A 53,715-nucleotide genomic window follows, 5' to 3' on the forward strand; every position below is an offset into this window, starting at 1 on the left:
CCCTTTGTGGGGCTTTCGACCTTATTACCTTCCCCTAGGTCCTCGCGAAAGTCCCTTTTTATTGCTGCCGGCAATGCCGGGAGGAGCTGTTGATGTCTGCTGATCGTCATGCCCGCGTGATCATTCTGGGCTCCGGCCCTGCCGGCTACAGTGCGGCGGTTTATGCCGCGCGTGCGAATCTCAAGCCCTTGCTGATCACCGGCCTTCAGGCCGGCGGCCAGTTGACCACCACCACTGAGGTGGATAACTGGCCCGGTGATGTACATGGCTTGACGGGGCCGGCGCTGATGCAGCGCATGCAGGAGCATGCCGAGCGTTTCGAGACGGAAATCGTCTACGACCACATCAATGCCGTTGACCTGGCCGGTAAGCCGTTCACCCTGGTCGGCGACAGCGGCACCTACAGCTGTGATGCGTTGATCATCGCCACCGGAGCCAGCGCCCGTTATCTGGGCTTGCCCAGCGAAGAAAGCTTTATGGGTAAGGGCGTTTCGGCGTGCGCCACGTGCGATGGTTTCTTCTACCGCAACCGTGAGGTCGCGGTGGTCGGTGGCGGCAATACGGCAGTGGAAGAGGCGCTGTACCTGGCCAATATTGCTAGTAAGGTCACCCTGGTACACCGCCGGGAAACCTTCCGCGCCGAGAAGATTCTGCAGGACAAGCTGCAGGCGCGGGTCGCCGAAGGCAAGATCGTGCTCAAGCTGAATGCTGAGGTCGATGAAGTGCTCGGCGACAACATGGGCGTGACGGGTGTGCGGGTGAAGAACAACGATGGCAGCTTTGACGAGCTGAACGTTGATAGCCTGTTCGTCGCCATTGGCCATACGCCGAACACCTCGCTATTCGAAGGCCAGCTGGCGCTCAAGGACGGTTATCTGGTGGTCAACGGTGGCCGCGAAGGCAATGCCACTGCTACCGGCATTCCTGGCGTGTTTGCTGCCGGCGATGTGGCTGACCACGTTTACCGCCAGGCCATCACCTCGGCCGGTGCCGGTTGCATGGCGGCGCTGGATGTGGAGCGTTATCTCGACGGTCAGTAAGTCTGAGAATGCAAAAAGCCTCGATTTAATCGAGGCTTTTTGTTGTCTGCGGTCTACCTAGACCCAGGTATTCAGCTTCAAATCCCGCGAACTCATGCGCAAAAACTGATCGCTGGCTTTGACCAGCAAGGCGTGTTCGTCGACGGTCAGCTCGCTGCTCTTTTTACCCTGCGCTTCACTGCGGTAGAGGGTTTTTCCGCCTTCTTCGCGTAGGCGCTGGTAGCGCTGGCTGCGTGCTTCCACTTTTAAGGTCAGCAGGTCGACATAGGCCACCTGCATCAGCTCGCTCTGCCCGGTTTCCAGGGCGCAACGCTGCAGGGCAGGGGTGTGGGTGAAGGGCGATTCGGAGAGCATCACCTGCTGGCATTCGCTGAGGTCCGGGCGTGGCTCGCCGTTATGGAACCAGTTGCCACGGATGTCACGTTTGAGGTTAAGGCTGCGTTGGCCGTGGTTGTCGACCTTCAGCCACAGGCGGCGAAAGCGCCAGCGTGGGTCGCAGTTGAGCACGTAGGTGGCGGCGATGCTGTGGCCTTGCAGGCTTTGCATCAGATGACTGGTGGCGTTGATGCCATGTTCATCGATGTTCAGGCGCAGGTTTTCCACGCCGGGGTTGTGCCATGGTTTCCATACCAAGGTCTGCTGCATCTAAGCGACTCCAAGCCAGGTAGGGTTGGAGAAACCGGGGAAGCACGGCCATGGCGCAGCACGGAGCACCTTCCCTGGTGTTCTCGTTCAAGTATTGGCGCGCAGCATAGGAGGATTTAAGTGTGATGTCTGTCAGCTTTTGCCGACAGTTGCGCAAGTTTCTGCGCGCGTAATTACAAGCTGTTGCGCTCTAATGACGGCTGCTCGAAACGTACGCCCGCCAGGCCGGTGTCCATCAGTGCGCGGATATTGCCGTGATCGCTGCCGCTCGGGGTGGCCAGTACGCTGCGGTAATGCTCACCAAAGCACAGCAGGGTTTCTTCCAGGCTCAGACCTTCGAGCAGGGCCAGGCCGAGGGTTTTGCATGAGCCTTCATTCTGCCCGGCAGCATTGTGCACGCTGCCATTGCTGAAGGCGCTGGGCTGGTACTGGTAGTGCTCGGCGATAAACGCCAGGGTTTCGGCGAAGGTGAAGTGTTCGCTGCGCAGCTTGGCGCGAAAGTCGTTGAGGCCGCTCATTACTTTTTTCCTTTGCTGAAAGCAGCCTGCTGTTCGGCGCTGGCTTCCTTTTGGTATTTGGCTTTCCACTCGGCATACGGCATGCCGTAGACCTCTTCACGTGCCTCATCCGGGGTGATGGCAACGCCGATGTCGTCGGCTGCAGCCTTGAACCACTTGGACAGGCAATTACGGCAGAAACCAGCGAGATTCATCATGTCGATGTTCTGCACATCGGGGCGCGAGCGCAGGTGTTGCACCAGGCTGCGAAAGGCGGCGGCTTCAAGTTCGAGGCGTTCTTGCTCGGTCATGGCGATGCTCTCTAAAGGCAGGCGGGAGGCGTTGGCGGCGATGATAAGAGCATGGTGCGTGCTGTCAATTATTTCCCTGGCAGCAGGACTGATCTGGGGTGGTTGCAGTAAGCGAAGTGAATGATTTGAACTGTCTGCTCGTCGCCACGAACGCCCAAATCTCGATTGCCAGCTCGGCAGGGCTGCTGCTGAGGAAGCGTTGACATTGAAAGCCCATGAAAATCGGAAGGCGGTAGCGTATTCGAGCTTCTTCTCTCTCTCGATCACAGTCCAAATACGGGCGCTGTAGTTGTCGGTGCACGATGAGTGCAACACATTCCTCTGTTTCAAAGGATGGCAGGAGTAGTGCGCTTAGACTGTGACGTGAAATTTCCGTCACTAGCTCTGAGTAACTGGCATCGAGATCAGAGGGGTAGGTCATGAACCCGGACGAAAGTACAACGACAGTTGGATCGAGAATTTTTCCAACAATTGCCCGGTAATTCAGAACATTTTTGCGGGCGTATGCAACATAACCATAAGTTCTAATGAAGTGAGAGATGTCTCCGACGTTCTCTATGAAGTAAATATCTAGATCAACCACTGGAATGCCAAAATTCGTCGATAGCAACGCGCCAACCGTCGACTTTCCTGCTCCGCCTGGGCCAAGGATATGTGCAATAGCTGTTGTCATTGCGGCTAAGCGACTCTAACGGTGGGCGGAGAGGGTAATCGACACCGATTCGGCAAAGCGCAGGGCGTGCAGCTTGTCGACTTCCACTTCGGCATAGCGTACTGCCGTGTTTTCCATCACCAGATCGAGGATTTCCTGAGTCAGGCGCTCGAGTAAGGCGAAACGGTTGCCTTCGACGTGGCTAATCACTGCCTTGGTGATGGTGCGGTAGTTGAGGGCGTGGTCGATATCGTTGTCACGCACGGCGTCGGCAGCGGGGTAGAGGATAGTCAGGTTGATCAACACGTCCTGCTTGTTGTTGATCTCCTCTTCCTTGATGCCGATGTAGGTGCGCAAGCGCAGGTCTTTGACGCGGATGCGCGCCATCCCAGGTTCCAGTCGCGGCATTACTTGCTCCGTCCGATCAGTTGCAGGAATTCGTGGCGAGTGTTGCAGGATTCACGGAAGGCTCCAAGCATCACCGAAGAGGTCATTACCGAGTTCTGCTTCTCCACGCCGCGCATCATCATGCACATATGCTTGGCTTCGATCACCACGGCCACGCCAGCGGCGTTGGTGACCTGCTGGATCGCGTCGGCGATCTGCTTGGTGAGGTTTTCCTGAATCTGCAGACGCCGGGCGAACATGTCGACGATGCGCGCTACTTTCGACAGGCCGAGTACCTTGCCGGTGGGGATATAGGCCACATGAGCCTTGCCGATAAACGGCAGCATGTGGTGTTCGCACAGTGAGTACAGCTCGATATCACGGACGATCACCATCTCGTCGTTATCCGACTCAAACAGCGCGCCGTTGACCACTTCTTCCAGGCTCTTGTGGTAGCCGTTGCACAGGTACTGCATGGCCTTGGCAGCACGCTTTGGTGTGTCCAGCAGACCTTCGCGTTCGGGGTTTTCACCAACGCCGAGCAGGATCTCGCGGTAGTGGTTGGGCAGTTCTGGAGTCATTGCAAGGTCCTCGCGGCCAGGCTCATTTGAGGTGGCGGCCGCCGTTGACGGTCAGTGTGGTACCGGTGACGTAAGGGTTGTCGAGCAGATAGCGCAAGCTCTGGTAGATCACTTGGGGCCCGGGCTCAATGCCCAGTGCCGATTTATTCAGGGTTTTATTGCGGTAGTCGGCGTCGTCGTCCGGGTTGAACAGGATCAGCGCGGGGGCGATACCGTTGACCTTGATCTGTGGGGCGAAACGCGCGGCAAACGACAGCGTCAAACTGTCCAGCCCGGCCTTGCTGGCACAGTAGGCCGGCCGGTTGGCACTGCCTTTACGCGCCACGTCATCGCTGATATGCACGATATCGGCGGGCGTCGAACGATGCAGTAATGCTGCGCAATGCAGGTTGATCAGGTACGGCGCGAGCATGTGCACAGCAAATAGCTGCTGAAAGGCTGCGGCTTCTTCGCCCGGCGTTTCAACCAGCCAGTCGGAGGCGTTGTGCACGATGGCGCGAAGGCTATCAGTGTGGCGCTTGAGCCGTTCGATAAACGCCAGGATGCCGGCTTCGCTGGAAAAGTCGGCCGGCAAGGCTAGAGCGCCACGTTGCCTGAGTGCCTCGATGCCGTTGCGTTCGCTGCGGTAGGTAACAATCACTGAGTGACCGTCATCCAGCAGGCGTTCGGCGCAGTAAAGGCCAATGCGCTGGCTGGCTCCGGTAATCAGGATGGGGGCGGCGCTGGCGCTCATGCTCGACTCGGCAGAAAGAAAAGGGTGGGTTCAGCGACGCTGCGCCGGGTTACCTGACCAGTAAGGCGTGGCCTCGACTGAACCAGGAGTAAAGTTATACCAGCAATAGGCTTTGTACAACCATGCGCCCTGTGAGGGTACTGGGCTGTTTCATGCCATTAAGCCTATTTCATTGAGCTGTATCGATATTTTTTCTACAGGTGGGCTAAATAAAATTGTTTTTATCGTGTACAAGATTGGTTTTCTTGTACAGGTGTGTACCGTTATGAAGCCTTGGCAGTTGAGCATTGCAGTGCGGTGTGGGCAGGTGTGCCATGTCGAGGTGCTCACCTTGCGCTGTTGCGGCTATAAGGTGCAGGTGGTCAGCAAGACTGGCAGTGTGCGCACGCTGGAGTATGCGTCGGGGCGTGCGCTGTGGCCTGGAATGGCATTGCTCAAGACGCGCCTGCGTCGTTGCGGAGTTCGGCAGATGCTGTTGCTGCAGCCAGAAAGCCACGATGAAATTATTGGTCGCCCCGAGTTGCTTGAGCCTGATCCGGGGCTATGGATCAGGCTGGGCTAATGAATTAGCGCGGGTTTCTGTTGATGGCGCAGGCGGCTTTGCTGCAGCGTCGGCTGGCGTCCGGATGAGGTAGCCAGTCGAGGTGCGGGCGGAGCCGGCAGAACAGTCGGTAACCCAGTTCCAGCAGCGGTCGCAGTGCCGGCCAGGTCAGTGGTATGACCCAGCGCTCAAGGCCGGCTGCGCGCCAGCTCCACAGAGTGGCATCCAGGCCGGTCACCCATTGCCCGTCGGCGAAGCGGGCATGCAGGCGGTTCTGCAGGGTTTCTCGGCTGTGGCCGACGGATTCGGGATGAAAGTCGTTGAGGCCGATATCGACCAGGCACAGGCGCTGTACATCGGCACGCTGACGCAGCAGCTGGATCTCGCGCGCGCACAACGGGCAGTCGCCATCGTAGTAAAGGGTCAAGGGCCAGCAGGGTTGCTTGTTCATGGTCTAACTCTTTGTATAAGTCTTGTACAAAGTATGCCGTAAATAGCTGAGTTACAATGCGTGCAACATTTTTTCTGTGATACCTGCGCCCATGTCCGATCACGTTGGTACTACGTCCCTCGTTTCGAGTGCCCTCAAGCAGGAAGAGTTATTTCCTATTCGTGAAGTGGCGCGCCTGACCGGCGTCAATCCAGTCACCCTACGGGCCTGGGAGCGGCGCTATGGGCTGATCCAGCCAACCCGCACCGACAGCGGTCATCGCCTGTATTCGCAGGTCGATATCGAGTCGGTACGCAGCATCCTGGCGTGGATCGAGCGCGGTGTGGCGGTGAGCAAGGTTGGCAAGATTCTGGCCAAAAGCAGCTCGATCAAATCTGCCAGCTCTCCGGTCTATGAGGAAGTCAGCGCCAGCGAGTGGGGTGAGTGGCAAGCCCAGTTACGCCGCGCTATCAGCGCCTTCGATGAAGTACGCCTGGATCGTCTTTACGGCCAGATTTTCTCCAGTTACCCGTTGCCGGTGGTGTTTCAGGACATCCTGATGCCGCTGTGGCAGGAACTGTTGCTGCGCCAGGAGGAATACGGCCAGACCAGCGAATGGCTGTTTTTCGACACCTTCCTGCGGGCGCGTACGTTGCAGCGCCTGCAGGTGTTGCGCGCTCAGGTTGAGGAGCGTGTGCTGCTGGCGGCCTTGCCGGGCCACTGCCGCGAGTTGGAGCTGCTGGTAGCTGGGTTGCTGCTGAGCAGCGCCGAAACGGCGGTCAGCGTGTTGGGCCTGGGCCAGCCGCTGGAAGAGCTGACCCTGATCTGTGAAAAGATGCAGCCTCAGGCGCTCGTACTGTTCTCCAATCAGCCGCCTAGTGATGACCTGCCCAAGGTGTTGTCGCGCCTGGCGCTGGCACTGGATTGCCCGCTGGTGCTGGCCGGTGACGGTGCCGACCTGGCCGAGGACAGCCTCAGTGGTTCGCCGATTGCCTGCCTGGGTAATGAAGGTCGCCTGATGCAGCGTCGCCTGCAGCAGTTTCTGGCGGGTCACCTGGATACCTGATTTCACTATCAATCACGCCTGAATAAGCGCGGTTGTCGTTATGACAATCGCGCTTTTGCGTGCCTGTGATTTGTTGTTGATTTCAATTAGTTGTACAGCTTGTACAGAAAAATGCTTGCTATCTGGGGCTTTAGGCTATACAAAAGCTATACATTGCTTGTTTGTGTATAGCTTGTATCCACTTGTACAGCTTGAGGACTGAGCAACATGACCCAATACCGTGCACCCCTTCGTGACATGCGTTTCGTTTTTGACGAGGTGCTCGACGCTTATGCCACCCTGCAGTCGCTGCCTAGTCAGCGCGAGTTCGGAAACGACCTCGGTGGCGCCATTCTGGAAGAAGCCGCCAAATTGGCGGAGAACGTATTGGCCCCACTCAATGGCCCGGGTGATAAACAGGGCTGCCAGTACGATCCGGAAAGTAAATCGGTTAAAGCACCGGACGGTTTCCGCGCTGCTTACCAACAGTTCGCCGAAGGCGGCTGGACCGCATTGGCCTGTACCCCGGAGTTCGGCGGCCAAGGCTTGCCCCATGTGCTGAACATGATGGTTGAGGAGATGGTCTGCTCGGCCAACCTGTCGCTGGGCATGTATCCGGGCCTGACCCATGGTGCGATCAATGCGCTGACTGCTCACGGCGCCCGCGAGTTGCAGGAGCGCTACCTGCCGAAGCTGATCAGCGGTGAGTGGACCGGCACTATGTGCCTGACCGAGCCGCAGTGCGGCACCGACCTGGGTTTGATCCGAACCCGTGCCGTACCGCAGGCGGACGGCAGCTATGCCATCAGCGGTACCAAAATCTGGATTACCGGTGGTGAGCATGATCTGGCCGACAATATCCTGCATCTGGTACTGGCCAAGCTGCCCGATGCACCGGACAGCGTAAAAGGTATTTCGCTGTTCCTGGTGCCCAAGTTCCTTGCAGACGGCAGTCGCAACCCTGCGTTGTGCGGCGGCCTGGAGCACAAGATGGGCATCAAGGGATCGGCCACCTGTGTGATGAACTTCGAAGGGGCCCAGGGCTGGCTAATTGGCGAGCCCAATAAGGGCCTCAAGTGCATGTTCACCATGATGAACTCGGCGCGCTTGATGGTGGGCATGCAGGGCCTCGGTATTGCCGAAAGCGCTTATCAGGTCAGCCTGGGCTTCGCCAAAGAGCGGCTGCAAAGCCGTTCGCTGTCGGGCCCGAAAGCCGCTGATAAACCTGCTGATCCAATCATTGTGCATCCGGATGTCCGCCGCATGTTGCTGCGCCAGAAGGTGACCATCGAAGGGTGCCGCGCACTGGCCTACTTCACCGGGCTGCATGAGGATGTGGCTCATGACCATGAAGACCCAGCTGTGCGTGAACAAGCCGATGATCTGGTGCAGCTGCTGACGCCGGTGGTTAAAGCCTTCCTCACCGACGAAGGCTTCAACAGTGCCAACGAAGGGTTGCAGGTACTCGGCGGCTCCGGGTTTACCGAGGACTGGGGTATTGAGCAGCTGGTGCGTGATTCACGCATCACACGAATTTATGAAGGCACCAATGGCATCCAAGCGCTTGACCTCGTGGGTCGCAAGTTAGCGCTGGGTGGGGGGCGTGCTGTGCGCAATTACTTCGCCCTTATCGAGGGTTGGCTCAAGGCGCATGCCGAGGCTGATCACGTAATGGCCGTGGGTGGTGCGCTCAAGCAACTGCAGCAAGCCACGATGTGGATTGCCACCGAAGGCATGAAAGATCCTGAGCAAGCGGGTGCTGCAGCGACACCTTACTTACGTCTGTTCGCCCTTACCAGCCTTGCTTGGATGTGGGCACGTATGGCCGCGGTAGCCAAAGCCAAGCTTGCCGAAGGCAGCACAGAAACAGCCTTTTATGGCGCCAAGCTGAAGTCAGCAGACTTCTTTATGGCGCGCATCCTGACGGAAACCGACAGCCTGCTGGCTGAGGTTAAAGCTGGTAAAGCCACCTTGATGGCCTTCAGCGATGAGGAATTTGCTGCCTGAAACGACTGCGCAATCCGATAGCCACAAGTTCCGCCCATTTTCGGTTATCGGATTTTTTTATCCCTGCTGCAGGCATTTAGCCTGCACTTTAGACCCGCCTGATTGCGGGTCTTTTTTTGACCGGGATTTACTAGGCGTCTGTCGCTGGCCTCAGCGGCGCCCAGCATGCAGTCGTTGTTTCTGCTGCAGGTGTTGCTGGTAGATGAACTGGCGCAACTGTTCGTCGCTACGCCGGTCGAGGGTGTGCAGCTGGTAGGCCAGCAGACCGCCTTCGGTTGTACGGACGAAAACCCCGGTCAAGGCAATCGGCGTGTGCTCGTCTACTGGCAATACCAGATGAAAGCGCTTGGGGGCTTTGCTCCGTGCCCGATGTTCGATCAACGCACCATTCATCGACAGCTGATGAATCCACAGATCGCTCGGCTGCGCACTTGGCGTGTGCAGCGGTAACGGCTCAGGCAGGGGCGAGCGCCAGGCGCGGTTGATCTCGCCTTCATCGAAAATCTGCGGGGCGCTGAGCTGCAAATAGGGCGTGCTCTGCGCGTCCTGGCTGAGGTGCAGGTCAAAGGTCAGGTGCTGGTTGGCGATATGCGCATGCAGGCTCAGCTGCTCGTTCACGGCACAGTGCGAGAGCAGCTCGCTGAGCTGTTTGCCGATATCCACCGACAACCGCGGTTGGCTGCGTTGTTCGGTCGGGCCGGGCTGATGCAGCTGGCGGATAAATGCCAGTTCTGCCTGGGTCAGGAGTGCCTGTTCTTGCATGGGAGCGGTCTACATCGGGCTCTGGAGCTGTTGTGACCGCTGCTTTGAGGATTAGTTACTGCCGGTCGTCGCCTGCAGGCGCGCCAGTTCAGCCTTGAGCGTTGCCAGTTCGGCTTCCAGCTGCTTGACCCGCTCCTGCGCTTCGACTTGCTCGGTGACGTTCTTCTGGATGCCGATGTAGTAGGTCAGCTGGTCGGCGTCATTGACCACCGGAGTGATCGACAGCTCATTCCAGAACACGCTGCCGTCCTTGCGGTAGTTGCGGATGATCTGCCGGCACGGGCGGTGCGTTCTGACTGCTTCACGGATGGCATCCAGCCCTGGCTGGTCGCGGTCGCCAGCCTGCAGGAAGCGACAATCCTGATAGAGGATGTCTTCGCTGGCGTAGCCGGTGAGCTTTTCGAAAGCGGGGTTGGCATAGATCAGGATGTTGTCATCACCTTCCTGTTCGGCCACCACGATGCCGTCATTGGAGGCGTTGATCACCAGTTGCAGCAGTTTGGCGTTGATCATGAGGCGATTTCCCAGTCTAGGTCGGCTGCATTCTAAAACATCCGGGCGGGCTGTCTACTTGCGGCATAATGCCGGGCTTATCGATTTGGTTCTGACTGTTTCGGAGTTCTGCATGAAAATCGCCATTCTTTCCGGCTCGGTGTACGGCACCGCCGAGGAAGTTGCCCGCCACGCCGAGCGTCTGCTCAAGGCCGCCGGTCATGAGGCCTGGCACAACCCGCGTGCCAGCCTGGCGGATCTTCAGGCGTTTGCTCCTGAAGCCTTTCTGGCGGTGACCTCGACCACTGGCATGGGCGAATTGCCGGATAACCTGCAGCCGCTGTACTACGCCATCCGTGATCATCTGCCGGCCTGGAGTGGCCTGCCGGGCGGGGTAATTGCCCTCGGCGACTCCAGCTATGGCGACACCTTCTGCGGCGGCGGCGAGCTGGTGCGCGAGCTGTATGCCGAGTTGGGCATTCGTGAAGTGCAGCCGATGCTGCGCCTGGACAGCAGCGAAAGCGTGACCCCGGAAACCGACGCCGAGCCCTGGTTGGCGGACTTTATTACGGCGTTGCACGGCTGATGCACCCGCGCGCGCAAGAGCTGATCACGGCGCTGCAACTCCAGGCGCACCCGGAAGGCGGTTATTACCGTCGTCTGTATGAGTCGTCAGCGCAGCTGGACGGTGGCCGCTTGTGCGGCACGGCGATCATCTTTCTGTTGCCGGCCGGCGCGGTCAGCCGTTGGCACCGGGTGGATGCCGACGAGCTCTGGCACTTCTATGAAGGTGCGCCGCTGGAGCTGCTGCTGGCCGAGCAGCCCGATGCCGTGCGCTGCGCGCGACTGGGGCCGGTGGCCATAGGTCAGCTGCCGCAGCGCCTGGTGCCGGCACATGCCTGGCAGGCGGCGCGCAGCACCGGGGCGTTTACCCTGGTGGGCTGCACGGTGACGCCGGGTTTCGACTTCGCCGGCTTCCAGCTGCTCAGTGATGACCTTGAGGCTCAGCGCGATTGGCCTATGCTGGCGCAGCTTTATCCCGAACTGGTTTGACCTGCAAGGCCACCACGCTGGCCGCCAGAGCGACTCACCTTTGCAGCATCCCTCGCTAGACTCCTGGGCACTTCAATAACAAAAGCCGAGGAATTCATCATGACCGTTGCCCACGCACTGCCTGTTGTCAGCCTCAAGGATCAGGTCTCCGCCGCCGAATGGCAGACCCGGGTGGACCTGGCCGCCTGCTACCGATTGATCGCCCTGTATGGCTGGGATGATCTGATTTTCACCCACATCTCGGCGAAGATTCCCGGCACTGAAGAGTTTCTGATCAACCCCTACGGACTGATGTTCCATGAGATCACTGCCTCCAGCCTGGTGAAGATCGACCTGACTGGCAAAAAGCTGATGGACAGTCCGTTCGACATCAACCCGGCCGGCTACACCATCCACAGCGCCGTGCACGAGGTGCGTCACGACGTCGGCTGCGTGCTGCATATCCACACCCCGGCGGGGATCGCTGTATCGGCGCAGAAGCAGGGCTTGTTGCCGCTGTCGCAGCAGTCGCTGTTCGTCCTCGCCAGCCTGGCTTACCACGGCTATGAAGGTGTAGCGCTGAACCATGACGAGAAGGCCCGCCTGCAGGCCGACTTGGGCGACAAGAACTTTATGATCCTGCCCAACCACGGCCTGCTCACCGCCTTTGGCAGCATCGCCGATGCCTTCCTCGGCATGTTCACCCTGCAGCGTGCCTGCGAGATTCAGGTGATGGCGCAAAGTGGCGGGGCAGAGCTGATCCACATCCCACAACAGATTCTCGATGGCGCCCGGGCGATGATTGCCGGCGTGATGAAAAGCCCGCAGGGCATGGGCGGCGCACTGCCGTGGCCGGCACTGCTGCGCAAGCTGGATCAACAGATGCCAGGTTACGCAGCATGACGGCGCTGCCAGGGATTGCCCTGGCGGATTGGCGCAGCGCGGGGCAGACTTTCAGCTTTAACGGCCATGCCATCCGCTACTGGACGGCCGGGCAGGGCGAGCCGTTGTTGCTGATTCATGGTTTTCCCACTGCCAGTTGGGATTGGCACTACCTGTGGGCCGCGCTGGCGGAGCGCTACCAGGTGATTGCCTGTGACATGCTCGGCTTTGGCGACTCGGCCAAACCCCGTGGACATGCCTACAGCCTGCTGGAGCAGGCTGATCTGCAACAGGCGCTGCTGGTGCACCTGGGCGTGGACAAACCGCTGCATGTGCTGGCCCACGACTACGGCGACAGCGTGGCGCAAGAGCTGCTGGCACGGCATCAGGACGGACGCGTACAGCTCGCCAGTTGCGTGTTTCTCAATGGTGGGTTGTTTCCGGAAACGCATCACCCGGTGCTGGTGCAGAAGCTGCTGCTCAGCCCCATTGGCCCGTTGATTGGCCGGTTATTCAGCCGCCAGAAGCTGGCGCAGAGTTTTGCCAAAGTGTTCGGCCCACAGAGCCAGCCCAGTGAGCGTGAATTAGATGACTTCTGGAGCCTGATCGCCGCCCATAACGGCCCGGCCGTGATGCACCGCTTGATCCGCTACATGCCCGAGCGCCGCGTCAACCGTGACCGTTGGGTGGCGGCGATGCAGGCTACGGCGGTGCCGATGCGGGTGATCGACGGTGCAGTCGACCCAATTTCCGGGGCGCATATGGTGGCGCGTTACCGTGAGCTGATTGCCAAGCCAGACACTGTGCTGCTGGAGGGTATTGGTCATTATCCGCAGACCGAAGCGCCGGATCAGGTGCTGGCGCATTACCTGCAATTTCGTCAACGGCTGGAGGCCAAATGATGCAACGACGTACAGTCCTGAAAGGTGCCGCTCTAGGCGGTGTGGCCGTTCTCGGTGCCGGGTTCTGGGCGTTGCCCAGTGGCGAGGCACCGGCGGCCCTAAGCCTGGAGGGCGCGCTGCAGGTATTGGCTGGGCTGGTTGATAAACCTCTGTCGAGCCTTAAAGGCTGGAGCCCGGCCGAGGTGTTCAACCACTGCGCGCAGAGCATCGAGCATTCCATCAGTGGTTATCCCGAACTCAAGCCCGGTTGGTTCCGCAGCAGTGTCGGCCCGTTGGCGTTTAGTGTCTTTGCTGCGCGTGGAGCCATGCGCCATCCGCTGGATGAGGCGATCCCCGGTGCCGCTGCGCTGGATACACCCGCGACCCAGGCTCTGGCGCTGCAGCGTTTGCAGCAGGCGTTTGCCGACTTTGCCGCGTATCAGGGCGAGTTACAGCCGCATTTTGCCTATGGCGCGTTAAGCCATGCCGATTACGCCCAGGCTCATGTGTTGCATCTGTATAACCACTTGAGCTTGATCCGCCCGGCCTGACTATCCCGCTGCTTTATTGCGCACCATTCAGCGCTTCGCGTAGCTATTGTGACCAGAGCGCGACTGCTGGACACTCGGTGCATTGTTAATCTGCCGAGGAATGCTGCATGAGCGACGCCATCCGTTTTCAAGATCAGGTTGTAATCGTCACCGGGGCCGGCGGCGGCCTGGGCCGCGCCCATGCGCTGCTTTTCGCCAAACACGGCGCCAAGGTGGTGGTGAATGACTTGGGCGGCAGCACTCACGGTGAAGGCGCCAACGCCTCGGCGGCGGACAAGGTGGTCGAGGAAATCCGCGCAGCAGGCGGTACTGCAGTGGCCAACCACGACTCGGTGACCGACGGCGAAAAGATCGTGCAATGCGCCCTGGACGCCTTTGGCCGCATCGATGTGGTGGTGAATAACGCCGGTATCCTGCGTGACAAAACCTTCCACAAGATGGAAGACGCCGACTGGGACCTGGTTTACAAAGTCCACGTCGAAGGGGCCTACAAGGTCACCCGCGCCGCCTGGCCGCACATGCGTGAGCAGGGTTATGGCCGGGTGATTTTCACCGCATCCACGTCGGGCATTTACGGCAACTTCGGTCAGTCTAACTACGGCATGGCCAAGCTCGGCCTGTACGGCCTGACCCGCACCCTGGCCCTCGAAGGGCGCAAGAACAACATCCTGGTCAACGCCATCGCGCCTACTGGTGGCACGCGCATGACCGAAGGCTTGATCCCGCCGCAGGTGTTCGAGCAGCTCAAGCCCGAGCTGGTCAGCCCGCTGGTGGTGTACCTGGCGAGCAATGCCTGCGAAGAAACCTCCGGCCTGTTCGAAGTGGGCGGCGGCTGGATGGGCAAAGTGCGTTGGGAACGCAGCCTGGGCGCCGGCTTCGACCCGCGCGAAGGCTTCAGCCCGGAAGACGTGGCAGCCAGCTTTGCGCAGATATGTGACTTCGAGGGCGCGGCTCATCCGAAGGACAATATCGAAGCGATGAAAGAGATGATGGCCAACCTGCAGAAGTTCGCCCTCTGATTGCGCCACTCTGGCGGGGAGATCGGTCAGCAGGCTGATTTCCACCGCGCAGGGCTTTAAGGTGAAGGCCGGCTAAATGCCGGCCTTCGGCTTTTTAGGGAGCAGGTTATGCGCGTCATTATCGAAAAGAACGGCCCGGTCACCACCCTGATCATCAACCGCGCTGAGGTGCGCAACGCCGTTGATCGGCCGACGGCGGAGGCACTGGCCGCGGCATTGCGGGCCTTTGAAGCCGACGAGCAGGCGCGGGTGGCGGTGTTAACTGGGGCGGGTGGGGCTTTCTGCGCCGGTGCTGATCTGGGGGCGGTGGCCACGGGGGCTGAGCGCGCCAATCGTCTGGAAACCGAGGGTGACGGGCCGATGGGGCCGAGTCGCATGCAGCTGAGCAAACCACTGATCGCCGCCATTGAGGGGCACGCGGTGGCTGGCGGACTGGAACTGGCGCTGCTTGCTGACCTGCGGGTGATGGCCGATAACGCCGTGCTTGGGGTGTTCTGCCGACGCTTTGGCGTGCCGCTGATTGATGGCGGCACCGTGCGTTTGCCACGAATTATCGGCCAGGGTCGTGCGCTGGATCTGATTCTCACCGGTCGTCCGGTGTTGGCTGAAGAGGCGTTGAGCATGGGCCTGGTCAATCGGGTGGTCGCCGCCGGCAGCGCGTTGGCTGCAGCGCAGCAACTGGCACTGGAAATTGCCGGCTTCCCACAACGCTGCATGCTCGCCGATCGTGCCAGTGCCTACGCGCAGTGGAACCTGCCGTTTGCCCAGGCCATGACCAACGAATTTGCCGGCGGCATGGCGGTGATAGCCAGTGGCGAAACCCTGGCCGGCGCGCAGCGCTTCAAGGCTGGTACGGGGCGGCACGGCAGATTCTGAGCCGCGTGTTTACGGCTTGCCTGGGATTCCGTATTTGCGCAGGCGCATGGCAATCGCGCTGTGTGAGGTGCTCAGGCGAGTTGCCAGTTGCCGAGTCGAAGGGTGGCTGGGGTAGAGCTTTTCCAGCAGGTTCTTTTCGAATTCGGCTACGGCGGCTTCCAGGCTGCTGACTTCACCCTCGGCCTGCTGCGCGGCCACGGCAGTGCCGGCAATGTCCAGATCACCGATTTGCACCAGATTGCTTTCGCAGATGGCCGCAGCGCGAAAGATCACGTTCTGCAACTGGCGCACATTGCCCGGCCAGCGGTTGCCCAGCAGCGCCGGGTAAGTGTCCGGCGTCAGGCGGCAGGGCAGGCGTTGGATCTGCGCGCAGGCCTGCTGCATAAAGTGCCGCGCCAGCAAGAGGATGTCCTGGCCGCGCTCGCGCAGCGGCGGCACTTCCAGGTTGAGCACGTTGAGGCGATAGAACAGATCCTCGCGGAACGCGCCTTCGCCGACCATCTTTTCCAGGTCACGGTGGGTGGCGCTAAGGATGCGCACATTGACCTTGACCTCGCTCTGCCCGCCAACCCGGCGGAAGCTGCCGTCGCTTAAAAAGCGCAACAGCTTGGCCTGCAGGTACGGTGACATTTCACCGATTTCATCGAGAAATACCGTGCCCTGGTTGGCCAGCTCCAACAGCCCCGGCTTGCCGCCGCGCTGGGCCCCGGTAAAGGCACCGGGGGCGTAGCCGAACAGCTCACTTTCGGCGAGGTTCTCCGGCAATGCCGCGCAGTTCAACGCCAGAAACGGCGCGGTCCGTCGTGTGCTGATGGCATGGCAGGCGCGCGCCACCAGCTCCTTGCCGGTGCCGGTTTCGCCCTGGATCAGCAGCGGCGCATCCAGAGTGGCCACGCGCTGAGCGCGGGTCTTCAGGCTGCGGATCGGCGCGGAATCGCCGAGCAGCGAGTCGAATCCCTCAGCGTGGTCGTGGTGTAGCGCTGCCAGGCGTTCTCCGATGCGGCTCGGTGCGTAAAGGCTGAGCAGGCCGCCGGCCAGTTGCCGTGCACCGCCGTCGACGCCTTCGGTGATCGGCTGGGCGTCCAGCAGCAGAGCCTGACCCTTGAGCGTGACCTCACGCATCGGTAGACGAAAACCCTGGTCGAGCAGCGCCTGGTGCAGATCGTTGTCGGCGAACAGCTCACCAATGCCCAGGCCATCAGGCTGTTGGCCACAGAGTTCGATCAGCGCCGGGTTGGCCAGCAGCACGCGGCCCTGGCTGTCGACCGCCAATACCGGGTCGGTCATGGCGGCGAGCAGTGCATCGAGTTGCAAGTGGCGGCGCTGGCCGGGGAGGATGTCGACAACGGTCACCGCCTGTACGCCGCGCACCTTGAACAGCGCCTCGCGCAGCTCGTCGAGCACCTCGGGGCTCAAGGTCGGCGCGTCGATATAGACGTTGGGCGGCACCATCTCCACCGCATCCAGGTTGAGATTGCGTCCACCGAGCAGCGCCAGCACTTCCTGGGTGATGCCAACGCGGTCGATAAAGCTGACGTGAATACGCATGAAAACGGGCGGCCGACTGGTTTACAGGTGCGCCAGTATGCCCGGTCTGCGGGGCTTAGTTAATCGCGCGCAGCTCAACCGCAGGTCAGGCGGATGATCACTTCGCTTTCATCGATATCGATATTCAGGCGCTGCGGGTTGTAATCCATGGTCGCGGCGTCGCCGGGGGCGAGCACGCGCAGGGTTTTGGCGTTGGCCTGCTGCTGCACCTGCTCGATCAGCTCGGCGCTGGCGGTCTGACCGAGTACGCCATGAACCTGCTCGACATCGCAGTCGCCGCTGATTTCGGCTGCTTGCTGGGCGGGCGGCTGTGAGCTGCAACCGGCCAGCAGGGCCAGCAGGCTGAAGCTGGTGAGGGCGTGACGAAGAGCCATGATCTATTTCCTTGTCTGCATAAAACTCGGGTCAGCCTAGCAGCCGCATCCGTTGTAGCTCAACGTTGGGCTGCTCAATCCGTGCAGGTTACTGCATCAGCATTTCCGCAAGCGCGGCCAACTTCCCTACAATTGCGCTTTTCCCCAGAGCAGGAGGTTCTGTGCAAGCGGTGATCTCGATTCAACAGCTGAGCAAGACCTACGCCAGCGGCCATCCGGCGCTGCAGGACATCAATCTGGACATTCGCCCCGGCGAAATCTTTGCGCTGCTCGGCCCCAACGGCGCCGGCAAGACCACCCTGATCAGCATTATCTGCGGCATCGTCAACCCAGGCGGCGGGCGGGTGTTGGTGGGCGGTCAGGACATCATCAAGGACTACCGCGCTTCGCGCTCGCAGATCGGTCTGGTGCCGCAAGAGCTGGTCAGCGATGTGTTTGAAACCGTCTGGGCGACGGTGAAGTTCAGCCGTGGCCTGTTCGGCAAGAAGCCCAATCCGGCCTATCTGGAGCAACTGCTCAAGGACCTGTCGCTGTGGGACAAGCGTGACGCGAGGATTTTCGAGTTGTCCGGTGGCATGAAACGCCGGGTGATGATCGCCAAGGCACTGAGCCACGAGCCACAAATTCTGTTCCTCGACGAACCCACGGCAGGCGTTGACGTCGAGCTGCGTCGCGATATGTGGAACATGGTGCGCCGTCTGCGTGAGCGCGGTGTGACCATCATTCTCACCACCCATTACATCGAAGAGGCCGAGGAAATGGCCGACCGCATCGGGGTGATCAGCAAGGGGCGGATCATTCTGGTGGAAGACAAGCAGGCGCTGATGCACAAGCTCGGCAAGAAGCAGCTGACCCTGCAGCTGCAGCAGCCCCTGGCGAGCATCCCTGCCGAACTGGCGCGTTACCCGCTGGAACTGAGCGACGAGGGCCGCGTGCTGGTGTTTACCTTCGACACCCAGAGCGAGCACACCGGCATCGCCGAACTGCTCAAGGACCTCGCCCAGCACGGCATCGACTTCAAGGATTTGCAGTCCAGCCAGAGTTCGCTGGAAGAAATCTTTGTGTCTTTGGTCAAGGAGTCGCGCGCATGAATTTCTACGCAATCCGTGCCATCTACCTGTTCGAACTGGCGCGCACCTGGCGCACCTTGCTGCAGAGCATCGCTACCCCGGTGATCAGCACGTCGCTGTATTTCGTGGTGTTCGGTTCGGCCATCGGTTCGAGCATGACCCAGGTGCAGGGCGTCAGTTACGGCGCGTTTATCGTGCCGGGGCTGATCATGCTGGCGCTGCTCACCGAGAGCATTTCCAACGCCTCGTTCGGCATCTACATGCCCAAGTATTCGGGGAGCATCTACGAGCTGCTGTCGGCGCCGGTGTCCTATCTGGAAATCCTCATTGGCTATGTTGGCGCGGCGGCCACCAAGTCGATCATTCTCGGCCTGGTGATCCTGATTACCGCGCGGCTGTTCGTCGATTTCGAGATTCTCCACCCGCTGTGGATGCTGGCGTTTCTGGTGCTGACCGCGCTGACTTTCAGCCTGTTCGGTTTCATCATCGGCGTCTGGGCCGATGGCTGGGAGAAGTTGCAGGTGGTGCCGGCGCTGATCGTCACGCCGCTAACCTTCCTCGGCGGCGCCTTCTACTCGATCAGCATGCTGCCGCCAGCCTGGCAGACGGTGACCCTGTTCAACCCAGTGGTGTACCTGATCAGTGCGTTCCGCTGGAGCTTCTACGGCGTTTCTGACGTCAACGTTGGCCTGAGTTTGGCGATGATTCTCGGCTTTCTGCTGCTGTGCATTCTGGCCGTGGGCTTTATCTTCAAAACCGGTTATCGGCTGAAAAGCTGACGCGCATCTAATGCGTTAGGGTGAAACGGTTCTGGTTGCGCGGCAGGGGTAGCGCGCAGCCACTGCCGTTATGGAGTGCAATGCAATGGACCATTCTGCCGCCTTGCCGGCCCTGCTGGCGCAGCACTACCGCGATGAGTCGCGCCGCGTGCTGGCCACCCTGATTCGCTTGCTGGGCGATTTCGATCTGGCCGAGGAGGCGCTACACGAAGCCTTTCGCGCGGCCATGGAGCAATGGCCGCAGAGCGGTGTGCCGGCCAACCCAAGGGCCTGGCTGGTGTCGGCGGGACGCTTCAAGGCCATCGACAACTTGCGCCGGCAGCGGCGTTTTCAACCGTTGGATGACCATGTCGAATTGGCCGATGACGCACCGCTGGACGAGGGCGAGCTGCTTGAAGACGACCGTCTGCGGTTGATCTTTACCTGTTGTCACCCGGCGTTGGCCAGCGATGCTCAGGTGGCCCTGACCCTGCGTGAAGTCTGCGATCTGGGCACCGAAGAAATCGCCCGTGCCTTTCTCACCACGCCCGCCACCCTGGCCCAGCGCATCGTTCGCGCCAAAGCGAAGATTCGCGATGCACGCATCCCCTATGAAGTACCTGGACGCAGCGAGCTGCCCGAGCGTTTGGATGCCGTGTTGCGGGTGATTTACCTGGTGTTCAACGAAGGCTATTTCGCCAGCTCAGGCGATTCGCTGACCCGCGCGCACCTCTCCGATGAGGCCATTCGCCTGGCGCGCCTGCTGCTGGAACTGCTGCCCGAGCCGGAAGTGCAGGGCCTGCTGGCGCTGATGCTGCTGCACGAATCGCGGCGCAGTGCGCGCAGTTCGGCCAGCGGCGCAGTGGTGCTACTGGAGCAGCAGGATCGCCGCCAGTGGGACCGTGCGTTGATCGCCGAAGGTGACGCTTTGGTGCTGCAGGCACTGCATTCGCGGCGCTTCGGCGCTTACACCCTGCAAGCGGCGATCGCCGCCGTACATGCCGAAGCTGCCAGCGCTGAGCAGACCGACTGGGCGCAGATCGTCGGGCTTTACGATGCCTTGCAGCGTTTGCACCCTTCGCCGGTAATCGAGCTCAACCGCGCCGTGGCGGTGGCCATGCAGCAAGGTCCCGAGGCCGGCCTAGCGCTGATCGACGCGCTGCTGGCCAGCGGCGAACTGGCCGATTACCACCTGGCCCACGCCGCCCGCGCCGATCTCAATCGCCGCCTTGGCCGCGTAGCACCGGCACGCGATGCCTATCTGCGGGCACTGGAACTGGCGCAGCAGGGCGCGGATCGGCAGTTTCTGCAGATGCGCCTGGACGAGTTGCCGACCGGCTAAGCCGTCATCCACCTGGCGAATAACCGCTGCTTGGCTAGCGTTGCTCGGGCCTGAAAATATTTTCGGCGCTGTTGTCGATTCCGCGCCGCGCCATTCGATTAGTCAGTAACCGCGCCACACCACCGGAGAACGCCATGAAATACCTGTGCCTGGTCTACAGCAACGAGCATGCGCTGCATAACTCGCCCGACAGCCCACGTGACGAGGAGTGTTTCGCCTACGCCGAATCGGTGGCGCAGAGCGGTCGCATGCTCGCCGCCGAGGCGCTGGAGTCGGTGCAGACCGCCACCACCGTGCGCATGCGTGGCGGCAAGCTGTCGATCATCGACGGCCCGTTTGCCGAGACCAAGGAACAGTTGGCAGGTTTCTATCTGGTGGAAGCCCGCGACCTTAACGAAGCCATCCAGTTGGCCGGGAATATTCCGGCGGCGCGGGTCGGCTGTGTGGAAGTCCGCCCGGTGCGCGAGTTGCAGGTCTAGAGCGCAAGCTGCCAGCGTTGTTCAAACAACGGAAAAGGAGCACTGCCCATGAGTCGTCCTGAATATCCCAAGATTGCCAGCCGTGAGCAGTGGCTGATTGCTCGCAAGGCCTTGCTGGCCAAAGAAAAGGCGCTGACCCAGCAACGCGATGCGCTCAACGTCGAGCGCCGCCAGCTGCCGATGGTCAAGGTCGAGGCCGATTACCGTTTTCATGGGCCCGAGGGTGAGCTGAGCCTGGCTGATCTGTTCGCCGGGCGCAGCCAGCTGATCATTTACCACTTCATGTACCACATGGACCGCGGCGAGGGCTGTGACGGTTGTTCCTGCGTGGTCGACAATATCGGCCACCAGGCTCACCTGCATGCCCGCGACACCACCCTGGTGCTGGTTTCCCGCGCGCCACTGGCTGACCTGCAGGCGTTTCAGCGGCGCATGGGCTGGACCGTACCCTGGTATTCCTCGCTGGGCAGCGCGTTCAACTACGACTACCACGCCACGACGGACGAGCAGATCGCTCCGGTCGAGTACAACTACCGTGACAAGGCCGAACTAGAGCGCCTTGGCCTGAATTATCACGTGCAGGGCGAACAGCCCGGCGTCAGCGTATTTCTGCGCGATGGCGCGCAGGTCTATCACTGCTACTCCAGCTACGGCCGTGGCCTGGAAATGCTCATGAGCAGCTTTCACTACCTCGACCTCACGCCCTTCGGCCGTGGTGAGGGTTGGGACGGCATGCCCGATCTGGAGGGCAAGGGCATGCACTGGACCCGCCTGCACGACGAATACCAGCAACCGGCAGCGGCGCATGCCTGCTGCACCTCGACCCAGAAATAAGCACAAGGAGCACGACCATGAGCAACGCCCAAGCGCAGATTCAACAGCAACTGGACTCCTGGGCCGCCGCCTGCCGGTCCAAGGATGTCAGCCGCATCATGAGCCACTACGCCGAGGATGTAGTGGCCTACGACGCCATCGGCCCGCTACGGTTTCAGGGCCGCGCGGCCTATCAGGCGCATTGGCAGGCCTGTATGGAAATGTGTCCTGGCCCGGGCTTGTTCGAGATTCATCAGCCGAGCTTTCTGTTCAGTGGCGAACTGGCTGTGGTGCACTACCTATTCCACTGCGGCGGCAGCGATGACAAGGGTGAAATGCACAGCAGTTGGATGCGCGCAAGCCAGTGTTTCCGCCTGCAGGGTGGGCAATGGTTGATTGCCCATGAGCATTTCTCCATGCCTGGCGACATGGAAAGCGGAAAAATCTTGTTTGATTTGCAGCCGTAGTCTTGTAACTCACGGGGCACAAGGGGTGTAGCGAATTGCAGACGGGCGCGTTACAGATTTGTGGCTACGACCAACGTCTTAGTGCTTGCCTAAAGGGGGGCGTAGTGGCGTAGGCTGGAGTTGTCGCCTTGGTAGGCGACGCTTTCGCGAACAGTTGAAGAAGGAAAGCTTTATGCAAATCCAAGTTCACAGCGATAACCACATCGAAGGCAGTGCTCGTCTGGTTGAGTGGGTGAGTGCCAGTGTTGCCAGCAAGCTGGAGCGCTTCGATGACGAGTTGACCCGCATCGTTGTCCATCTGCATGACGACAACGGCGCCAAAGCCGGCGCGCACGACAAACGCTGCCAGATCGAAGCACGGCCAAAGGGCCTGCAACCTATTTCCGTCACCCACAAGGCCGAGTCACTGGAACAGGCCATCGACGGCTCCATCGAAAAACTGCACCACGCCCTTGAGCATCAATTCGGCAAACTGCGCAGCAAGCGCGTCACGCCACTGCACGCCGACGAGGCCAGCGATATTCCCGGTCAGGACGCACTGCTGCAAGAGGACTTCCTCGCCGAGGAACGTCTGCGCGCGGTCTAACTAAATCTAAGGGTAGCCGGCCAGGCTGGTTGCCCATCTCCCACTACACGCGCCCCCGCAGGTTTCTGCGGGGGCGCTGTCGTTTCCGGGCCTGGGTTGTGCGCTGCCAGCGGCAACAGCCGGCCTGAGGCGGCAAAGCGCTGCCTCTCTGTTCAAGACTAAATTGGCGCAAAGCCCCGTTTTTACTGGTTTGCAGGTGGTTGGCCCATATTCTGCAGAAATGCCTGCCAGCTGACCTATGCAGGGATTCGCCATGACCAGTATTTCCAACAACTCGCCGCTGGCGAGCTACTTTGCCAACACTGCCAAGTCCAGCAATGCTGGGGCTGCAGGCAGTGGCAGCAGTACGGATAAACCGAGCACCAGCCCAGACCCGCTTGCGGAGATTCGCCGCTTTGCCAGCGGCATGGTGGCCAACAGCCGCGGCGGCCTGCTGCGCGCGATGCACGCCGAGAGCAGCGGTGCGAGCAACGCAATTGCCAGTGATCGCTTTCGCCCGGTGGCCGAGCCCGACAGCGACACCTCGAAAATTGCCCTGCCGGATGTCGCCGAACTGGACCGCGAAGACGCTGCCAAACTGCTGGCACAGGTCAACAAACTGGTCGACGCTGGCCTGGATAAAACCGACAGCTTTGTCGGCTACAACGGCGACCAGCAGACCGACTCGCTGACCACCTACCGCGATTGGTTGCAGGCTAGAGGTGGCGTCAGCATCTACGTTTAAGAAGCCGTCTCGGATCTGCTGCGCATCGGCCCTGCTGCGTTAAGAACAGACTCGGCAAGCCGCTTGCGGCTAACGCGCTTCAGCGCGGCCCGAAGGGCGAGTGAAACGAGTACTGCTCATTTACACCAGTAAACTCGACTCGGGCATCCTGCTTCGTTCTACCTCCTGCATCCATGCAGTTGTCCGCTTCTTCGCCTGTTCTTGCCTTGCATGGCTCTAGCTCGCGAGACCCGAAACAGCTTCTGAGTCTTTTTCATCGCTGATCCGGCCTATGCATTGGGCTGGTTTCAGTGCGCGAGGTGCGCCAAGATCAACCGATCACAGTTGTGGGCACGCCGCGTGGGCATGCTCAAGTCGAGGGGTTATGGCTAGCAAGGGCTTTATTCGGGCGTTCACTGCCCTGGGGTTGGCGCTGTCGTGCGCTGTGGGTGCGCACGCCGCTGAGGATGCGCAACTGGTCGGGTTGATCAACAGCTACCGCAGCGAAGTGCAACGCTGCGGCGATCAGGCTTCCGCCGAGCTGCCGCCGCTGACGGCCGATCCGCGTCTGGTGCAGCCGGTAGGTCGCTCGGGGGATTTGCAGCAGGCGATGAGTGCGGCGGGCTATCCGATGGTTAACGTGCAGGCCATCAGCCTGTCCGGCCCGCGTGATGCGGCAGCGGCGTTGAAAGTGCTGCAGGAGAGCTTCTGCAAGATCGTGCTCGATCCGCAGTTTGTTGATATCGGCGTTAATCAGCAGGACCGCGAGTGGCGCATTCTGCTGGCCCGGCCGTTATTGGCGGCGCGCCTGGGCGACTGGCAGGCGGAAGGGCAGAAGTTGCTCGAACAACTCAACGTTGCCCGCAGCACAGCGCGTCAGTGCGGCAGCCAAGCCTTTGCCGCCGCCGCGCCGCTGGTGTGGAATGCCACCCTGGGCAGCACCGCCGAAGCCCACAGCCGGGCCATGGCCAACGGCAACTTCTTCGATCACCAGGACCCTGACGGCCGCACCCCCGGTGACCGTGCGGAACTGGCCGGCTACAGCGGCCAGCGCGTAGGTGAAAACATCGCTGCCGGTCTGGATAGCGCGAGCAAAGTGCTCGCAGGTTGGTTGGCCAGCCCCGGCCACTGCGCCAACATGATGAACCCGCAGTTCAGCGAACTGGGTGCCGCTTACGCCAATGATCCGAAGAGCGACGCGGGGATTTACTGGACGGCGCTGTTTGGCGCGCCGTAATGACAGTAATGCCGCTCAAGTCCGTTACTTGATCGGCGGATGAACCCGACCCCTGGCTGTGGTGCGGGCGGCCAGGTTCATCAGTTGCTGGAATTTCGGGCACTCCAGGTGGTTGTCTGCCGGGCAGGAGGCGGCGTGGCGCAGGCCGTCGCGGATGGCGCTGAGGCGTTTGATGCTGCGGTCCAGTTCGTCGGCCTTGGCTTGCAGTTGCGCGCGGTCAATCGCTGGCTGGGAGCCTGCGGCGAGCATGGTGGCGATTTCATCCAGGGAAAATCCTGCTTCACGGCCGAGGGCGATCAGTGCCAGGCGTTGGATTACCGAGTCGCTGAACACGCGCTTGAGGCCGTTGCGGCCGATGGAGCGGATCAGGCCTTTTTCTTCGTAATAGCGCAGGGTCGACGCGGGTAAACCGGACCAGCGCGAAACTTTGCCGATATCCATCTCTTTCATCCTTGACCTCAAGTTGACTTGAACTGGCAGGCTTATGAAAACAGCCTTTCAGACAAAGCAAAAGAGGTGGATATGAACAGTCAATTGATTCTGCACGTGCTCTTGGTCGGCGTGGGCGCAACGCTGCTGATGGATGCCTGGGCGCTGGCGCGGCGGCGCGTGTTCGGCGTTGCCTCGCTGGACTACGCATTGCTCGGCCGCTGGCTGGGGCATATGCGCCATGGCCGTTTCCAGCATGCGGCCATCGGCAAGGCACAACCCGTGCGTGGCGAGCGGCTGCTGGGCTGGTGCAGCCATTACCTGATCGGCGTGGCCTTCGTCGGCCTGTTTGTGCTGTTGGTAGGGCCGCAGTGGTTTTGCCAGCCGACGCTGCTACCGGCGCTGCTGCTGGGTGTTGTCAGCGTGGCGGCGCCGTTGCTGCTGATGCAGCCGGGGTTCGGCATGGGCCTGGCGGCCTCGCGGATGGCCAATCCCTGGCAGGTCAGATTGCGTGCGCTGGTCACCCATCTGGTATTCGGCCTGGGTGTGTACCTGGTCAGTTGGGTTGTGGCGCAGCTGCTGGCTTTGCCGCTCTGCCCCTAAGGCCGGCTGCTTAGCCCAACACTCGCGCCAGATGCTGCTCGTAGCGGGCGATATCGGCCTCGATGGCGGGGCGCTTCATCACGTCGACGCAGAGGAAGGTCGGCAGAGCGCTCATGCCGAGAAACTGATTGGCCTTGTGGAAGGGCAGGTACACGGCGTCCACGCCCTTGCCTGCAAAGAAATCAGTCGGGTCATCAAAGGCTTGCTGCGGCGCGTTCCAGGTCAGCGACAGCATGTACTGCTTGCCCTGGATCAGGCCGCCGCTGCCGTATTTCTGTGAGGCGTCCGAGCGAGTGCGGCCGTCGCTGGCGTAGAGGCTGCCGTGGCCTTCGGTAAACACCTCGTCGATGTACTTTTTTACCGTCCAGGGCGCACCCATCCACCAGCCGGGCATCTGGTAGATGATCACGTCAGCCCAGAGGAATTTCTGCACTTCCTCGGCGACGTCGTAGCCGCTGTCGATGTGGGTGTGCTTGAGGTCGAAGCCGGCGCGGTCGAGAAAGGCCAGCGCGGTGTCGTGCAGGGTGGTGTTGTAGCGGCCGTCGGAGTGGGCGAACTGTTTGCCGCCGTTGATTAGCAAGATCTTCTTCATGGCATGGGCCTCGGGAAATTGATAGCGGCATGCTAGGGCGCGCGGACGGGTAGAAACAGCCGTTGGCGCGCAAATTATATGTGACTAAAAAGCATGAATTGGCTGGTTTTTCTTGTTGTAGGGTAAATGGCCCACACTGCCAGGAGCCAAAAATGGCTGACCAATACGGATTTATCCTGCACGCCCACACCCGTCCGGAAAAAGCCGCCGAGTTCGAGGCGCTGTTCCGCGCCTATGTCGGGCCCAGTCGCGCCGAGGCCGGCTGTATCGCCTATCACATGCTGCGTGATCGCCAGGACCCGACACTGTTTATCTTCTACGAGGTTTGGCAGTCACGGGAGCACCTGGCCATCCACAGTGCCTTGCCGCATATGCGCCAGTTCCATGAGCGGCGCATGGAGTACCTGCGCAGTGATTTCGAGATTCGCGAGATCGAGATGCTTAGCCCGGCGAGCTGACGGCGCGCGTCTGTATGGCTGTTGGCGTGCGTGTCTGTGTCTATGCCACGGCGGCTGCCGAGTCGAGAATGGCCGGACTCCATCGCGCAGGCCAGGCCATGCATATCGCCATTCTCACTTTTGACGGCTTCAACGAGCTGGATTCGCTGATTGCCCTGGGCATTCTCAACCGCATCAAACAGCCAGGCTGGCGTGTCTCGCTGGCGGCACCGAGCGAGACGGTGACCTCGATGAACGGCGTGAAGCTGCATCGCCAGGCGCGGCTGGATGAGATCGAATCATTCGACGCGGTGCTGGTCGGCAGCGGTATCAAGACCCGCGAGATTGCTCAGGACGCAGACGTGATGCAGTGGCTGGCGCGACTCGACCCTGCGCGTCAGCTGATCAGCGCGCAGTGTTCCGGCACGTTGCTGCTGGCCAAGGCCGGTTGGTTGGCAGGCATTCCTGGCTGCACCGACCTCACGACCAAGCCCTGGGTGCAGGAAGCTGGCATTGAGGTGCTGGAACAACCCTTCTTTGCTCGCGGTAACCTGGCCACTGCCGGCGGTTGCCTGGCCTCGCTCTATCTCGCCGCCTGGACCCTGGCGCGCCTGGTTGGGCGTGATGCGGCGGCCGAGGCGCTGCACTATGTGGCGCCGGTCGGGGAGAAGGAGGCGTATGTGGCACGGGCGCTCGGCAATATCGAGGCTTATCTGTAGGCGCGGCTTATGGCAGTGAAGGGCGGTTATCCGTTACGAGAACCGCCAAGGCTTATTTCAGCGGTTTTTCGACCACTACATAACGCTTGCCGCCGCTGCGTTTGGCCACGTACATGGCTTCATCCGCCTGCTGCACCAGCTGCAGCTCGCTCTGGCCGTGGTCGGGGTGCACGGCGATGCCCAGGCTGGGCGCACTGATCAAGTGGTGCCCATCCAGCAGGTAAGGCGCGCTGAGGGTGGCAATAATCTTCTCGGCCACCAGCGTGGCATCCTCCTGACGGCCGATGTTGTCGACGATCACCGCGAACTCGTCGCCGCCCAAGCGGCCCACCGTATCGGATTCACGCACGCACTGGCGCAGGCGTCGCGCGACCTCTTGCAGCAGCAGGTCGCCTGCGCTGTGGCCATAGGTGTCGTTGACCTGCTTGAAGTTATCCATATCGAGATACAGCACCGCCAGGCGCAGACTGTCGCGTTTGGCCCGCTGCAATGCACTGCGTAAGCGGTCGAGAAACAGCGAGCGGTTGGACAGTTCGGTCAGCGGGTCATACTGGGCGAGAAACTCCAGGCGCGAGTGCGTGCGCTTACGCTCAATCGCCGCCGCTACCTGGCTCGCTACGAACTGCAGCAGCTCCTGGTCCTGTTCGTTGTAGCGCACGCTGGCGTTGTGGTTCTGCAGCACCAGTGCGCCGAGGGTCTGGCTGCCTGAAATCAGCGGCACACCCAGCCAGTCAGCATGCGTAGCCGTTGCAGTGCCCTGCGGGGCTGTTTCAGGGCTTAACAGCAGGGCGCGGCCCGTGCGAATGACCTCGGCGCAGAAATCCCGGGTGGCTACTGGTGTGTCATCCGGCGTGAGCGGGTAGGCAACGCTGAGCTGGTCACTCGCAGCATCGTGTAGCGCTACGCAGAAATGTTGGGCGGGCAATAATTGTGCGACCACCTCATGCACCTGCTCGTAGAGCCTGTGCAGGTCGCCAACCGCGTGGGCCGCGTCCGATACCGCATACAACGCCGCCTGCACGGCTTCGGCCCGCTTGCGCCGGGTGATATCGCGCGCCACGCCGACCCGCACCTGCTCGGCCTCAAGCCACTGGGCAGACCACATGATGTGCACGATATGGCCGTCTTTATGGATATAGCGGTTTTCATGGTCTGACGAGGGTTGGCCCGAATTGATGCTTTTTACCAGTGCTCGGCTGGCCGCGCGGTCGTCCGGGTGCATCAGTTCAAAGGCGGTGCGGCCAATCATTTCGTCAGGCCGGTAGCCGAAAACCTGTTCGCTGGCCGCGCTGACAGACAGAAAGCGGCCGTCCTTATCCACCACGCAGACAACGTCCAGCAGCAGATCCAGTAGTTTGTCGTGGGGCAGGTGCGGGTTTGACGTCATGGCCGTGAATATACTGTCCTGTCTGCGCGGTTCGCTAGCGCTATGGTAGCGCCCTGCATGCGAGTCGGCCTGAGTCCGCAGTCATTCATGGCAGCAATCGGTATCAACCGGTTGAGCGGGTTGAGTCGCCGGCCATAGCAGTGGCAGCAGATGCTCGCGCAGCAGCGGCGCCAGGTTGGCCGGTGGCACCTCGTCCTGTGCGAGCCAGCGCAGCTCTTCCAGTTCGGCGGCGGCGCTGACGCTGTGCGGTAGACGGGCCTGAAACACGCTGGCGTCGATCCAGGTATCCGCCTCGTTGGCTGCAGCCGCGCGGAACTGGCCGAGCGGCTGCAGGGCGCTGGCTGGTAGGCTGAGGTTGAGCTCTTCGGCCAGCTCGCGGGTCAGCGCGCTGATGGCGTTCTCACCCGGCTCGGCCTTGCCGCCGGGCAGCATAAAGGCCTGGGTGTTGCGTTTGCGCACCAGCAGCAGGCGACCGGTATCGTCGAGCAGGCAGGCGGCGGAAATAGTCAGAATGGTCAATGGCGTTTCGCTTGTATGTGGCGCGCTCAGCGCGGTTTCTCTGTGGCGGCTGTCATGCTGCGCTCAATGCACGATCAACCGTTCGCGTACCAGCGCCTGCGCTTGCTGAGCCATCTGGTCGAGCAGGCGGTCGCGCTGCTTCTCGGCGTCGCTCATGGCCCGCTTGCCGTGCTGTTTGAGCAGGTAGGCGTGAATCTGCCGGACTTCCGTGGACTGGAAGATCGGCGCCAGGTCCTGCACCGCCAACATGCCGTTCGCGCTGTAGTCACGGGTGCTCATCAGCACTTGCGGCCCGCGCGCGGCCAGTACCTGAAAGCCCATGGCCTCGAAGATGGCGACCTTGCCGGCCACGCAGGCCAGTTCGGCGTGCGGATGGCGGTTGATCATCTGTTGCAGCATGGCGCGGGCAATCCCGTGACGGCGCTGGCTGGCCTGTACAGCCATATAGGCCAAAGTGCAGGCATCGGGAGCATCCTGGGCCGGCAGGTACAGGGCAAAGCCCAGCACCTGGGACGGGTCCTGATCACTCAGGGCGAGGATCAACCGTGCGCTGCTTGGCAGCTCACTGTCCATGGCGCGCAGGTACAGGTGCATCTCGTAGCCGATCACATACTGGTACAGCTGATACAGCGGGTTGCTCGGCGTCAGCGACACCGGGCTGATGTCGCTGAGGTAGTCCACCACCATCTGCAGCACCTGGCTGTTCAGCGATTCGGGTGGCGGGCTATCCAGGTGTACAAGGGTGAACATCGTCAGTCTGGCTCCGGGGCGTGCGCGCTTGTGCGGTCGGCGAGGGCAGCATTGTAGCGTCCCCGGCTGGGCGTGCTGGCATCGATATGCGGGTTGTTGCGTGCATCGGGCAGACGCTGAACGGCGCTGGCCTGGCTTGGGCTATGATGCGCGCCCGCGCAAGCCGCCCGCTGATCATCAGGTCACCATGTCCGTTAATGCCCTCTACAGCGACCTGTCTGACTATTACGACCTGATGTGCGTCGATATCGACTACCAGGCGCAAAGCCACTGCATCCACCGGTTGCAGCAGCTGTTCGGCAACGCCGGCAGCCGCCACCTCGACCTGGCCTGCGGGACGGGGCCGCATGTGCAGCACTTTATCGCGGCCGGCTACACCAGCAGCGGCCTCGACATTAACCAGCCGATGCTGGACAAAGCCGCCATACGCTGCCCGCAAGCGCACTTCGCCTTGCAGGACATGTGCGGCTTTACCGTGAGCGAGCCGCTGGACCTGATCACCTGCTTTCTCTATTCCATTCACTACAGCGGCGGCATCGAACGGCTGAAAGCCTGTATCGCCAGCGCCCATGCTGCGCTCGCAGTCGACGGCCTGTTCTGCTTCAACGTGGTCGATAAGGGCAAAATCGACAACAGCCTGTTTACCGCGCACAGCGCCCACTACGCGGACGGTCAGTTCACCTTCAGTTCCGGCTGGCATTACATCGGCGAGGGCGAGACGCAGATGTTGCGGCTGCAGATTGAAAAAACCACAGCCGAGCACACCCAGGTGTGGCACGACGAGCACCCGATGGTCGCGGTGGGCTTTATTGAGCTGCAGGCGTTGTTGCAGCCGTACTTTGCGGTGCATGTGTTTGAGCATGACTACCAGAAACTTATCCCGTGGGATGGGCTGTCGGGGAATGCGATTTTTGCCTGCGTAAAGATTTAGCGGGTTGATGCACAGTGCGGGCGGGCCGCGTTGTTTGCTCGTGAGCTGCGATAGCGTGTTGCGAACCTGTGTGCTGGCTTCCTCTGGTAACGCGCAGGCACCGAACCATGGCACCTGCTAGTCATCCGTGCCAAGATTTGCCGGTAGATAAACGAGAGGTTTTGCCATGGACCTGCAGAAAATTGAGGATGAAGCTCTTCACCTTCCCAAGAAGGAACGTGCGCAGTTGATCCAGCGTTTGGTCCTGAGTTTGGAAGCCCCTTCAGAAGAGGAACTTCGATCAGACTGGTTGCTTGAGGCACGGCGGCGAGCAGAAGAGCTTGATAGTGGCTCGGCTCAGGCTGTGCCTGGTGATGAGGTGATGAAGAAGGCTAGAGCCCTGATTCGATGAATTATTCTTTTCACCCGGCAGCGGAAGCCGAGTTTCTGGAGTCTGTCGGTTATTACGAATCGAAGGTTCGCGGATTGGGTGGGGCCCTCATTACGGAATTCGAGGCTCTAGCCACATTGATTGGCGAGTCACCAAAAGCCTGGCGAGTTGAGCTTGAGCCAGATACCCGCAGAGTTCCCCTCCAGCGCTTTCCGTTATCCATCGTTTATCGGGAAAAGCCTGGCGGCTTTCAGATTCTGGCTGTATCCCATCACCGCCGACGCCCGCAATACTGGCTTGGCAGGCTTTAACTCCATTAGCGTTTTTAACCATCAAGGTGGACAAGCTTCGCGTTGTCCACCCTACAAGGCAGCTACCGTGCCACATGCCGCTGGTTTCAGGCCGGCTCAGGGGTGCGGTTTACCAGCAGCGCTCGCTGCAGCTGCAGCACCAAGGCATCGACCTGACTCAGGGCTTGAGCCACCGACTCGGCCAGCAGTTCTCCGCCGACTTCCTGACCCTCGATGGCAATCTGGTGCACCTGGGTAATGCCGATAAAGCCGAGGGCGGTGATCAGGTTGGGTTCCAGGTGATTCATATGCGCCATCTCGCCGCCCACGCCAAAGCCGATGCCGCCTCGGGCCGAGAGGATAACGGCGTGCCGGGGGCGGTCTGCGAGTTTCGCTACGTAAGGCTCAAGCAGGTTGCCTTCATTGATATCCACGGTTCTGCCAGGGCGCACGATCTGGTCGATCCACGCCTTGAGCGCTGCCGGCATGCCGAAGTTGTAGAGCGGCGCGCCGATCACCAGCACATCTGCGGCAATCAACTCATCCACCAGCTGGTCGCTCTCGATCAGTGTGGCGTGCATCCATGGTTCGCGTTGCGCCTCGGGGGTAAAGGAGGAGGCGATCCAGTCGTGGTTGATGATCGACGGCGGCGTCTGGCCGATGTCGCGGTAAGTGATGCTGTCCTGCCCGCGCCTGGCCAGCCACTGGCTGACAAAGCGCTGAGTGAGGTTGCGGCTGTGCGAGCCGTGTTGATCCTTGCCGGCGAGGCCGGGGCGGGCGCTGGCGTCCAGGTGCAGGATATGTGGCATGTCGAGTCTCCTTTCGAAGTTGAATTCATCTGTTATTCGCAGCAGACTCAGGCTAAGCCCAGCTAAAGCGGGCGACAAACGACGATTATTTTCAGGTATGGGTGAGGGAGATTCATCTATGGCGCAGCGCTGGTTACCTTCGCTTTCCGCCTTGCGCGCCTTTGAAGCGGCTGCGCGCCACCAGAGCGCCAAGCAGGCTGCCGAAGAACTCTCGGTGACCGCCACGGCGATCAGTCACCAGATTCGCGCCTTGGAAGAGTCGCTCGGCGTCGCGCTATTTCTGCGCAAGCCGCGCCAGCTGGAACTGACCGCCCAGGGTCGCGAGTTGCAGCAGGTGCTGGAAAGCGCCTTCGACAGCATCAGCGCCACGGCGGTACGCCTCAGCGCGGTGCCCTGTCGCCAGGCCATAACGCTCAGCACCACACCTGCGGTGGCGGTGCGCTGGCTGCTGTCCTGGGTGTGCATGCTGCGCGACGCTCATCCGAATATTGACCTGCGCATCCACGCCTCGCATGAGCCGGTGGCGCTGGATGGTGTGACCGCAGATATCGCCATCCGTTATGGCGACGGCCGCTGGCCGGGGTTGGTGGCGGAGAAGCTGTTCGACAACAGCTTTATCCCGGCGTGCAGCCCGCACCTCGGTCTGCACGATGCCGCTGAGCTGCCCAAGCATTCGTTGATTCACTTCCGCAATCAGGCTGCGGTGTCTTCACCGCTGGATTGGGCCCTGTGGCAGAAGCAGGCCCACGTGCCGGGGCTGGACGTCAACGCCGGGCTGGTGTTTTCCGACGAGACCCATGCCGTCTCGGCCGCCATCGGCGGGCAGGGCGTGGCGCTGATGAGCCGTCAGCTGATCGAGGATGAACTGCGTGAAGGACGCCTGGTACAACCCTTCGGCCCGGAACTGGAAGGCAAACCGTTCTTTCTGGTGTACCCGGAAAACCGCAAGAGTGATCCGACCATTCAGGCCGTGCGTGATTGGGTGATGGCCGTGCCGGGCGGGCTGTGTACGTTGTAGCGCAGGGCCCGCTGAGCAACGCGCGGGCCCTGGGTCGGTTTACTGCGCCGGGCTCGCCGGCCGGTACTCGCGCTGGATATGCCCGGCCAACTGAGCCTCGGTGAACCACACCGGCTTGGTTTTCATCTCGACGAACGTCGGCACCTGGTCGGCATAGTGCGGCGACCGGCTGTCGAGGGTGGCGCTGCCGAACTGGTGGATGCTGTCGCTGCTGAGCTTGCCTTGCTGGTCCCATTCGACGAAGAGGATGTAGGTGTCGCCGGCCACGGCCTTGAGCGTGCCATCCTCCTGCGCCTCGCCCCACACCGAGCGCAGGCTGTCCCACGAGCCGTCCAGCGCCAGGTTGGTTTCCCCGCGCACGATGCGGTTGACTTCGGCCCACTCGGGGTCGAGGCGGCCGAAGTGCTGCTTGAGCGTATTGGCGGCGGCAAGCAGCGACTCGCGCAGGTCGGGCACCGGCAGCTTGGCCTCTTGGGCGCGGATTACCGGGGTGGTGGCGAGCAGGGCCAGGGCGGCGCCGCGATTGGCCCGCTCGCTGTTGTAATCCCACTGCTTGAGCTGGGCCTGCGCCGCGCGCAGTTCCTCATCGCCCTCCGCGTTCAGGTCCAGCATCTGCTGCACGCTGGCGACCAACGCCGAGCGCTTGCTGTAGCGCAGGTCGTACTTGTACTGGCGGAACTCTTCACGGCTGATCGAGCGGTCGGCGGCGAAGGTTTCCTGCAGGCGCAGGGCGCGGTTGGTCATGTTGGTCTGAATGCCCATGCTCGCGGGGAAGTCCTGCGGGCGCAGGTCGTCGTCGGCCTCGCTGGCATGGAAGGGCGTGGCATTGGCGTTGAACAGCAGGCCGGAGGCGGGGTTCCACAGCTGCGGCGTGCGCTCGGCCGGCATGTAGCCCTGCCAGATCAGATCGCTGCGGTCGCCGGGCAGGGTGCCGCTCCAGTCGATATCGGCTTTGCGGTCGGGGAACATACCGTTGTAGACGTAGCCGACATTGCCGCGTTCATCGGCGTACAGGTAATTCAGCGCAGGCACCGCCTGCAGCGCCATGGCTGCCTGCCACTCGGCCAGGTTGCGCGCCTTGTTCAGCCGATAGACCTGCAGGCCGCCACGGATTTCATCCATGCCGGCGTAACGCAGGGCGAAATCGCCGTGCTCGGTGCGCAGCACCGGCCCGTGTTCGGAGCGCCAGACGGTTTTCGGCACCGGCATCAGCAGCGGCCCCCACAGCTTCACCCACAGCCAGGCGGTGGCTTGCTGCAGGTCGCGCCACTGGCCGTCCAGGCGGTACTGGTCGGGGTTGTCGGGGTTGATGGTCAGTTGATAGACATCGGCCAGGTCCGGGGCATTGACCGTGTTGGCCCAGCCGAGGTGCTTGTTGTGACCGTGCAGCAGGAAGGGCGAGCCGGGGAAGAAGCCGCCGGCCACATGCCAGCCCTCATCGCTCTGCAGCACGGCCTCATACCAGGCCACCGGACCGGTGTAGGGCTGGTGCGAGTTGACCAGCAGGCGGGTGACACCATCGCTGGAACGACCCGGCGCCACCGCCACGCCGTTCGAGCCGGTAGGCGTCTTGACCAGCTCGGTCTTGCCCTCGAAGACCTGTTTGAGGGTTTTATCCAGGCCATAGAAGAACGGCATCTTGAACAGGAAGCCGGCCGCCACGTCCTCGCCGGTCATCGGCAGTGCCGAGGCCACGACCTTGTCCGGGTGCTGTGCGGCATAGAGGTTCACGCCGTCGGCATAGGCCTGCATCACGGCGCGTACATCGGCGGGCAGGTCGCGCTCGTAGCGGGCCTGCACGGTGGGCCAGATATTCAGCAGGCTGACCACATAATCGCCCGGTGCCGCCGAACTGCCCTTGCTCATGGCCAGGCGACCACGCACAGCCATGGTCACGTCCTGGATGGTGGCGTAGTCGTCCTCGGCATGGGCATAGCCGAAGCCGAAGGCCACGTCGCGGTCGCGCGCACCGAAGATATGCGGCACGCCCCAGCTGTCGCGCACGATGCGGGCGTCATAGGCCTTGGCCCGCTCCAGCAACTCGGCCGTGTCGATGCGCTCGCGCTGTTGCCAGAGGCTGGCGGCAAGTAGGCCGATGAGGATAAGGGCGAGCAACAGCAGCAGGGCGCGGAGCAGACGCAAGGTGGTCGAGCGACGGGGCATGTTGAGTTCCGAGGCAGCCTGAGGGAGTGCTGGAGAGTAACAAGAACGTCGGTTTTGCAGGTGGGCTTATTGCCTTGGGAAAGTACGACGCGAATTGCCGGGCTGTTTGAATACGTGGGATGGGCTTTAGCCGCGACATACAACAGATGTGCAGTTGACCGCCGCAGTCCGTAGGGCGGATGACGCTTTTTACCCGCCATTGCGGCGGTTCTCCGGGCTACTTGCTGATTGATGGCTTAAACCAGGGTAATGGCGACGCATGGCGCTTCATTTTCAAGCTTTGAAAGAAAGTGTTAGCGCGTTTTGTCGGTGTTTCTCCGTGGTGGGATCGACCAGGATGAGCCCAGTCCACCGCGAGTGATAACGATGAGACCGCCGATCAAACACTTGGGCTATTGGCTGTGTGCGCTGATGTTCACTGCCGCTGCCGGATGTGCAAGCCAACCTCCTGAAAGAGCCAACACCATGAGCAAACCACTGGTATCCCTTGCTGTACTCAAAGCCAAACCCGGTAAAGAAGAGGCGCTTAAAGCGGGCTTGTTGACCCTGATCGAACCGACGCGGGCCGAGCCGGGCAACCTGGATTACGTGTTGTTTGAGCGACGGGATGAACCTGGAACGTTCTATATGCGTGAAGCGTTCAAGGACCAGGCGGCGCTGGATGCGCATTTTGCGACGCCGTATTTTCAGCGGTTTGCCGCCACGGCTGATGATCTGCTCAGTGAGCCATTGCAGCTGATTTTCTTGGAGCAGGTTTCGAACTGAGTGTTAGCCATGGGCTGTTGTCGTTGTTGAACGGCCCGAGTTGTGTACAGACGCCGCTTCTATGTTGCCTCGCTGAGCGGTTCCCCTGTCGTGGTTAACGGAAATCGTGTCCCCGATTGTTTTTCGGAGCGTGGGGCGGTCAAATCGCGCACGCGAAAAAAAGCCGGCTGATTGGGCCGGCTTTTTTCTGGCAGCAGTTCCGATGTAGTCATGCGGGGTTCTCGATCAGACAGTCGGAGCTACCTTAGGCAACGCGGCTTTCGATCAGACGGTCAGAGCCACCTTCGGCAACGCGGTTTTCGATCAGACGGTCAGAACCACCCTCGGCAACGCGGTTTTCGATCAGGCGGTCAGAACCACCTTCGGCAACGCGGCTTTCGATCAGGCGGTCAGAACCACCTTCGGCAACGCGGCTTTCGATCAGGCGGTCAGAACCACCTTCGGCAACGCGGTTTTCGATCAGGCGGTCAGAACCACCCTCGGCAACGCGGTTTTCGATCAGGCGGTCAGAGCCACCTTCAGCGACCACTGGTTGAGCAGAGGAAGCAGCAAAAACGTTGGCTGCCAGTACAGAGAAAGCAAAGCTGAGGATGAGTTGGCGTTTCATGATGGTGTGCTCCGGGGTGTTATTGGTTGATGGAGCAGATGGTACGCCCGAGGTTTTTTAAGAGAACTTCATTGAGCTGATGGTAAACATCGATGCCGATAATGGTTTATCTCAGGTGTCTAGCGTCGACGTGATAGTCCAGCCTTGCCACCGGCCGGCGGCACGCCGCTTTGTGATGGGTGTCGCTGCGCTCAACCCATCCTACGAATCTCCCGCAACTCTGTAGGAGCGGGCTTGCCCGCGATGCTTCTGCTGTTGCTCTGCTTTTGCCTTTCGCTCTGCCATCCACAAATCGCCCAAACAACGCGGTCCCCGAATCCCGTCAGGATGCCGAAACGCAGCGAAGCGGAGTAACAGCCGCAGGCTGGCCCGAAGGGCGAGCGAAGCGAGTCAAGTGACTCGCCGTAAGGGCGAAAAGGGTAAGTAAGGCTGCCGATAAAATGTTGTCTGTCCCTTATTACCTATAGGCCAGTTGCTTGCTGGTTTTGCGTACACACGACGCTTCGGTGTCGTTCTCTGCTACCGGTTCCGCCCTTACGGCGGCTCACTTTTGGCAGACGCCCCAAAAGTAAGCAAAAAGTCTTGCCCCTTGCATCCGGGTCTCGCTGCGCTCGACTTCCCTCGTTCCATCATTGCTCCAGGGGCCCGCCGCGAAGGGCCATCCCTGGCCCATCGCGGCTCTCGCGGCATCCATGCCGCTCAACCCCTTACGCAACGATTCCACTCGGCCTTCTGATGGGGCCTTGGCATCGTCTGTGTGATCGCGGATTGAAAAGCAAAAGCATGGTGGGTTTCGGCTACAAACCCGCAGGAGCGGCCCATGGCCGCGATGCTTCTGCTGTTGCTCTGCTTTTGCCTTTCGCTCTGCCGTCCGCAAATCGCTCAAACAACGCGGTCCCCGAATCCCGTCAGGAGGCCGAGCGGAGGTGCTGTGGAGAGGGGCGTTTGGCATGGATGCCAAACGAGGAACGATGGGCCAGGGATGGCCCACCGTGACGACCCTCGGAACAGTGCCGGAGCGAGGGAAGTTGAGCGCAGCGAAACCCGGATGTCGGGCGCGCTTTCTCTTTGGTTACTTTCTCTTTCGCGCGAGCAAAGAGAAAGTAACTCGCCGAAAGGGCGAAATCGGTAGAGAGTACGACATAGAAAATAAATCTGTCCCCTTTTCGTTTCTTCATAGTCCTGGGAATAAGTCAAACAGATCTAGCTGGGACTTTATTCCACTAGTAACTAACTCGCTTTTTAGTGGGGGGAGCTGGATTAGATCTGGCTGTACTGTTGTTGCACTTATTTTTTCCCTGAAAAGATTGCAAAAAGGGTGTGTTGGCCTCCCGTTTTTTGGGGTGCTATCTTTGCTTTTTGAGTAATGGTTTATATGGTCATATTGAATGTCTTGCTTTAAATCTACTATTCCTCCGCATATTTCGCATTTTATCGCGGATTTCAACATTTCTCTGATGTTTATCTCTGCTTTGTTTTTTGTTGTGAAGCTTCTGGATGTGCTGCTTTTAGTTGGTTTCTTTGTTTTTCCGAAGAGGATTTCTAATTTTTTATTTGCTTCGTATTCAGGGTTCTCAATTAATATTCTTGTAAGTTCCTGAAGGGTGCTAGATATTTTTCCAATAGACTTTAATCCGGCGCCACCTTTGTGTTGGATGTCGGAAAATTCATCCTTGTATTCTATTAGTGCTTCCTCGAAGCGCCCCCTTACTGTTGAATAAATTATTTTCCTGTTCTTTATGTCGGTGTCTGAGCCAGATAGCATCCAGTGGCAGAATCCATAAAAAAGCCCTCGAACATAATTTCCTTGTTTGTTGTACCAGTACACCAGTGGTGCGAGCGATATTGAGTTTGGTGAATTTCTTATGCTGCCGAGGTGTGACAATTTTTCTTCTATTTTTGACAGGGTTTTTTGTGCGTTTGTTATTACATCTTGTGCAGGGGAATTATGGTCGCTTGATAGGATGCTATTCAGGCTCTCTTTGTTTATTGTTGTATCATTTGATAGCAGCGGGAGTATTTCAATTAAGTGCTGATGTTTTCTGAAGTGCCCTGGAGATACCATGAATGGGACGTTTATTTCTAAAATCTTCGAGTCGAAAGGTGGGACGAATAGAAGATTATGAATGGCTTCGCAACGGGGGCTGAAATCTCTGATAGAGTCTTGAAGTTCAGTTGAAAGTTTATCTTGTGAAGAAGGTTCAGGCCAGTAATGGCCAGAGGCTCCTGAACTGGCAATGCTCATGATTAGTCTAGAGTAGCTACCATTTCTAAACTCAATTAGAGTCGACTCCAAATCATCTAAAGGAACACCTTGGCGATTGATGGCTAAGAAAGATTCTTCTGCAGCACGATAGTCCCCAGACTCCCATTGGGCGTGCAGGGTTCTGCTGGAAAATACAATGTCATTATAGAATTGGGCCATCTCGAACCGTTGGGGAGACATTTTTTGTCTGGGTGCTTCTCCCTCGGAATTTAATTTTCTAAGTTCTTTAGAGGCATCTTCGAAGTCAGAGAAAGCTCCAATTGTTCCTGATATTAGCTGTCTTGTATCTTGTGCTGCAGTAATGATTTCTTCGTAATTCTCATTTTTCTTGTAAAAGTCGTTAGCTTTGTCTCCCCAGTCGTCAAGCATCCATGCTCTAAGTACTGATAGTCTGTGAGCTCCGTCAAGAACATACACTAGTCCCGTATCATTGCTCTTCCAGAGAATTATTGATGGGATAATTCTCTGGCGAATAACGGAGCTTAGAAAATTAACGCAACCTTCAGACGTCCAGGCGCATGTGGCTCGCTGGAAGTCAGGCTTTGCCAAGTTGCTAAACCAACCATCCTTCTGCTGTATATCGCTGAAACGTATGCTGTTGTCCGGTTTGTGATTTTGATTCGGCTCGGTTTTAGCATCTTGGCTTGGAGCATAACGGATATTCTGTCGGGTTATGAGATGGTCTAGATGTACTTTTTGTTCTTTATTCATATTTCCCCACGTATTAATAAAAAGCCCCGCAATAGGCGGGGCTTTTATTTAGCGGCTCCCCAACATCCATGGCAGGTGTAGGGTCAATCTACGCTGATGTCAGCTGGCCATCAATCCCAGCTCAACGCCCCACCAGTCTGATACTCAATAACCCGCGTCTCGAAGAAGTTCTTCTCCTTCTTCAGGTCCATGATTTCCGACATCCATGGGAACGGGTTAGTGGTACCTGGGTACTCTTCCTTCAAGCCGATCTGGGTCAGACGACGGTTGGCGATAAATTTGAGGTAGTCCTCCATCATCGCGGCGTTCATGCCCAGTACGCCGCGCGGCATGGTGTCGCGTGCGTATTCGATTTCCAGTTGGGTGCCCTGCAGAATCATCTGCGTGGCTTCGTCTTTGAGCTGGGCATCCCACAGGTGCGGGTTTTCGATCTTGATCTGGTTGATCACGTCGATGCCGAAGTTCAAGTGCATGGACTCGTCACGCAGGATGTACTGGAACTGCTCGGCGACGCCGGTCATCTTGTTGCGGCGGCCCATGGAGAGGATCTGGGTAAAGCCGCAATAGAAGAAGATGCCTTCCAGTACGCAGTAGTAGGCGATCAGATTGCGCAGCAGTTCTTTGTCGGTCTCGACGGTGCCGGTGTTGAAGGTCGGATCGGAGATCGAGCGGGTGTACTTGAGGCCCCAGCTGGCTTTCTTCGCGACCGATGGAATCTCGTGGTACATGTTGAAGATCGCGCCTTCATCCATGCCCAGCGATTCAATGCAGTACTGGTAGGCGTGGGTGTGGATCGCCTCTTCGAAGGTTTGGCGCAGGATGTACTGGCGGCACTCCGGGTTGGTGATCAGGCGGTACACGGCCAGGGCCAGGTTGTTGGCAACCAGGCTGTCGGCGGTGGAGAAGAAGCCGAGGTTGCGCATGACGATGCGGCGCTCGTCGTCGGTCAGACCGTCCGGGGTTTTCCACAACGCGATGTCCGCGTTCATGTTCACTTCCTGCGGCATCCAGTGGTTGGCGCAACCATCCAGATACTTCTGCCAGGCCCAGTCGTACTTGAAGGGTACGAGCTGGTTGAGGTCGGCGCGGCAGTTGATCATGCGTTTTTCGTCAACGGCTACGCGCGCGGCGGTGCCTTCCAGCTCGGCCAGGCCTTCGGCGATGTCGAGTTGGTCGAGCGAGGCTTTGGCGCGGGCCACGGCGTCGCTGTCGTCAGCGGCTACGGCGCGGGCTTCAACGGCGGCAGCACCGCCCACCTGGTCGAGTTTGTCGATGCTCATGTCTGCCAGTTGGGCAGAGGCTTTATTGGCTACAACGGCGTCGGCGCCGTCTTCCTTGTCAAATTCATCCCAGCTCAGCATGGCTTGGCTCCTGCTTGCGGGCCGGTGAAATAACCGACCTGTGTGGATATACAGTCTTTATTGTGTTCCGTTGCGTACAGCGCGCAAGGGCAAAACGGGTACCGCTGGTCGGGGTGGCTCTAGTGACTGGCCGTTGCCCCGGAGCCCACGCCGGATAGGGCGGGGGTTGGTAATAAGTGGGAGAGCTTTTGCCCTCTCCCTAACCCTCTCCCGCAAGCGGGCGAGGGGACTGACCGTGTTGCTTCTGCTTTTTGCCCGGCGTTCGAGCGTGAAGCTGAGCGAGTAGTCGCTAGGCACCTGCTGGAGTGGAGCCCCTGAGCGTACGCATGTACGTGATGGGGGCCGCTCCGGCAGGTAACGCCGCGAATGCCGCTCAGATCCGCGCGCTGCCGAACACCTTACTGGCAGGCTTCGCAGTCTGGTTCATCAATGGCACAGGCTTTTGGTACTGGAGCTGGGCCTGCGCTCATTTCCACTTCCGGGGCCTTGGCCGGTGCTGCGCTCAGGCCATCGTTGCCACCACTGGATACGGCATTCAGCTTGCCGGTGTTGATGGTGGACTTCTCGGTGCTGGTCGCGGCCAGGGCACGGAGGTAGTAGGTGGTTTTCAGGCCACGGTACCAAGCCATGCGGTAGGTCACGTCGAGCTTCTTGCCCGATGCACCGGCGATGTACAGGTTCAGCGACTGCGCCTGGTCGATCCACTTCTGGCGACGGCTGGCGGCGTCCACGATCCACTTGGTGTCGACTTCAAACGCGGTGGCGTAGAGGTCTTTCAGCTCTTGTGGGATGCGCTCGATCTGCTGTACCGAACCGTCGTAGTACTTCAGGTCGTTGATCATCACCGAGTCCCACAGGCCGCGGGCTTTGAGGTCGCGCACCAGGTACGGGTTGATCACGGTGAATTCGCCGGACAGGTTCGATTTCACATAGAGGTTCTGGTAGGTCGGTTCGATCGACTGCGATACGCCGGTGATGTTGGCGATGGTGGCGGTCGGTGCGATGGCCATGATGTTGGAGTTACGAATGCCTTTCTGCACACGGGCACGGATCGGCGCCCAGTCCAGGGACTCGGTCAGGTCGACGTCGATGTACTTCTGGCCGCGCTGCTCGATGAGGATCTGCTGCGAGTCGAGCGGCAGGATGCCTTTGCTCCACAGCGAACCTTCGAAGGTGGAATAGGCGCCGCGCTCGTCGGCCAGGTCACAGGAGGCCTGGATGGCGTAGTAGCTGACCGCTTCCATCGACTTGTCGGCAAATTCCACGGCGGCGTCGGAGCCGTACGGGATGTGCTGCAGGTACAGCGCGTCCTGGAAGCCCATGATGCCCAGGCCAACCGGACGGTGCTTGAAGTTGGAGTTACGCGCCTGCGGTACCGAGTAGTAGTTGATGTCGATAACGTTATCGAGCATGCGCACGGCGACCTTGATGGTCTTTTCCAGCTTGGCGGTGTCCAGCTTGCCGTCGACGATGTGGTTCGGCAGGTTCACGGAACCCAGGTTGCACACGGCGATTTCGTCGGCGTTGGTGTTCAGGGTGATCTCGGTGCACAGGTTCGAGCTGTGCACCACGCCCACGTGCTGCTGCGGGCTGCGCAGGTTGCATGGGTCTTTGAAGGTCAGCCATGGATGGCCGGTTTCGAACAGCATGCTGAGCATCTTGCGCCACAGGTCTTTGGCCTGGATGGTCTTGAACAGCTTGATCTTGCCGCCGTACTGGGTCAGGGCTTCGTAGTACTCGTAGCGCTCTTCGAAGGCTTTGCCGGTCAGGTCGTGCAGATCTGGCACTTCGGACGGGCTGAACAGGGTCCACTGGCCGTCATCGAACACGCGCTTCATGAACAGGTCCGGGATCCAGTTGGCGGTGTTCATGTCGTGGGTGCGACGACGGTCGTCACCGGTGTTCTTGCGCAGCTCGATGAATTCTTCGATGTCCATGTGCCAGGTTTCCAGGTAGGCGCAGACCGCGCCTTTGCGCTTGCCGCCCTGGTTAACTGCAACTGCGGTGTCGTTGACCACTTTGAGGAACGGCACAACGCCTTGCGACTTGCCGTTGGTGCCCTTGATGTAGGCGCCCAGCGCACGTACTGGGGTCCAGTCGTTACCCAGACCGCCGGCAAACTTGGACAGCATGGCGTTGTCGTGGATGGCGTTGTAGATGCCCGACAGGTCATCTGGCACGGTGGTCAGGTAGCACGACGACAGCTGCGGACGCAGGGTGCCGGCGTTGAACAGGGTTGGCGTCGAGGCCATGTAGTCGAAGGACGACAACAGGTTGTAGAACTCGATGGCGCGGTCTTCTTTCTGCTTCTCTTCAATCGCCAGGCCCATGGCCACGCGCATGAAGAACACTTGCGGCAGTTCGAAGCGGATGCCGTCCTTATGGATGAAGTAGCGGTCGTAGAGGGTCTGCAGGCCCAGGTAGGTGAACTGCTGATCGCGCTCGTGGTTGATCGCTTTGCCGAGTTTTTCCAGGTCGAAGCTGGCCAGCACCGGGTTGAGCAGTTCGAACTCGATACCCTTGGCGATGTAAGCCGGCAGTGCCTTGGCGTACAGCTCGCTCATTTCGTGGTGGGTGGCGCTGCTGGCGACACCGAGGAAGCCCAGGCCTTCGGCGCGGATGTTGTCCATCAGCAGGCGGGCGGTGACGTAGCTGTAGTTCGGCTCACGCTCAACCAGGGTGCGCGCGGTCATCACCAGGGCGGTGCTGACGTCGCTTTGCGCTACGCCGTCGTAGAGGTTCTTCAGGGTTTCTTTCTGGATCAGCGCGCCGTCGACTTCGGCCAGGCCTTCGCAGGCTTCGGTAACGATGGTGTTGAGGCGGCCCATGTCCAGCGGCGCAACAGTGCCGTCGAGGTGGGTGACGCGAATGCTTGGGTGCGGCTCGGCAATCTCGGCGGCGCCGGTCTTGCGCGCCTGGCTGCGCGACTCACGGTAGATCACGTAGTCGCGGGCGACTTTCTGCTCGCCGGAACGCATCAGGGCCAGTTCGACCTGGTCCTGGATTTCTTCGATGTGGATGGTGCCGCCGGACGGCATGCGGCGCTTGAAGGTGGCGGTGACCTGCTCGGTCAGACGCGCGACGGTTTCATGGATACGCGACGAGGCGGCTGCAGTGCCACCTTCAACAGCGAGAAAGGCCTTGGTGATGGCAACGGTGATCTTGTCATCGGTGTAGGGCACCACGGTGCCGTTACGCTTGATAACACGCAGTTGACCCGGCGCGGTGGCGCTCAGGCTCTGGTTGTCATCGGTGGCCTGCGGCGCATTGGCCTGCGGGTTCTCGCGAGAGGTGTCGGTGTGCATGAAAGTCTCCATGTTCTGTATTTATTAGTTAGACGCTTTGCCGTCGATCACTGCCGGCTACTGCCTTCATTCCATTTCAACAATACCGTGGGCACAGCCAGAGGCTGGGTACACGGGGACTTGCAAATTGGGCAGGGAAGGTACGACTAAAGCGCCCTCCTGGCTCAAAAGTCACACGTCAAGGCGTTTTCGCGCCTCAACTACTACATCTAGTGGTGCAACCGCGTGTGCGGTTGGCGCTTTATTCTTTTTCAGGCGCGCCGAGCGCTGCGCTGAAGTGTGGCCTGCTGCGGTAGAGCAGGCGTACTGCAAAGGTTTTTCAGGCGACCGGTGACGGGCTGGGATCAGGCCGTGTGCGAGTCATTCTTCTTGTGTCCGGTTGCCAGGCTAAACCCAACATGTGGTGGGTGTCGCGCGATTGGCATACAAGATAATGCGCTATCTGGGGTATTGCAAGGCGAGAGAGCAAGAACAACCTGTGGATAACTTGTGGGTGAATTGTGGGTTAAACCGCGCTATTGGCGGCAAGGCCGCATGCTTGCTGGGGTGTACCGTTCGTCGGTGTTGATCAGGCTTTTTCCACGGTTTGCCCAGACGTGGCCTATCTCTCAGGTCGATACTACATCTAGTGTTTTTACAGAAATATGGCATGCGCTATGCAGTGCCTGGGGCATTGATACAATGCCGGCCGTTTTCATGTTGTCAGGAGTCCGTTGTGGAGCAGCAGTCGTGGCACATTCTTATTGTCGAAGACGACCAGCGCCTGGCCGAGTTGACCCGTGAGTACCTGCAGGGCAATGGCCTGAATGTGTCCATCGAGATGGACGGTGCGCAGGCCGCTGCGCGCATTCTGCAAGAACAGCCCGATCTGGTGATTCTCGACCTGATGCTGCCCGGCGAAGACGGTCTGTCGATCTGCCGCAAGGTGCGCGGGCAGTACGACGGGCCGATTCTGATGCTCACTGCGCGTACTGACGATATGGACCAGGTGCTGGGCCTGGAAATGGGCGCGGACGACTATGTATGCAAGCCAGTGCGCCCGCGCGTGTTGCTGGCGCGCATCCGCGCGCTGCTGCGCCGCCACGAAGGCAGTGAGGCGCAGACTCCTGGTGAGCGCCGGCGTCTGCAGTTCGGCCCGCTGGTGATCGACAGCGCCATGCGTGAAGCCTGGCTGGGTGAGCAGGGCATCGAGCTGACCAGTGCTGAATTCGACCTGCTGTGGCTGCTGACCTCCAACGCCGGGCGGATTCTCTCTCGCGAGGAAATCTTCAACGCCCTGCGCGGTATCGAATACGACGGCCAGGACCGTTCCATCGACGTGCGCATTTCGCGCATCCGCCCGAAAATCGGCGACGACCCGATGCACCCCCGGCTAATCAAGACCGTGCGCAGTAAGGGCTATCTGTTTGTGGCCGAAGCGGCTGAAGCGCTGACATGAATTCACAGCCATGAATTCGATCTTCCTGCGCATCTATGGCGGCATGCTCGCGGTGCTGGTGCTGGTGGCGCTGCTCGGCGTCGGCGCGCTGCAGTTGCTTAACGAAGTGCGGGTTGATCAATACCGTGAGCGCCTGGCCCAGGGCACTTTTCGCCTGATGGCCGATAACCTCTCACCAATGGTGGATATTGAACGGCGCCGCGCCGTTACGGTGTGGGGGCGTTTGCTCGGCATTCCGCTGCGCATCGAGGCGCTGGAAAGTGCTGGGCTGGACAGCGGCGCGCGCAATAGCCTGCGGCGTGGCCAGGTGCTGGTGCAGCAGACCGGCCCGCACGCCGCGCGCGTCTTCAGCCAGCTGGACGGGAAGCCGCTGCTGCTGATTGCCGATGTGCAGCAGGTCAGTGAGCAGCTGGCCCGCGCCACCAGCTTTTTGCTGATCGACGAACTGGTGCGCTATCCCTGGGATGAACAGCCGCGCCGGCTGGCTGCGCTGAAAAAGGACAAACAGTTCGGTTTCGACTTGCGTCTGGTGCGCCTCGACCAGGCTGACCTCGACCCTGATCAGCGCCGCCGCGTGGACGAGGGCGATACAGTGATGGCCCTGGGTCGCGGCGGCGACAGCATTCATGTGTTCTCCGGCATTGTCGACACGCCCTGGGTGCTGGAAATCGGCCCGCTGTATCAGATGAACCCGTATCCGGCGCAGTGGCTGGTGCTGATCGGCGCGCTTGGCCTGAGTCTGATCGGCTTGATGGTCTATCTGCTGGTGCGGCCACTGGAGCAGCGCCTGAGCGACCTTGAAGAGGCAGCAACGCGCATCGCCAGCGGTCGGCTGGATGCTCGTGTGCCGACCCGTGGCAGCGATTCGGTGGGGCGCTTGGCAGCAGCCTTCAACGCCATGGCCGAGCACTTGCAGCGCTCGCTGAGTATTCAGCGTGAGATGGTCCGCGCGGTGTCCCATGAGCTGCGCACGCCGGTGGCGCGGCTGCGCTTTGGTCTGGAAATGATCGGCGACGCGGAAACCGATGCAGCGCGGCGTAAATATATGGAGGGCATGGACAGCGATATTCAGGATCTCGACAAGCTGGTCGACGAGATGCTCACCTACGCACGCCTGGAGCAGGGCGCGCCGGCGCTGAACTTCCAGCCGGTCGATTTGAACGAACTGATTGATCAGGTGATCACCGAACTGGCCCCGCTGCGCGCTAGCGTGCGGGTAGAGCACGGTCCGTCACGCGATGCCCTGGATGGCGGCGGTGCCTGTGTTGAAGCAGAACTGCGCTACCTGCATCGTGCTCTGCAGAATTTGGTAAGCAACGCCATGCGCCATGCCGAATCACGGGTGCGGGTGAGCTATCAGGTGGGTCAGCAGCGTTGCCGGCTGGATGTCGAAGATGACGGTCCGGGCGTGCCGGAAGAGGCCTGGGAGCGGATATTTACACCATTCCTGCGCCTGGACGACAGCCGCACCCGCGCCTCGGGTGGGCATGGTCTGGGCCTATCCATTGTGCGTCGCATCACCTACTGGCACGGCGGCCGCGCGCAGATCAGCCGCAGCGAAGCGCTGGGCGGTGCCTGTTTTAGTCTGATCTGGCCGCGCAAGCAGGGTTAGCCGTCAGCGCGCTGTTGGGCGATGGGTCAGCGGCGGGCGACTACCGAAAACAGATGCCAGTGCTTGTTGCGGCCGACTGCGGTTTTTCCGCTTCGGTCGATTTCTTCCAGCTCAATGATTTCCCAGTCGTGCAGCAGGTTTTGCACGTGTGCGCGGCTATGGATGGTCAGTTCTGGGCTGTTGGCCCAGTCATCGCGTTCGCCAAAGAAATGCCCGGCAAACAAACCGCCGCCGAGAAGTGCATCGCTGATGCGTTGCCAGAGCTGCGCGAAGGCCTCGGGTGGGCAGAACGGTAGGGCGAAGCTGCTGTTGATCAGGCTGGCAGTGGGGAGCTTGAAGTGTTCAAACGCGGCGCAATGGGCTTCCAGCGCTTCCCGGTGCTCGGTCGGTACTTGCCCATGCAGGCATTCGAGTGCCTGGGGTTCATTATCAATCGCCACAACCTGCCAGCCACGGCGCAGTAGTTCGAGGGTGTCGCGCCCTGCACCGCAGCCAAGATCCAGCGCTAGGCCGGGAGGCTGTTGCCAGCAGTCGAGGGCGCGCAGCAAGGTGGGTTGGGCAGGGGCTCCTTGGGTGGCGGCGTAGAAGCGGTTCTTGTCCACGCGATCTGTCCTTAGAACGGCGCCGGGCACTCGAAGCGCATGCGTTCGCCCGTTTGTGGGTGGGTCAGGCTGAGCATGCTGGCGTGCAGGCACAGGCGCGGGTAAGCGGCCAAGGCTTGTTCGTGGGCATACAGGCCGTCGCCAAGCAGCGGATGTCCGATGGACAGCATGTGCACGCGCAGCTGGTGCGAACGACCGGTGATCGGCGTCAGCTCGACGCGGCAATGCTCGGCGTGACGTTCCAGCACTTTCCAGTAGGTCAGGGCATGTTTGCCTTGCTCATGATCGACCACGTGGCGCGGCTTGGTCGGCGGGTCGTAGCGCAGTGGCAGGTCGATGCTGCCGCTGTCCAGCGCGGGTTGGCCCCAGCACAGGGCGGTGTAGGCTTTCTCGGTTTCGCGGTCGTGAAACTGCCGCGACAGCTCGCGGTGGCTGTCGGCGTCGCGGGCCAGGACGATAATCCCTGAGGTTTCCCAGTCCAGGCGATGGACGATGCGCGCTTCCGGGTAACCGTTTTCCTGCAGGCGGGTGACCAGGCAATCGCGGTTGTCCTCGGCGCGGCCGGGCACCGAGAGCAGCAGGGTGGGCTTGTTGATCACCAGCAGGGCGACGTCCTGGTGGAGAATTTCGACATTCGACAGCGGCATGGGTTTTCCACAAATAGAAACGGCGGCCTGGGCCGCCGTTGCATGCTCTCAACCAATTAACGGTCGGGGAGCGTGATGTTGAGTTCCAGAATGGAACAGCTGCCCTGGTTTTCCAGTGCAACCTGTACTTGATCCGAGTCGATATTCACGTACTTGCGGATCACCTCGACCAACTCTTGCTGCAGGGCCGGCAGGTAGTCCGGCTGGCTGCGCTGGCCGCGCTCGTGGGCGACGATGATTTGCAGACGCTCTTTCGCAATGGACGCGGTAGTTTCTTTCTTGCGCTCACGAAAGAAGTCAAAAATGTTCATTCACGACCTCCAAACAGGCGTTGCATGAATCCCTTCTTCTGCACATCGAGGAATCGGTGTGCCACTTCCTTGCCCAGCAGGCGGTCAACCGCGTCGCTGTAAGCCTGGCCTGCATCGCTCTGGTCGTCGAGGATCACCGGCACGCCCTGGTTCGAGGCCTTGAGTACGGCTTGCGACTCGGGGATTACGCCGAGCAGGCGGATGGCGAGGATTTCTTCGACGTCTTCCACGCCGAGCATTTCGCCTTTGACCACACGCTCAGGGTTGTAGCGGGTCAGCAGCAGGTGTTCCTTGATCGGCTCTTCGCCTTTCTCGGCGCGTCGCGATTTGCTCGCCAGCAGGCCGAGCATGCGGTCGGAGTCACGTACCGAGGAGACTTCCGGGTTGGTCACGACAATCGCTTCATCGGCGAAGTACATGGCCAGGTGCGCGCCTTTTTCGATACCGGCTGGCGAGTCGCAGACCACGTATTCGAAGCTTTCGCGCAGTTCGTTGATGATTTTCTCGACGCCTTCCTGAGTCAGCGCGTCTTTGTCACGGGTCTGGCTGGCAGCCAGCACGTAGAGGTTTTCCAGGCGCTTGTCTTTGATCAGGGCCTGGGTGAGGGTCGCTTCGCCGTTGACCACGTTGACGAAGTCGTACACCACGCGGCGCTCGCAGCCCATGATCAGGTCAAGGTTACGCAGGCCGACGTCGAAGTCGACGATGACTGTCTTGTGCCCGCGCAGGGCGAGGCCGGTACCGATGGCAGCGCTGGTGGTGGTTTTACCGACGCCACCTTTGCCGGACGTAACAACGAGGATCTTGGCCAAGGTGATTCACCCCAAAATGTAGAAAAAACGCAGGTTTCCGTGGCCTATCTCAGGCTTCCGGGTGCCCTGTCTGTGTCCTTGAAAAGTGGCGGCAGTATCCGTTAAAGGCGGGTGATGTTCAACACGTCACCCGACAGGCTGACATGCACCGCTTCGCCCCAGAGTGGGTCGCGGCGCAAGTCTTCGGCCACCTTGTACTGGCCGGCGATGGAGAGCAGTTCTGCGCCCATCTGCTGGCAGAAAATCCGCGCCTTGAGATTGCCCTTGATGCCGGCCAGTGCTCGGCCGCGCATCGGGGCGTACACATGGATGTTGCCATCGGCGAGAAGTTCCGCGCCGGCGCTGACCGGGGCCAGGACGATCAGGTCGCCGCCCTGGGCATATACCTGTTGGCCGCCGCGTACTGGGCTGGTGATGATTTTGCTCGGCTTGAACTCCGGCTCGGCGGGCTTTTCCGGTTTTGCCGGCGCCAGGTCGATCAAGCGTTCACGCGCGCCGGAGGGCGGCAGCACAGGCAGGTCCAGCGCTTCGGCGGCGGCGATATCGGCCTCACGGTTGGCGCGGATTGCCAGGGTGCGCAGGCCGTGCTTGCGGCAGACAGCCATCAGCTCGGTCAGATCAAGTACGCCTTCGCCCTCGGGCAGCTTGTCCAGGGCCAGCACCAGCGGGGTGTTGCTGAAGAAGGCCGGGGCCTGGGCGACTTTTTCGCTGAGCTGCTGGTCGAGGCGGGCGAGGTCGTTGTGCGCCAGCTCCATCACGGTGATGGCCAGCATGCTGCCTTTAAGCTGGAATACGGGGTCTTGCTCGAGGAGATCAGCTTGGCTCATGGTCTGCCTGATACGGCCCTTATTTAGGAACTGGGGGAAAAGTAAGCCGGACTTATAGCGAGAACGCCGCGCGCTCGCAAGTTGCGCGCCGCGAAACCAGGCGCCGGACAAACTCCTGATAGAATGCCGCGCTTTATTGCGTGCCTTGGACCTGCTTTATGGATCGCCCAGTATTTCGCGCTTATTTCCTGCATCCACGTTTCTGGCTGTTGTGGCTGGGCTTGGGCCTGCTGTGGCTGATCGCCCAGCTGCCTTACAAGGTGCTGCTGTGGCTGGGGCGCTGCCTGGGCAGCGTGATGTATCGCCTGGCCAGTTCGCGGCGCAAGATCGCCGCGCGCAACCTGGAACTGTGCTTTCCGCAAATGCCCGCCGCCGAGCGCGAAGCGCTATTAAAGGAAAACTTCGCCTCTACCGGCATCACCTTCTTTGAGATGGCCATCGCTTGGTGGTGGCCCGCCGAGCGCCTGCGTCGCCTGGGCACTATTGAGGGCTTGGAGCATCTGCGCCAAGCCGAAGCCGACGGTCAGGGTGTGATCCTGATGGCGCTGCATTTCACCACCCTGGAAATGGGCGGCGGTCTGCTCGGCATGGCGCAGAACATGTACGGCATGTACCGCCCGCACAAGAACCCACTGTTTGATTATGTGCAGCGTCGCGGTCGTGAGCAGCGTTTGCTTGGGGTGATTGGCCGTGATGACGTGCGCGGCATGCTCAAGCTGCTGCGGGCGGGTGGGGTGGTCTGGTATGCGCCGGATCAGGATTACGGCGCCCAGCGCAGTGTGTTTGTGCCGCTGTTCGGTGTGCCGGCGGCCACCGTCACCGCCACCAGCAAGTTCGCTCGTATGGGCCGCGCTCAGGTGATTCCCTTTACTCAGCAGCGTTTGCCCGATGGCCAGGGCTATCGCCTGGTGATTCATCCGCCGCTGGCGGACTTCCCCACCGACAGCGAAGAGGCCGACTGCCTGCGCGTCAATCAGTGGATTGAGCAGGCAATCAGCCAATGCCCTGAGCAATACCTGTGGGCGCACCGGCGCTTCAAGACGCGCCCCGAAGGCGAGCCGAAGCTCTATAAGAAGAAACGTTAGGGCCGCCATCCAATTGGCGGGTTGTTGTGCTGAAGTGAGGTTTCTTGGCGCTGAGTTGTTCCGTGTGCGCCTGACTGGCTCCTATACTGGCTGAAAAATAATAGGAAACAGCCTATGCCGCTCACTGCTTCAACCAATCAGCCGGTCACCGGGCTGATCCTTTCCGGCGGTGGCGCACGGGCGGCCTATCAGGTTGGCGTGTTGTCGGCGATTGCCGACTTGTTGCCCAACGCCGCGCACAATCCCTTTCCGGTGATCGTCGGTACTTCGGCCGGTGCCATCAATGCGGTGGGGTTGGCCTGCGGCGCGTTGCACTTCACCGAAGCCGTGCGCCGGCTGACCAGCGTTTGGCAGGGCTTTCATACTCATCAGGTGTACCGCAGTGATTGGCCAGGCGTGTTGCGCCAGGCCAGTCGTTTTATCGGCCACAGCTTGCTCGGGTTGGGTGGTCAGGTGCCGGTGGCGCTGCTCGACAGCTCGCCACTGGCCGAATTGCTCGGTCGCGAGCTGGACTTCAGCGGGATTGCCGCCGCCGTGCGCCATCGTCAGCTGCGCGCCGTGGCGGTGACGGCCTTCGGTTACGAAACCGGCCAGGCGGTGACCTTCTATCAAGGCCGCGCCACTATCGATCCCTGGTTCCGCCATCGGCGGGTCGGTGTGCCAACCCGCTTGGCGCTTGAGCATTTACTGGCCAGTGCCTCGATCCCGCTGATTTTTCCGCCGGTAAAAATCAACCGCGAATACTTCGGTGACGGTGCGGTGCGCCAGTCCGCGCCGATCAGTCCGGCCTTGCACCTGGGGGCGACGCGGGTGTTGGTGGTTGGCGTTAGCGGCAATCCGGCTGCCGGGCCGCAGGCTCAGCTGCCGGTGGTGCGCCCGCAGCAAAGCCGGCCGCCGAGCCTGGCGCAGATCAGTGGGCATATGCTCAACAGCACCTTTATTGACAGCCTGGAAAGCGATATTGAGCTGCTTGAGCGGCTTAACCAGATGGGCCGGTTAATTCCTGCCGAAAATCACCCGCGTGGTCTGGGGCTCAAGCCCGTGGATGTGCTGGTAATTTCCCCCAGCCAGCCACTGGACCTGATTGCCGCGCGCCATCGCCATGAACTGCCCAAGGCGTTGCGCCTGTTTCTGCGTGGCCCAGGGGCGACCAAGGCCAGCGGCGCCGGGGTGCTGAGTTACCTGCTGTTTGAACCGGGTTACTGCAATGAGCTGATTGAGCTGGGTTATCAGGACGCCATGGCGCAGAAAGCCCGTTTGATCGAGTTTCTCTGTCTGGACAGTCCGCCGGTACCGGCGGTGATTCCGGTAACCGCCTAGGCAGGCCATCACCTCTTGTTTGATCCCGGCCGCCTGCGCTGCCAAATTCCTGTTCCGCGTGGCCGAGAAAACCGCGCCAAGCCCGTTGGCTGCATTTAAACTGCGCCTTCCCGATGCTTTCTGTCGCATTTGCGAAAGCAGCGGATTTCCTCGGGTTGGCGCTATAAGAAGTTGTCGCATGGCGGCAATGCCGGCCCCGGATCAGTCCCTACAATCCTTCACATCGCCTGCTATTGAATGCAGGTGTTCCTCGTCAGGAGAGCTCAGATGTCCGTTCAGCACGACCCG

At 60.4% G+C, this 53,715-nt stretch carries 60 protein-coding genes and 1 pseudogene (1 of these 61 running past the window's edge); 33 read left to right on the plus strand and 28 right to left on the minus strand.

What is annotated here, in order from left to right; all coding sequences use genetic code 11:
- The first annotated feature begins 92 nt into the window (after positions 1–92).
- Positions 93–1,040 (plus strand): thioredoxin-disulfide reductase, encoded by a 948-nt coding sequence (gene trxB, locus RHP75_RS06205; RefSeq protein ID WP_311090954.1) that lies wholly within the window; start codon positions 93–95, stop codon positions 1,038–1,040.
- Between the two features lie 57 nt (positions 1,041–1,097).
- Here trxB and RHP75_RS06210 read toward each other — a convergent pair whose 3' ends face one another.
- From RHP75_RS06210 to folM, 7 genes are all read right to left on the minus strand, one after another.
- On the minus strand, positions 1,098–1,685 hold the full coding sequence (locus RHP75_RS06210; protein WP_311090955.1) for a putative glycolipid-binding domain-containing protein: 588 nt from the start codon (positions 1,683–1,685) through the stop codon (positions 1,098–1,100).
- Between the two features lie 173 nt (positions 1,686–1,858).
- Complete coding sequence (locus RHP75_RS06215) at positions 1,859–2,203, minus strand: HopJ type III effector protein (RefSeq protein WP_311090956.1); 345 nt, start codon at positions 2,201–2,203, stop codon at positions 1,859–1,861.
- The gene (locus tag RHP75_RS06220) at positions 2,203–2,493 is read right to left on the minus strand and encodes a DUF1244 domain-containing protein (protein WP_160013515.1); all 291 of its coding nucleotides are present in this window, start codon (positions 2,491–2,493) and stop codon (positions 2,203–2,205) included. Before RHP75_RS06220 ends, RHP75_RS06215 begins: the two co-directional genes overlap by 1 nt.
- Positions 2,494–2,557: 64 nt before the next feature.
- Complete coding sequence (locus RHP75_RS06225) at positions 2,558–3,166, minus strand: shikimate kinase (protein ID WP_311090957.1); 609 nt, start codon at positions 3,164–3,166, stop codon at positions 2,558–2,560.
- 15 nt (positions 3,167–3,181) lie between these two features.
- Positions 3,182–3,553, minus strand: coding sequence for a dihydroneopterin triphosphate 2'-epimerase (folX, locus tag RHP75_RS06230; RefSeq protein ID WP_311090958.1), 372 nt, complete (start codon positions 3,551–3,553; stop codon positions 3,182–3,184).
- Positions 3,553–4,113: a GTP cyclohydrolase I FolE gene (folE, locus tag RHP75_RS06235; RefSeq protein ID WP_269382030.1), complete on the minus strand. Its 561-nt coding sequence runs from the start codon at positions 4,111–4,113 to the stop codon at positions 3,553–3,555. The genes folX and folE overlap by 1 nt, the downstream gene beginning before the upstream one ends.
- A 22-nt stretch (positions 4,114–4,135) precedes the next feature.
- Positions 4,136–4,846 carry a dihydromonapterin reductase gene (folM, locus tag RHP75_RS06240; protein ID WP_311090959.1) on the minus strand — a complete coding sequence of 237 codons (711 nt, stop codon included), beginning with the start codon at positions 4,844–4,846 and terminating at the stop codon, positions 4,136–4,138.
- A 112-nt stretch (positions 4,847–4,958) separates the two neighbouring features.
- Between folM and RHP75_RS06245 the strand changes: the two genes are divergently transcribed.
- A complete protein-coding gene (locus RHP75_RS06245; protein WP_311090960.1) occupies positions 4,959–5,408 on the plus strand; it encodes a hypothetical protein in 450 nt (149 codons plus the stop codon).
- A 4-nt stretch (positions 5,409–5,412) separates the two neighbouring features.
- Here RHP75_RS06245 and RHP75_RS06250 read toward each other — a convergent pair whose 3' ends face one another.
- Positions 5,413–5,838 carry a DUF393 domain-containing protein gene (locus RHP75_RS06250; protein WP_311090961.1) on the minus strand — a complete coding sequence of 142 codons (426 nt, stop codon included), beginning with the start codon at positions 5,836–5,838 and terminating at the stop codon, positions 5,413–5,415.
- A 91-nt stretch (positions 5,839–5,929) separates the two neighbouring features.
- On the opposite strand from RHP75_RS06250, the gene RHP75_RS06255 reads away from it, so the two are divergent.
- Together RHP75_RS06255 and RHP75_RS06260 are read left to right on the plus strand one after the other, a co-directional pair.
- Positions 5,930–6,883 (plus strand): MerR family transcriptional regulator, encoded by a 954-nt coding sequence (locus RHP75_RS06255; protein WP_311090962.1) that lies wholly within the window; start codon positions 5,930–5,932, stop codon positions 6,881–6,883.
- Positions 6,884–7,090: 207 nt separating this feature from the next.
- A complete protein-coding gene (locus RHP75_RS06260; protein ID WP_311090963.1) occupies positions 7,091–8,869 on the plus strand; it encodes an acyl-CoA dehydrogenase C-terminal domain-containing protein in 1,779 nt (592 codons plus the stop codon).
- Positions 8,870–9,019: 150 nt separating this feature from the next.
- Here RHP75_RS06260 and RHP75_RS06265 read toward each other — a convergent pair whose 3' ends face one another.
- Together RHP75_RS06265 and RHP75_RS06270 are read right to left on the minus strand one after the other, a co-directional pair.
- A complete protein-coding gene (locus RHP75_RS06265; protein ID WP_311090964.1) occupies positions 9,020–9,631 on the minus strand; it encodes a PilZ domain-containing protein in 612 nt (203 codons plus the stop codon).
- Positions 9,632–9,682: 51 nt separating this feature from the next.
- Entirely contained in the window at positions 9,683–10,144 is a 462-nt protein-coding gene (locus tag RHP75_RS06270; RefSeq protein ID WP_311090966.1) for a PAS domain-containing protein, read from the minus strand.
- Positions 10,145–10,256: 112 nt separating this feature from the next.
- On the opposite strand from RHP75_RS06270, the gene RHP75_RS06275 reads away from it, so the two are divergent.
- The 7 genes from RHP75_RS06275 (at position 10,257) to RHP75_RS06305 (ending at position 15,364) form a co-directional block, all read left to right on the plus strand.
- Positions 10,257–10,709 carry a flavodoxin gene (locus tag RHP75_RS06275; RefSeq protein WP_311090968.1) on the plus strand — a complete coding sequence of 151 codons (453 nt, stop codon included), beginning with the start codon at positions 10,257–10,259 and terminating at the stop codon, positions 10,707–10,709.
- Positions 10,709–11,176 carry a cupin domain-containing protein gene (locus RHP75_RS06280; protein WP_311090969.1) on the plus strand — a complete coding sequence of 156 codons (468 nt, stop codon included), beginning with the start codon at positions 10,709–10,711 and terminating at the stop codon, positions 11,174–11,176. Before RHP75_RS06275 ends, RHP75_RS06280 begins: the two co-directional genes overlap by 1 nt.
- 99 nt (positions 11,177–11,275) lie before the next feature.
- On the plus strand, positions 11,276–12,058 hold the full coding sequence (locus RHP75_RS06285) for a class II aldolase/adducin family protein (protein ID WP_311090970.1): 783 nt from the start codon (positions 11,276–11,278) through the stop codon (positions 12,056–12,058).
- On the plus strand, positions 12,055–12,939 hold the full coding sequence (locus tag RHP75_RS06290; protein ID WP_311090971.1) for an alpha/beta hydrolase: 885 nt from the start codon (positions 12,055–12,057) through the stop codon (positions 12,937–12,939). The genes RHP75_RS06285 and RHP75_RS06290 overlap by 4 nt, the downstream gene beginning before the upstream one ends.
- Positions 12,939–13,469 (plus strand): DUF1569 domain-containing protein, encoded by a 531-nt coding sequence (locus RHP75_RS06295; RefSeq protein ID WP_311090972.1) that lies wholly within the window; start codon positions 12,939–12,941, stop codon positions 13,467–13,469. Before RHP75_RS06290 ends, RHP75_RS06295 begins: the two co-directional genes overlap by 1 nt.
- A gap of 107 nt (positions 13,470–13,576) precedes the next feature.
- Positions 13,577–14,488 (plus strand): SDR family oxidoreductase, encoded by a 912-nt coding sequence (locus RHP75_RS06300; protein WP_311090973.1) that lies wholly within the window; start codon positions 13,577–13,579, stop codon positions 14,486–14,488.
- Positions 14,489–14,596: 108 nt separating this feature from the next.
- Positions 14,597–15,364, plus strand: a complete 768-nt coding sequence (locus RHP75_RS06305) for a crotonase/enoyl-CoA hydratase family protein (protein ID WP_311090975.1) — start codon at positions 14,597–14,599, stop codon at positions 15,362–15,364.
- Positions 15,365–15,373: 9 nt separating this feature from the next.
- Here RHP75_RS06305 and RHP75_RS06310 read toward each other — a convergent pair whose 3' ends face one another.
- Entirely contained in the window at positions 15,374–16,912 is a 1,539-nt protein-coding gene (locus RHP75_RS06310) for a sigma-54-dependent transcriptional regulator (RefSeq protein WP_311090976.1), read from the minus strand.
- Between the two features lie 74 nt (positions 16,913–16,986).
- Positions 16,987–17,286, minus strand: coding sequence for an I78 family peptidase inhibitor (locus tag RHP75_RS06315; RefSeq protein WP_311090977.1), 300 nt, complete (start codon positions 17,284–17,286; stop codon positions 16,987–16,989).
- Positions 17,287–17,447: 161 nt separating this feature from the next.
- On the opposite strand from RHP75_RS06315, the gene RHP75_RS06320 reads away from it, so the two are divergent.
- The 9 genes from RHP75_RS06320 to RHP75_RS06360 all read left to right on the plus strand — a co-directional run bounded on the left by RHP75_RS06320 (position 17,448) and on the right by RHP75_RS06360 (position 24,741).
- Entirely contained in the window at positions 17,448–18,377 is a 930-nt protein-coding gene (locus RHP75_RS06320; RefSeq protein WP_311090978.1) for an ABC transporter ATP-binding protein, read from the plus strand.
- The gene (locus RHP75_RS06325; RefSeq protein WP_090375288.1) at positions 18,374–19,135 is read left to right on the plus strand and encodes an ABC transporter permease; all 762 of its coding nucleotides are present in this window, start codon (positions 18,374–18,376) and stop codon (positions 19,133–19,135) included. The genes RHP75_RS06320 and RHP75_RS06325 overlap by 4 nt, the downstream gene beginning before the upstream one ends.
- Positions 19,136–19,220: 85 nt before the next feature.
- Positions 19,221–20,456 (plus strand): RNA polymerase sigma factor, encoded by a 1,236-nt coding sequence (locus tag RHP75_RS06330; protein ID WP_311090979.1) that lies wholly within the window; start codon positions 19,221–19,223, stop codon positions 20,454–20,456.
- Positions 20,457–20,590: 134 nt separating this feature from the next.
- Positions 20,591–20,935, plus strand: coding sequence for a YciI family protein (locus RHP75_RS06335; protein ID WP_311090980.1), 345 nt, complete (start codon positions 20,591–20,593; stop codon positions 20,933–20,935).
- Between the two features lie 48 nt (positions 20,936–20,983).
- The gene (locus tag RHP75_RS06340) at positions 20,984–21,769 is read left to right on the plus strand and encodes a DUF899 domain-containing protein (RefSeq protein WP_311090981.1); all 786 of its coding nucleotides are present in this window, start codon (positions 20,984–20,986) and stop codon (positions 21,767–21,769) included.
- Positions 21,770–21,786: 17 nt separating this feature from the next.
- Positions 21,787–22,215 (plus strand): nuclear transport factor 2 family protein, encoded by a 429-nt coding sequence (locus tag RHP75_RS06345; RefSeq protein WP_311090982.1) that lies wholly within the window; start codon positions 21,787–21,789, stop codon positions 22,213–22,215.
- A gap of 172 nt (positions 22,216–22,387) precedes the next feature.
- The gene (locus tag RHP75_RS06350; RefSeq protein WP_275963303.1) at positions 22,388–22,801 is read left to right on the plus strand and encodes an HPF/RaiA family ribosome-associated protein; all 414 of its coding nucleotides are present in this window, start codon (positions 22,388–22,390) and stop codon (positions 22,799–22,801) included.
- Positions 22,802–23,054: 253 nt separating this feature from the next.
- Entirely contained in the window at positions 23,055–23,525 is a 471-nt protein-coding gene (locus RHP75_RS06355) for a hypothetical protein (RefSeq protein WP_311090983.1), read from the plus strand.
- A gap of 364 nt (positions 23,526–23,889) precedes the next feature.
- On the plus strand, positions 23,890–24,741 hold the full coding sequence (locus RHP75_RS06360; RefSeq protein WP_311090984.1) for a CAP domain-containing protein: 852 nt from the start codon (positions 23,890–23,892) through the stop codon (positions 24,739–24,741).
- A 24-nt stretch (positions 24,742–24,765) separates the two neighbouring features.
- On the opposite strand, the gene RHP75_RS06365 is transcribed toward RHP75_RS06360, so the two are convergent.
- Entirely contained in the window at positions 24,766–25,191 is a 426-nt protein-coding gene (locus RHP75_RS06365; protein WP_311090985.1) for a helix-turn-helix domain-containing protein, read from the minus strand.
- A 72-nt stretch (positions 25,192–25,263) separates the two neighbouring features.
- Here RHP75_RS06365 and RHP75_RS06370 point away from each other — a divergent pair, with 72 nt between their 5' ends.
- On the plus strand, positions 25,264–25,773 hold the full coding sequence (locus RHP75_RS06370; RefSeq protein ID WP_311090986.1) for a DUF2938 domain-containing protein: 510 nt from the start codon (positions 25,264–25,266) through the stop codon (positions 25,771–25,773).
- Between the two features lie 10 nt (positions 25,774–25,783).
- Here the strand turns inward: RHP75_RS06370 and RHP75_RS06375 are convergent, their stop codons facing one another.
- Positions 25,784–26,365, minus strand: a complete 582-nt coding sequence (locus tag RHP75_RS06375; RefSeq protein ID WP_311090987.1) for an NAD(P)H-dependent oxidoreductase — start codon at positions 26,363–26,365, stop codon at positions 25,784–25,786.
- A 152-nt stretch (positions 26,366–26,517) separates the two neighbouring features.
- Here RHP75_RS06375 and RHP75_RS06380 point away from each other — a divergent pair, with 152 nt between their 5' ends.
- Entirely contained in the window at positions 26,518–26,823 is a 306-nt protein-coding gene (locus tag RHP75_RS06380) for a putative quinol monooxygenase (RefSeq protein WP_311090988.1), read from the plus strand.
- A 98-nt stretch (positions 26,824–26,921) separates the two neighbouring features.
- Positions 26,922–27,521, plus strand: a complete 600-nt coding sequence (locus tag RHP75_RS06385; RefSeq protein ID WP_311091876.1) for a DJ-1/PfpI family protein — start codon at positions 26,922–26,924, stop codon at positions 27,519–27,521.
- 52 nt (positions 27,522–27,573) lie between these two features.
- Here RHP75_RS06385 and RHP75_RS06390 read toward each other — a convergent pair whose 3' ends face one another.
- From RHP75_RS06390 to RHP75_RS06400, 3 genes are all read right to left on the minus strand, one after another.
- On the minus strand, positions 27,574–28,908 hold the full coding sequence (locus RHP75_RS06390) for a diguanylate cyclase domain-containing protein (RefSeq protein ID WP_311090989.1): 1,335 nt from the start codon (positions 28,906–28,908) through the stop codon (positions 27,574–27,576).
- Positions 28,909–28,989: 81 nt separating this feature from the next.
- On the minus strand, positions 28,990–29,427 hold the full coding sequence (locus tag RHP75_RS06395) for an NUDIX domain-containing protein (RefSeq protein ID WP_311090990.1): 438 nt from the start codon (positions 29,425–29,427) through the stop codon (positions 28,990–28,992).
- A gap of 63 nt (positions 29,428–29,490) precedes the next feature.
- Positions 29,491–30,177, minus strand: coding sequence for a GNAT family N-acetyltransferase (locus RHP75_RS06400; protein WP_311090991.1), 687 nt, complete (start codon positions 30,175–30,177; stop codon positions 29,491–29,493).
- A 187-nt stretch (positions 30,178–30,364) separates the two neighbouring features.
- Between RHP75_RS06400 and RHP75_RS06405 the strand changes: the two genes are divergently transcribed.
- The 3 genes from RHP75_RS06405 to RHP75_RS06415 all read left to right on the plus strand — a co-directional run bounded on the left by RHP75_RS06405 (position 30,365) and on the right by RHP75_RS06415 (position 31,789).
- Positions 30,365–31,108 (plus strand): methyltransferase domain-containing protein, encoded by a 744-nt coding sequence (locus RHP75_RS06405; protein WP_311090992.1) that lies wholly within the window; start codon positions 30,365–30,367, stop codon positions 31,106–31,108.
- Between the two features lie 166 nt (positions 31,109–31,274).
- Positions 31,275–31,499, plus strand: coding sequence for an addiction module protein (locus RHP75_RS06410; RefSeq protein ID WP_304866919.1), 225 nt, complete (start codon positions 31,275–31,277; stop codon positions 31,497–31,499).
- Positions 31,496–31,789 carry a type II toxin-antitoxin system RelE/ParE family toxin gene (locus RHP75_RS06415; RefSeq protein WP_311090993.1) on the plus strand — a complete coding sequence of 98 codons (294 nt, stop codon included), beginning with the start codon at positions 31,496–31,498 and terminating at the stop codon, positions 31,787–31,789. Before RHP75_RS06410 ends, RHP75_RS06415 begins: the two co-directional genes overlap by 4 nt.
- 86 nt (positions 31,790–31,875) lie before the next feature.
- Here RHP75_RS06415 and RHP75_RS06420 read toward each other — a convergent pair whose 3' ends face one another.
- The gene (locus tag RHP75_RS06420) at positions 31,876–32,577 is read right to left on the minus strand and encodes an NAD(P)H-dependent oxidoreductase (protein WP_311090994.1); all 702 of its coding nucleotides are present in this window, start codon (positions 32,575–32,577) and stop codon (positions 31,876–31,878) included.
- 118 nt (positions 32,578–32,695) lie between these two features.
- On the opposite strand from RHP75_RS06420, the gene RHP75_RS06425 reads away from it, so the two are divergent.
- The gene (locus tag RHP75_RS06425) at positions 32,696–33,595 is read left to right on the plus strand and encodes a LysR substrate-binding domain-containing protein (RefSeq protein WP_311090995.1); all 900 of its coding nucleotides are present in this window, start codon (positions 32,696–32,698) and stop codon (positions 33,593–33,595) included.
- 39 nt (positions 33,596–33,634) lie between these two features.
- On the opposite strand, the gene RHP75_RS06430 is transcribed toward RHP75_RS06425, so the two are convergent.
- On the minus strand, positions 33,635–35,758 hold the full coding sequence (locus tag RHP75_RS06430; RefSeq protein ID WP_311090996.1) for an acylase: 2,124 nt from the start codon (positions 35,756–35,758) through the stop codon (positions 33,635–33,637).
- Between the two features lie 465 nt (positions 35,759–36,223).
- Between RHP75_RS06430 and RHP75_RS06435 the strand changes: the two genes are divergently transcribed.
- Positions 36,224–36,523, plus strand: coding sequence for a putative quinol monooxygenase (locus RHP75_RS06435; protein ID WP_311090997.1), 300 nt, complete (start codon positions 36,224–36,226; stop codon positions 36,521–36,523).
- 247 nt (positions 36,524–36,770) lie between these two features.
- Here the strand turns inward: RHP75_RS06435 and RHP75_RS06440 are convergent.
- The 4 genes and pseudogenes from RHP75_RS06440 to RHP75_RS06455 form a co-directional block, all read right to left on the minus strand.
- A pseudogene (locus RHP75_RS06440) lies at positions 36,771–37,130 on the minus strand (phage infection protein); the annotation flags it as partial.
- Between the two features lie 1,174 nt (positions 37,131–38,304).
- The gene (locus RHP75_RS06445; RefSeq protein WP_311090998.1) at positions 38,305–40,107 is read right to left on the minus strand and encodes a DUF262 domain-containing protein; all 1,803 of its coding nucleotides are present in this window, start codon (positions 40,105–40,107) and stop codon (positions 38,305–38,307) included.
- 110 nt (positions 40,108–40,217) lie between these two features.
- On the minus strand, positions 40,218–41,468 hold the full coding sequence (locus RHP75_RS06450) for a ribonucleotide-diphosphate reductase subunit beta (protein WP_090382856.1): 1,251 nt from the start codon (positions 41,466–41,468) through the stop codon (positions 40,218–40,220).
- Positions 41,469–41,866: 398 nt separating this feature from the next.
- On the minus strand, positions 41,867–44,773 hold the full coding sequence (locus tag RHP75_RS06455; RefSeq protein ID WP_311090999.1) for a ribonucleoside-diphosphate reductase subunit alpha: 2,907 nt from the start codon (positions 44,771–44,773) through the stop codon (positions 41,867–41,869).
- Between the two features lie 715 nt (positions 44,774–45,488).
- On the opposite strand from RHP75_RS06455, the gene RHP75_RS06460 reads away from it, so the two are divergent.
- Together RHP75_RS06460 and RHP75_RS06465 are read left to right on the plus strand one after the other, a co-directional pair.
- Positions 45,489–46,211 carry a response regulator gene (locus RHP75_RS06460; RefSeq protein ID WP_311091000.1) on the plus strand — a complete coding sequence of 241 codons (723 nt, stop codon included), beginning with the start codon at positions 45,489–45,491 and terminating at the stop codon, positions 46,209–46,211.
- Positions 46,212–46,221: 10 nt separating this feature from the next.
- The gene (locus tag RHP75_RS06465; RefSeq protein ID WP_311091002.1) at positions 46,222–47,823 is read left to right on the plus strand and encodes an ATP-binding protein; all 1,602 of its coding nucleotides are present in this window, start codon (positions 46,222–46,224) and stop codon (positions 47,821–47,823) included.
- Between the two features lie 26 nt (positions 47,824–47,849).
- Here the strand turns inward: RHP75_RS06465 and RHP75_RS06470 are convergent, their stop codons facing one another.
- The 5 genes from RHP75_RS06470 to minC all read right to left on the minus strand — a co-directional run bounded on the left by RHP75_RS06470 (position 47,850) and on the right by minC (position 51,022).
- Positions 47,850–48,425 carry a class I SAM-dependent methyltransferase gene (locus tag RHP75_RS06470; protein WP_311091003.1) on the minus strand — a complete coding sequence of 192 codons (576 nt, stop codon included), beginning with the start codon at positions 48,423–48,425 and terminating at the stop codon, positions 47,850–47,852.
- Between the two features lie 11 nt (positions 48,426–48,436).
- Positions 48,437–49,072, minus strand: coding sequence for an RluA family pseudouridine synthase (locus RHP75_RS06475; protein WP_311091004.1), 636 nt, complete (start codon positions 49,070–49,072; stop codon positions 48,437–48,439).
- A gap of 56 nt (positions 49,073–49,128) precedes the next feature.
- The gene (minE, locus tag RHP75_RS06480; protein ID WP_025165363.1) at positions 49,129–49,383 is read right to left on the minus strand and encodes a cell division topological specificity factor MinE; all 255 of its coding nucleotides are present in this window, start codon (positions 49,381–49,383) and stop codon (positions 49,129–49,131) included.
- On the minus strand, positions 49,380–50,195 hold the full coding sequence (gene minD, locus RHP75_RS06485) for a septum site-determining protein MinD (protein ID WP_311091005.1): 816 nt from the start codon (positions 50,193–50,195) through the stop codon (positions 49,380–49,382). The genes minE and minD overlap by 4 nt, the downstream gene beginning before the upstream one ends.
- Before the next feature lie 101 nt (positions 50,196–50,296).
- Positions 50,297–51,022 carry a septum site-determining protein MinC gene (gene minC / locus RHP75_RS06490; RefSeq protein WP_311091006.1) on the minus strand — a complete coding sequence of 242 codons (726 nt, stop codon included), beginning with the start codon at positions 51,020–51,022 and terminating at the stop codon, positions 50,297–50,299.
- 158 nt (positions 51,023–51,180) lie between these two features.
- On the opposite strand from minC, the gene RHP75_RS06495 reads away from it, so the two are divergent.
- The 3 genes from RHP75_RS06495 to RHP75_RS06505 all read left to right on the plus strand — a co-directional run.
- Positions 51,181–52,107, plus strand: coding sequence for a lipid A biosynthesis lauroyl acyltransferase (locus tag RHP75_RS06495; RefSeq protein WP_311091007.1), 927 nt, complete (start codon positions 51,181–51,183; stop codon positions 52,105–52,107).
- A gap of 114 nt (positions 52,108–52,221) precedes the next feature.
- Complete coding sequence (locus RHP75_RS06500; protein ID WP_311091009.1) at positions 52,222–53,427, plus strand: patatin-like phospholipase family protein; 1,206 nt, start codon at positions 52,222–52,224, stop codon at positions 53,425–53,427.
- Positions 53,428–53,694: 267 nt separating this feature from the next.
- A protein-coding gene (locus RHP75_RS06505) for an aspartate aminotransferase family protein (protein WP_311091010.1) crosses the window boundary here: on the plus strand, positions 53,695–53,715 show its start. It continues 1,200 nt past the right edge of the window; the window shows 21 of its 1,221 coding nt (coding positions 1–21); it begins with the start codon at positions 53,695–53,697; its stop codon lies beyond the right edge, outside the window.

This window comes from Pseudomonas sp. SG20056 (assembly GCF_031764535.1).
Lineage (GTDB): Bacteria > Pseudomonadota > Gammaproteobacteria > Pseudomonadales > Pseudomonadaceae > Aquipseudomonas.

What these genes read in the sequence shown, in the direction of transcription:
- RHP75_RS06360 (WP_311090984.1), top strand. Translation starts at nt 23,890, where the DNA reads ATGGCTAGCAAGGGCTTTATTCGGGCGTTCACTGCCCTGGGGTTGGCG.
- RHP75_RS06310 (WP_311090976.1), bottom strand. Translation starts at nt 16,912, where the DNA reads ATGCGTATTCACGTCAGCTTTATCGACCGCGTTGGCATCACCCAGGAA.
- RHP75_RS06225 (WP_311090957.1), bottom strand. Translation starts at nt 3,166, where the DNA reads ATGACAACAGCTATTGCACATATCCTTGGCCCAGGCGGAGCAGGAAAG.
- minC (WP_311091006.1), bottom strand. Translation starts at nt 51,022, where the DNA reads ATGAGCCAAGCTGATCTCCTCGAGCAAGACCCCGTATTCCAGCTTAAA.
- RHP75_RS06410 (WP_304866919.1), top strand. Translation starts at nt 31,275, where the DNA reads ATGGACCTGCAGAAAATTGAGGATGAAGCTCTTCACCTTCCCAAGAAG.
- RHP75_RS06385 (WP_311091876.1), top strand. Translation starts at nt 26,922, where the DNA reads ATGCATATCGCCATTCTCACTTTTGACGGCTTCAACGAGCTGGATTCG.
- RHP75_RS06365 (WP_311090985.1), bottom strand. Translation starts at nt 25,191, where the DNA reads ATGAAAGAGATGGATATCGGCAAAGTTTCGCGCTGGTCCGGTTTACCC.
- RHP75_RS06430 (WP_311090996.1), bottom strand. Translation starts at nt 35,758, where the DNA reads ATGCCCCGTCGCTCGACCACCTTGCGTCTGCTCCGCGCCCTGCTGCTG.
- folX (WP_311090958.1), bottom strand. Translation starts at nt 3,553, where the DNA reads ATGCCGCGACTGGAACCTGGGATGGCGCGCATCCGCGTCAAAGACCTG.
- RHP75_RS06425 (WP_311090995.1), top strand. Translation starts at nt 32,696, where the DNA reads ATGGCGCAGCGCTGGTTACCTTCGCTTTCCGCCTTGCGCGCCTTTGAA.
- RHP75_RS06390 (WP_311090989.1), bottom strand. Translation starts at nt 28,908, where the DNA reads ATGACGTCAAACCCGCACCTGCCCCACGACAAACTACTGGATCTGCTG.
- RHP75_RS06435 (WP_311090997.1), top strand. Translation starts at nt 36,224, where the DNA reads ATGAGCAAACCACTGGTATCCCTTGCTGTACTCAAAGCCAAACCCGGT.
- RHP75_RS06475 (WP_311091004.1), bottom strand. Translation starts at nt 49,072, where the DNA reads ATGCCGCTGTCGAATGTCGAAATTCTCCACCAGGACGTCGCCCTGCTG.
- RHP75_RS06290 (WP_311090971.1), top strand. Translation starts at nt 12,055, where the DNA reads ATGACGGCGCTGCCAGGGATTGCCCTGGCGGATTGGCGCAGCGCGGGG.
- RHP75_RS06350 (WP_275963303.1), top strand. Translation starts at nt 22,388, where the DNA reads ATGCAAATCCAAGTTCACAGCGATAACCACATCGAAGGCAGTGCTCGT.
- RHP75_RS06450 (WP_090382856.1), bottom strand. Translation starts at nt 41,468, where the DNA reads ATGCTGAGCTGGGATGAATTTGACAAGGAAGACGGCGCCGACGCCGTT.
- RHP75_RS06270 (WP_311090966.1), bottom strand. Translation starts at nt 10,144, where the DNA reads ATGATCAACGCCAAACTGCTGCAACTGGTGATCAACGCCTCCAATGAC.
- RHP75_RS06420 (WP_311090994.1), bottom strand. Translation starts at nt 32,577, where the DNA reads ATGCCACATATCCTGCACCTGGACGCCAGCGCCCGCCCCGGCCTCGCC.
- RHP75_RS06260 (WP_311090963.1), top strand. Translation starts at nt 7,091, where the DNA reads ATGACCCAATACCGTGCACCCCTTCGTGACATGCGTTTCGTTTTTGAC.
- RHP75_RS06280 (WP_311090969.1), top strand. Translation starts at nt 10,709, where the DNA reads ATGCACCCGCGCGCGCAAGAGCTGATCACGGCGCTGCAACTCCAGGCG.
- RHP75_RS06210 (WP_311090955.1), bottom strand. Translation starts at nt 1,685, where the DNA reads ATGCAGCAGACCTTGGTATGGAAACCATGGCACAACCCCGGCGTGGAA.
- RHP75_RS06325 (WP_090375288.1), top strand. Translation starts at nt 18,374, where the DNA reads ATGAATTTCTACGCAATCCGTGCCATCTACCTGTTCGAACTGGCGCGC.
- RHP75_RS06500 (WP_311091009.1), top strand. Translation starts at nt 52,222, where the DNA reads ATGCCGCTCACTGCTTCAACCAATCAGCCGGTCACCGGGCTGATCCTT.
- RHP75_RS06465 (WP_311091002.1), top strand. Translation starts at nt 46,222, where the DNA reads ATGAATTCGATCTTCCTGCGCATCTATGGCGGCATGCTCGCGGTGCTG.
- RHP75_RS06330 (WP_311090979.1), top strand. Translation starts at nt 19,221, where the DNA reads ATGGACCATTCTGCCGCCTTGCCGGCCCTGCTGGCGCAGCACTACCGC.
- RHP75_RS06315 (WP_311090977.1), bottom strand. Translation starts at nt 17,286, where the DNA reads ATGGCTCTTCGTCACGCCCTCACCAGCTTCAGCCTGCTGGCCCTGCTG.
- RHP75_RS06255 (WP_311090962.1), top strand. Translation starts at nt 5,930, where the DNA reads ATGTCCGATCACGTTGGTACTACGTCCCTCGTTTCGAGTGCCCTCAAG.
- trxB (WP_311090954.1), top strand. Translation starts at nt 93, where the DNA reads ATGTCTGCTGATCGTCATGCCCGCGTGATCATTCTGGGCTCCGGCCCT.
- folE (WP_269382030.1), bottom strand. Translation starts at nt 4,113, where the DNA reads ATGACTCCAGAACTGCCCAACCACTACCGCGAGATCCTGCTCGGCGTT.
- RHP75_RS06345 (WP_311090982.1), top strand. Translation starts at nt 21,787, where the DNA reads ATGAGCAACGCCCAAGCGCAGATTCAACAGCAACTGGACTCCTGGGCC.
- RHP75_RS06250 (WP_311090961.1), bottom strand. Translation starts at nt 5,838, where the DNA reads ATGAACAAGCAACCCTGCTGGCCCTTGACCCTTTACTACGATGGCGAC.
- RHP75_RS06400 (WP_311090991.1), bottom strand. Translation starts at nt 30,177, where the DNA reads ATGTTCACCCTTGTACACCTGGATAGCCCGCCACCCGAATCGCTGAAC.
- RHP75_RS06275 (WP_311090968.1), top strand. Translation starts at nt 10,257, where the DNA reads ATGAAAATCGCCATTCTTTCCGGCTCGGTGTACGGCACCGCCGAGGAA.
- RHP75_RS06415 (WP_311090993.1), top strand. Translation starts at nt 31,496, where the DNA reads ATGAATTATTCTTTTCACCCGGCAGCGGAAGCCGAGTTTCTGGAGTCT.
- RHP75_RS06445 (WP_311090998.1), bottom strand. Translation starts at nt 40,107, where the DNA reads ATGAATAAAGAACAAAAAGTACATCTAGACCATCTCATAACCCGACAG.
- RHP75_RS06285 (WP_311090970.1), top strand. Translation starts at nt 11,276, where the DNA reads ATGACCGTTGCCCACGCACTGCCTGTTGTCAGCCTCAAGGATCAGGTC.
- RHP75_RS06265 (WP_311090964.1), bottom strand. Translation starts at nt 9,631, where the DNA reads ATGCAAGAACAGGCACTCCTGACCCAGGCAGAACTGGCATTTATCCGC.
- RHP75_RS06340 (WP_311090981.1), top strand. Translation starts at nt 20,984, where the DNA reads ATGAGTCGTCCTGAATATCCCAAGATTGCCAGCCGTGAGCAGTGGCTG.
- RHP75_RS06220 (WP_160013515.1), bottom strand. Translation starts at nt 2,493, where the DNA reads ATGACCGAGCAAGAACGCCTCGAACTTGAAGCCGCCGCCTTTCGCAGC.
- RHP75_RS06215 (WP_311090956.1), bottom strand. Translation starts at nt 2,203, where the DNA reads ATGAGCGGCCTCAACGACTTTCGCGCCAAGCTGCGCAGCGAACACTTC.
- minE (WP_025165363.1), bottom strand. Translation starts at nt 49,383, where the DNA reads ATGAACATTTTTGACTTCTTTCGTGAGCGCAAGAAAGAAACTACCGCG.
- RHP75_RS06495 (WP_311091007.1), top strand. Translation starts at nt 51,181, where the DNA reads ATGGATCGCCCAGTATTTCGCGCTTATTTCCTGCATCCACGTTTCTGG.
- RHP75_RS06405 (WP_311090992.1), top strand. Translation starts at nt 30,365, where the DNA reads ATGTCCGTTAATGCCCTCTACAGCGACCTGTCTGACTATTACGACCTG.
- RHP75_RS06380 (WP_311090988.1), top strand. Translation starts at nt 26,518, where the DNA reads ATGGCTGACCAATACGGATTTATCCTGCACGCCCACACCCGTCCGGAA.
- RHP75_RS06300 (WP_311090973.1), top strand. Translation starts at nt 13,577, where the DNA reads ATGAGCGACGCCATCCGTTTTCAAGATCAGGTTGTAATCGTCACCGGG.
- folM (WP_311090959.1), bottom strand. Translation starts at nt 4,846, where the DNA reads ATGAGCGCCAGCGCCGCCCCCATCCTGATTACCGGAGCCAGCCAGCGC.
- RHP75_RS06305 (WP_311090975.1), top strand. Translation starts at nt 14,597, where the DNA reads ATGCGCGTCATTATCGAAAAGAACGGCCCGGTCACCACCCTGATCATC.
- RHP75_RS06295 (WP_311090972.1), top strand. Translation starts at nt 12,939, where the DNA reads ATGCAACGACGTACAGTCCTGAAAGGTGCCGCTCTAGGCGGTGTGGCC.
- RHP75_RS06370 (WP_311090986.1), top strand. Translation starts at nt 25,264, where the DNA reads ATGAACAGTCAATTGATTCTGCACGTGCTCTTGGTCGGCGTGGGCGCA.
- RHP75_RS06355 (WP_311090983.1), top strand. Translation starts at nt 23,055, where the DNA reads ATGACCAGTATTTCCAACAACTCGCCGCTGGCGAGCTACTTTGCCAAC.
- RHP75_RS06375 (WP_311090987.1), bottom strand. Translation starts at nt 26,365, where the DNA reads ATGAAGAAGATCTTGCTAATCAACGGCGGCAAACAGTTCGCCCACTCC.
- RHP75_RS06455 (WP_311090999.1), bottom strand. Translation starts at nt 44,773, where the DNA reads ATGCACACCGACACCTCTCGCGAGAACCCGCAGGCCAATGCGCCGCAG.
- RHP75_RS06335 (WP_311090980.1), top strand. Translation starts at nt 20,591, where the DNA reads ATGAAATACCTGTGCCTGGTCTACAGCAACGAGCATGCGCTGCATAAC.